The organism is Pseudomonas sp. 22082 (assembly GCF_052046055.1).
Classification (GTDB): domain Bacteria; phylum Pseudomonadota; class Gammaproteobacteria; order Pseudomonadales; family Pseudomonadaceae; genus Aquipseudomonas; species Aquipseudomonas pharyngis.
Window position 1 is genome coordinate 57,672 of record NZ_JBQEQB010000023.1, and the last position, 57,671, is coordinate 115,342.

The window sequence follows — 57,671 nt, forward strand, 5'->3', positions numbered from 1 at the left end:
TAACTTATACACTCAAGCCTACTTCAACTTCTCCCTCGCAAAATTCAACGAGGGGCATCGTAAAGCTGAGTGCAGATTCGACTGCTGAGGGTTTGGCCTTGCAAATACTCAACACGGATGGAACGCCTTTGGTTTTACATCAAAGCTATGTGTTCGCGGACTATCCCACTGCGGGAGGCAACTTGAAAATCCCCCTGAGCGCCCGATACTTTCGCATTGCTGAAACAGCTGGCAATGGCGGGTTTGACAAGGGCATGCGCGCCGGATCAGCCAACGCAACGATTGCCTTTGTCATGAGTTACCTGTGAATCCATTAACGCGTTGCCACAGCCGATTGTTCGCCCCCCCTCTTTAGGAATTGTCTGATTTTCGTCGTGCCCGGCCCGCCCTACTGTGCCGGGATGCGCTTGAAGAACTACCTCCATCAGATCAGCCCGGTGCTGTCCACGCCCCACGCGGCGCGACGCTTGTTGCGCATTTTCGCGCTGGTGTTGCTGGTGGGCATTCTCGGCGGCGTGTACAGCTTCCTGCTGTTCACCTTCAACAGTGAGATTTCCCAGCGGCGCAGCTACATGAGCAGCGCCATCGCCGAGGCGCATACGTTTTTCACCACCCGTGAAGCGCTGCTCGAAAGCCTGAGTCTGTCGGCGACCCGTCAGACCGCGCTGAGCGCGCCGCTATCCGAAGAGGAGATCCGTCTGCTGCTCGGACAAACACCGGGCAAGCAGTGGAGCATCTGGCTGACCCAGCGCATGCGCGACTATCTGCAAGCGCGCAAATTGAATCTGCTGTACGTCAGCAGCGGCGCCGAAGCCCAGGTCTGGCGCTTGTACAACACGACGCCCATGGCCGACGACTTTCCGCACGAGATGCTTGATCGCCTGGAAACCCTCAAGCACGGCAACAACAGTGCCTTGAAAGAAATCTGGCTGACCCACAACTGGCAAGGGCACTCGCAGCTGTACATCTTCATTCGTCTGGATGAACGCGATCTGGAGTCCGGTTGGCTCGGCCTGGAAATGGACGACCGTGAAGTGGCCACTGCCTTGAGCGACCACAGCGCCGGCGAGTTCACCATGTTCAATTCTCAGGGCATGCCGTTATTCAGCAACAGCCACAAACCGCCGCCCGGGCAGAATCTGCCGCTGCTGCGCCAGCAGGATTTCTTCGGTTTCGTCGGAGAAGGCTGGCTGCCCGAGCAACTGGTATTGCGCAAACAACTTAAATCGTCGGATTGGCAGCTGACCTACTCCATCGACTTGCTAGCGGTGTTGTGGGCCCTGTGGCCGCAAATGCTCGGCGCGCTGGCGTTCTGTCAGGCGAGTATCAGTCTGGTGTGGCTGTTGATCCGGCGCCTGGAGCATCGCTTCATCACCCCGACCCTGCACCGGATTCAGGCGCTGGTGGAAAGCGAGTTGTTCAGCCGCGATGTGATCCAGACCGCTCCGGTGGCGCTCTGTGTGTTGCGGCGCAGCGACGCTCAGGTGGTACTGGAAAACACGCTCGCGCAGCAATGGCTGGGCGCGTGCAGAGAGCAACTGGGTCGCGGCTGGATCCGCGCGGCATTTGCTGAACACGCGCCGTGCCTGACCGACTATTTCGAGACCGCCGACGGTCGCCACCTGTACCTGAGTTGCGCGCCGACCCGCTACAAGGGCGAAGACGTGTTGTTTTGCGCCTTCAGCGACATCAGCGCGCGCCGGCAAATCGAAGCGGCGCTGGAGCAGGCGCGGCAGTCGGCCGATGCTGCCAACGAAGCGAAAACCCTGTTTCTGGCGACCATGAGCCATGAAATCCGCACCCCGCTGTATGGCGTGCTCGGCACTCTCGAACTGCTCGCTCGCACTCAGCTCGACACTCAGCAGAAAAGCTACTTGCGCGCGATCGAAGGCTCGTCCGCGACCCTTCTGCAATTGATCTGCGACGTGCTCGACGTGTCGAAAATTGAGGCCGGGCAACTGGCGCTGGAACTCAGTGACTTTTCCATCGTTGCCCTGGCCCAAGAGGTTGTGCAGGGCTACGCGGCGGCGGCGCAGAGCAAAGGTTTGCAGCTCTATGCCTGCTTCGATCCGCAGCTGCCCGACAGCCTGATCGGCGACATCAGTCGTGTCCGGCAGATCCTCAACAATCTGCTGAGCAATGCGGTCAAGTTCACCGATTCCGGACGCGTGGTGCTGCGGGTCAACGTGCTGTCCCGCGAAGGCGAGCGCGTCTGCGTGCAATGGCAGGTATCGGACACCGGGCGCGGCATTGCCCACGATGATCAGACATTTATTTTCGAGCCGTTTTACCAGACCCAAGGCAACAGCCACGTCGTTGCGGGCACTGGGCTGGGCCTGCCGATCTGTCTGCGGCTGACGAATTTGATGAACGGCACCCTGCAGATGGTCAGCGAACCGGGGCTGGGCAGCAGTTTTTCCCTGACCTTGCCGCTTGAGCAGCGCACGGGCAACACGCCGCCTGAAACACAACCGAAACTGGCGGGCGACATCGTTTATTTGGTGTCGCCAGTACGCGAACTGGCCGACAGCCTCGCTGGCTGGCTGCGCCGCTGGGGCGCTCGCCCGCACGTCGGCGCGCCGGCCAGTCACGCGCCTGCCGACGGCGGCGTATTGCTTGAGCTGTATCCGGTGCCGATGGATCAGCACAGCGAACTGCGCTGGTCAGGGCCACGCGTGCTGGCCAGCGGCGCGGGCGCCTGTGAGCCGCAATGCACAGTCGACGGCTGGATAGCGAATCTGAACGATCTGGCCGCGATCCGCCAGGCTGTGCGCCAAGCTCAGGGCGGCGCCGTTATCGAGCATCAGCAGACACAGACCCAGGCGTTGGCGCCGCTGCAGCTGCACATTCTCGTCGCCGAAGACAATGCCATCAACCAATTGATTCTGCGCGACCAGCTGCAAGAACTCGGCTGCACGGTGGCGCTGGCCAGCGATGGCGAAGAGGCCTTGTCGCTATGGCAGGCCAACACCTTCGATGTCGTGCTCAGCGACGTCAACATGCCGCGCCTCAACGGTTATGAACTGGCCAAGGCCCTGCGCAGACTGGGCTGCACCACGCCGATCATCGGCGCCACCGCCAACGCCCTGCGCGGCGAAGAGGCGCTGTGTCTGGCCGCCGGCATGAATCACTGCCTGATCAAACCTTTTACGCTAAGAGCCTTGTCGATCGTCCTGGCTCCCTACCACCGAGTCGCTCATGAAGTCCCCTAGCCTGCTGATTGTCGAAGATCACCCGTTCCAGCATCTGTACTTGCAGAACCTGTTCAACGAGTTGGGCGTCTTCGATCTGGAGTTTGCCAGGGACGGCGAAGAAGCCTTGCGGCGCCTGAAAAAACGCGAGTTCGACCTGGTGCTCACCGACCTGCTGATGCCGGGCATGGATGGCGTGCAGTTCATTCAGGGCCTGGCCGCGCAGCCCTCCCGCCCGGCACTGGCGATCATGAGCGCCGCCTCACGGCGCATGCTGATGGGCGCGAGCCTGGTGGCGAGCAATCTGCAGGTCAAAGTCATCGGGCTGATTTCCAAACCGGTCAACAGCGCCGCCCTGCGTTGCCTGATCGACCAGTTGCAGGCGCTGCGTCAGGACGTGCCGATCGCCACGCAGGCTGGCATCGACCGCCAGAGCCTTGTACGGGCGTTGGATAACGGTGAGCTGCAAGCCTGGTTTCAACCAAAAAAGGCGTTGGACAATGGTCGCATCGTCGCCGCCGAAGCACTGGTACGCTGGGCTCACCCGGAACACGGCACGTTGTTGCCGGGAGTTTTTCTACCGGCGCTGATCGCCTGCGATCTCGAAGAGCACCTGCTCTGGCGGGTACTGGAACAGGCAATGGCCGCCCAAGCGGTATGGCGCCAGCAGGGCTATGACATTCCGGTGTCGATCAACCTGCCGACGCACCTGCTCAACAGCCACGACCTGCCGGATCGCATCCTCGCTTTTGTCCTGCACCACGACGGGCTGCCGGCGCGGATCTGTTTCGAGCTGATGGAGTGCTCGGTGCCCGATGACATCAGCAACTTCTACGCCGGTGCCTGCCGCTTGAGGATCAAGGGTTTCGGCCTGTCACAGGATGATTTCGGCAAGGGCTACAGTTCCTACATGAACCTGGTCTCGGCCCCTTTCACCGAACTGAAAATCGACCGCGCGCTGGTACAGGGTTGCAACCGCAACGCCGAACTGGCGCAGGCGCTGACCAGCATTGTCACGTTGGGCCGGCAACTGGGTCTGACGGTGGTCGCCGAAGGCGTGGAAACCGCGCAGGAACTTGCTCTGTTGCGTAAAATCGACTGCACTCAGGTTCAGGGTTTCCTGATCTCCCACGCCGTGTCTTCGGAACAGTTCCAGCAGTTGCTCTGTCATGACGGACCGGCGAATGTCTGGTGATCTGCAGCTCGCGGCGGACGACCACCACTTGCCATCGAGGTCAGCCGTGTTCAAACGCTTACCCACTTTTATCGACCGAGCGTATTGATGCCGCACCCCAATGCCCTGCTGGAAAAACTTGCCAACAGCTCGCAGCGCCTAAACAAGGGCTTACTGATCCTCGGCGCGCTTGCGCTGCTGTTGCTGGGTATCAGTTATCTGGGCGTGCAGCGCATGGTGGAAGAACAGCGCGATACCCTGCAGTTCCACTTCGCCCGACTGATGGAAAACATTCGCGAGCAGGAGGCCTTTCTCGACGCGATCTCTAGGGCCAGCGCCAAGGGTGTGTACTTTGCCGAGGCTGTGACGCCGCCTGTTGTCCAAAAGCTTTTGCCCGAAGAAGGGCCGAACATTTACGAAGGCCGTGGGCTGCCGTTTTCGCTGCCGTTCAGCGTAAAGATCGATCCGGAGCGAATCGCCCCCAGCCAACACCCCAAGGTGTTTGTCCTCGGCAGCTATCTGGCAGCTTACTACAGCGCCTTCTGGGCAGCCTCGCATTACCAGTCTCCGCAGGTGATCCTGCTCAACGGGCCGGACAATTACGATATCGCCGTGCCTGCCACCGGCCGTTTGCGCGGCGCCGGGCCAACGCAGGTCGGCCGGTTCGTCGAACTCATGACCCAAATGAACATGCAGCGCCACGCACAGACTTCAGAGCAAGTGCACTGGGCTCCCTACCCGTTCGAGCAGGAAAACGATGGCACCCCGAGCCTGCTGGCTTACGTGCGGATCAACCTGAGTAAACCGACGCTGAGGATTGAGGGGGCGAACTCCTGGGTGCTGCTCGGCTCGCTGTTGAAACTGTCCCAGGTCAACAATATCGAGCGTTTGATGGAGTGGTCGATCTACGACGATTTCACCCTGATCACGCCCAACGGCACAGCGTTGATCGGTGCGCTCAAGCCAGACCAAGTGCTCGATGACGGCGCGAACCTGACCCGCGACGGCCTGGTGTTCAAGCTGACCAGCCCCGGCGACCAACGCTGGACGGCGATCTATGTGATCAGCGTGCAGAGTTTTCTCGATTACGCGCTGTGGCCACTGCTATGCCTGCTGGCACTGGTGCTGGCGCTGCTTGGCAGTGGCCGCGCGCTCAATCGCTGGTACACCCAACGCGTTATCCTCCCCGCGCAAACTGCCCACGCCAGCATCGCCGAAAGCGAAGCCTTCAGCCGTGCGGTCATCGACACCGCGCCGACCGGCCTGTGCGTGATCAGCCGCCGCGATCATCAGGTGTTGCTGGAAAACCAGCTCGCCCAGCAATGGCACGACACTGGCGAACTGATCAGCCTGCTTGACCAGCAGGCAGCGACTGGCCATGGTCATGCCGAACTGGAGATAGACAGCCGGCATTTGCATGTCGCTTTCGTCGCCACTCGTTATCAGGGTCAGGATGCCTGGCTGTGTGCGCTGCACGACGTCACCCGACATGTGGAAGACGCCGCGGCACTGGAAGTCGCGCGTCAGGCCGCCGACTCGGCCAATCAGGCCAAGAGCCGGTTTCTGGCGACGATGAGTCATGAAATCCGTACGCCGCTGTATGGCGTGCTCGGCACTCTGGAGCTGCTCGGCCTGACCGCCCTCGCCCCACGCCAACAGGATTATCTGGAGACCATTCAGCGCTCGTCGGCCAGTCTGTTCAAGTTGATCAGCGATGTGCTGGATGTGTCGAAGATTGAGGCCGGGCAGATGAACCTCGAGCTTCAGCCGTTCTGCCCGCTGGAACTGACCGAAGACGTGGTGCGCAGCTACGCCGCTTTTGCCCGCGGCAAAGGGTTGCAATTGTATGCCTGCATTGATGCAGCACTGCCGGATCACTTGCTCGGTGATGCGCAGCGCATTCGCCAGATCCTCAACAACCTGCTTAGCAACGCGATCAAGTTCACCGATAACGGCCGTGTGGTCGTGCGTGTTCGTGTGCTGCAAAACTCAAGCGGTCGAGCCCGGGTGCAGTGGCAGGTCAGCGACTCGGGCGTGGGCATTTCCCAGGCGCAGCAACAGCAATTGTTCGACCCTTTCTACCAAGTCAACGAAGCCGACAGTCATGCCGGCGCGGGTCTCGGTCTGGCCATTTGCAAATGGCTGTGCGAGTTGATGCACGGCGAGTTGAACGTGGTCAGTGAACCGGGACTAGGCAGCTGCTTCAACTTGCAACTGATGCTCGATTGCGCACCGGGCAGCCTCGCCGATTGCCCGGCGATCGGCGCCGACAGCCCCGCCGTCTACGTGCGTGCGCCAGTCGCTGAACTGGCGCAACATCTGATGGCGTGGCTGAACCGCTTTGGCCTCGACTGTCGACTGGTGACCAACGAGCTGCCGCCGCCTTCGGCGCTGCTGGTCGATCTTGCACCACTGGCCAGCGCTACAGCTTTCGCTGGCCGGCGAATCGTCGCCATTGCCGCTGGCCCCAACCCGGCGCAGGTGAGCGGCAATGACTGGCAGGTCGATGCCGACGACGTGCGCGCGATCGGCTGGGCGATTGCCCTCGCCGTGCACGGCGCCGGTCAGCAGCGCACGCCGTCGCGGCAGGCAAACACCCGAGCGCTGAATCTGCGCGTGCTGGTGGCCGAGGACAATGCGATCAACGCGGGGATCATCAAGGAACAACTGGAGGCGCTGGGCTGCTCGGTGGTTGTCGCAACCAATGGCGAACAGGCTCTGGCGCACTGGACACCGGGGCGCTTCGACTTGCTGCTGACCGACGTCAACATGCCGGTCATGAACGGTTATCAACTGGCCGCAGCACTGCGCGAGCAGGATGCGACATTGCCGATCATCGGCGTCACTGCCAATGCCTTGCGCGAAGAAGGCGAGCGCTGCGCCGCCGTCGGCATGAACGCGTGGATGGTCAAACCGCTGAACTTGGCGACGCTGCGTGCGCAACTGCAAAGCCACTGCCATATCGCTGTCGCGCCGGTCGCCGATACCCCGCCGACGCTCTCGCCGAAAATGCGCGAGCTGTTTGTCGTAACCCTGCGCCGCGACATTCACACCACCCTCAACGCGCTCGACGCAGCCGATGCCGACAGCGTCGCGCGGCAACTGCACAGCATGGCCGGGGCACTGGGCGCGGTGCAGATCCCGGCCCTGGCCAGCGCATTCGTCGAACTGGAATGTCGCCTGACCGGCATGGCCGTAACCCCGGCGCTGGGCGGTGAGGTGCGTCAACAACTGGCGCGCCTGAGCGACCTGCTCGATGCCTTTGAATAATTTCACTCTGGATAAAGCACCCATGGAAACCTTCAATGTTGTCATCGCCGATGATCATCCCATCGTCCTGCTGGGGGTGCGGGAACTGGTCGAGCGTGACCACCACTTCAGCGTAATCGGCGAAGCCGTTTGCCCCGATGAGTTAATCGATTTGCTGAAGACCCAGCCGGTGGATCTGTTGATCACCGATTTCAACATGCCCGGTGACTCGCGTTACGGTGACGGACTGAAGCTGGTGGAATATGTGACCCGGCATTTCCCCCAGGTGCGGGTGCTGGTCCTGACCATGATTTCCAATCCGTTGATCCTGGCCCGTCTGCAGGAACTGGGTGTACTGGCGGTGATTCAGAAAAGCCAGTTGCACGTTGAAATAGAAGTGGCGCTCAAAGCCATTGCCAAAGGCCATACGGTTCGCAGCAAACAACCCGCACCCACTTCGGTGCTGGACAACAGCGCGGACCTGGATGAACGCTTTGCCCGCTTGTCGCCCAGAGAACATGAAATCCTGCGGTTGTTTGTGCAAGGACAAGGCGTCAATGAAATAGCACGAGGACTTAACCGAAGTGCCAAAACAGTCAGTACACAGAAAGTTTCAGCCATGCGAAAACTTGAAGTAAACAGCGATCAGGAGTTAATGACTTATTGCATCGAGCGCAACTTGTTCAACTAGACAATTGCGCACTTCAGCATGACTTGCCGCGCATCTAGGAATCGTCTGATGTTCCAGCGCAAGTACGCGATTTATTGTGTTGCTTTAACCCCACCAATGGAAAAGCAACATGAAAAAGCTGTCTCGCACGCTTCTCGCCTTGTCGATCTTCGCTGCCGGTAATGTTCTGGCGGCCGATCCTGTTTCGCCAACCAAGGCTGGCAGCGGCACCATCAATTTCACAGGTACCATCAACAACGATGCCTGCTCGGTCGAAGGCGCCGGCAAGGACAAGACAATCTCGGTCAACATGGGCGAAGTGTCGATCAAGGACATGGGCACCGCCACCGCGCCGAAAGGCAACGGCACCCTGAGCGTCGAAAACTTCGACATGAAGATCAACTGCAATGCCGGGACCAAGGTGGCGATGATCTTCGAACCGACCAAGGGCGCAGGTTCAGGCATCGAAACCGGCACCAAGGTCTTGAAACTAATCGACGGCCTGGGCTCGGCAAAAGGCATCGGCATCGCCCTGCTTGACTCCAACGGCGCGGTGATCGACCTGACATCGCCAACCACCGCGCGGATTGAAAACACCCTGCAAGACAGCAACACCACGCTGAAATTCTCGGCCGCCTACGTGACCACCGTCGATCCGAAACTGGCGGTCGCCGGTCGCGGCGATGCGACCCTGCCGTTCACCCTGCAATACGAATAATCGCGCGATTCATCGAACCAGTGCGGGGCGCAACGGCCCTGCACTTCCCTTCACTTTGCGCGGTAATTGTTCATGTTCCTACGTCATTCCCTATCCCTGTGCGTCGGCCTCCTGGGCCTGTTCGCCGTCAATCAGGCCATGGCCGGCATTTCGTTGAGCAGCACCCGGCTGATTTTCGATGGCAACCACAAAGAAGCCAGCATCACAGTGCGCAACAGCGGTGCAGACGTGTTGGTTCAGTCCTGGGTCGACACCGACAGCGACGAAGCAGGTTCAGCGCCGTTCGCCGTCACCCCGCCTCTGGTGCGGGTCAGCGGCGATCAACAACAGATTCTGCGGGTTATCTACGAAGGCACCGGCATGCCCGGCGACCGCGAGTCAGTGGTGTGGCTGAATGTCCAGGAGATCCCTCAATCTGCGAAAACCGCGAACACCCTGCAACTGGCGGTGCGTCAGCGCATCAAGGTGTTCTTTCGCCCCGCCGGTTTGCCAGACAAAGCCTATCAAGCGCCGACCGAGTTGCGCTGGCGACTGATCGAGCGCGCCGGCAAAAGCATGTTGGTGGTGAACAATCCAGGGCTCTATCACGTATCGATTGCCGATATAACAATGCAAGCGGGCGCCAGCAGCGAAAAGCCATTCGATTCGATGATGATTGCGCCCGGCGAACAAAAAGAGTTCGCACTCAAACAACCCAACGCGGCCAGTTCTGCGCAACTGTCATTCAGCAGCATCAACGACTACGGCGCCCGAGACCGTTATTTCGCGCAACTTTCCGGCAGCGCCGAAGTTAGCGCCAGCCTTGATAAAGAATCGCCATAACTCGCGTGCCGCTTTATCAGCCGCACTTTCACTGTATTTCTCTTCGCTCCGTTAGTTCGTATCGGAGGTGATATAGGGTTCCTGCATGTTTTTTTTAAAGCGCGATGGATTGGCGCCGTTTTCGGTTGCACTGGTCGTCAGCACAACTTGCCTGGCCGATGGCGAAGAACAATTCAATACATCGTTTCTGCAAGGCGCGACGTCTGCCGTCGATCTGCAGACCCTCCTCGCCGGCAGCCAGGTTCTCCCCGGCACTTATCGGGTCGACCTGTATGGCAACGACACCCTGGTCGGCCGTCGCGATATCGATTTTCGCCACCATCCCGACAGCCACAAGGTCGAAGCCTGCCTGACGCTGGACATGCTCAAGCAACTGGGTGTGGATCTTGGCAAGCTGCAGGCCAGCGGCAAACTGGACAGCGCCGCCGCCGACACCTGCCTTGATCTGCCCGCGCTGATCGATCAGGCCACCGTGCGCTATGACGTGCCGCGCCTGCGCTTGCTGGTCAGCGTGCCGCAAAGCGCCATGGAGCGTGGCCGCCGTGGTTATGTCGATCCGGCGCTGTGGGACGAAGGTGTACCCGCAGCGTTCATCAACTATCAGGTGAGCAGCAACCGCAACAGCACCGACGTCGATACCACGATCGCCAATAACGTCGGCCTACGCAACGGCATCAACCTCGGCGGCTGGCGCTTGCGCAACGAGTCCAACTTCAACAGCAGCACCGGTCGGCCGAGCACGTTCAAGAGCAATCGCAGTTATCTGCAACACGACGTCACCGCGCTGAAGGGCCAGTTCAGCGCCGGCGACATTTTCTCTGATGCCGACCTGTTCGACAGCGTGCGCTATCGCGGCGTGAAACTGGCCTCCGACGATGGCATGCGTGCCGACAGCGAGCGCGGTTATGCGCCGGTGATTCGCGGCATCGCACAATCGAGCGCGACCGTGGAGATTCGCCAGAACGATTACATTCTGTACACCGCCAACGTGCCACCCGGGCCGTTCGAAATCAGCGACATATATCCCAGCGGCTCCAACGGCGATCTGGAAATCACCGTCATCGAAGCCGACGGTCGGCGCCGGGTCACGGTGCAGGCGTTTTCCAGCCTGCCGATCATGGTGCGCGAGGGGCAACTCAAGTACAGCGTTTCGGCGGGCCGCTACAACAGCAACAGCGATGATCAGCAATCGCCGGAGTTCGTCAGCAGCACGGTGGCTTACGGTGTCAGCAGCAATTTGTCGGCGATCGTGGGCACCCAGGCCAGCGAAGATTTCCAGGCGTTTTCCGTTGGCGCCGGGCGCAACACTGCGATCGGTGCGATCTCGCTGGACCTGACCCACTCCAGCAGCCGCACATTTGCCCAGACCGTCAAGGGTAACAGCCTGCGCGCGCTGTACGCCAAGACGTTCACCGGCACCGACACCAACTTCACCCTCGCCGCTTACCGCTATTCGACCGAGGGCTATCGAACCTTCAGCGAACATGTCGAGGAGCTGAACAGCGAGGGCCAGAAGCGCACCGGCAACTCGAAAACCCGCACTGACCTGACCGTCAACCAGAGCCTTGGGCGCAACCAGCAGTTCGGCAGTATTTACCTCAATGCCAGTGACCAGCGCTACTGGGGACGAGGCGGTTCGCAAAGCCTGGCGGCCGGTTACAGCAATTATTGGGGCGATGTCAGCTACAACCTCAGCGCGACTTACACTAAGGATGTCGCCAACTATGGGCCGGCGAACAACGACACGTTGTTCAATCTCTCAGTGTCGTTTCCCTTGGGTTCGAAACCCCGCGCGCCACGCGCTTTCGTCTCGGCCAGCTCGCAGAAGGACACCAGCAGTACCCAGGTCGGCATCAACGGCTATCTGTCCGAAGACAGCGACACCTACTACTCGGTACAAGGCGGCAACAGCCGCACCGGCGGCAGCACCGGCTCGGCCAATATCAGCACACGAACGTCGGTGATGGACATCAGTGCCGGTTACAGCCAGGGCCGTGGCTACAACTCGCAGAATCTCAATGTTGCCGGTTCGATTGTCGGTCACGCGGGCGGCATCAACCTCGGGCAGACCGTCGGTGAGACGTTCGCGCTGGCACAGGTCGAGGGCGTTGAAGGCGTGAAGATCGCCAGCTTCTCCGGGGCGAAAACCGCTGGCAACGGTTATGCGGTGGTGTCCAACGCGCAGCCGTATCGGGTCAACTGGATCAGCCTCGACACCCGCGATCTGGGCGGTGATTTCGAAATTGAAAACGCCACCCGGCAAGTGGTACCGCGCCGTGGTGCCGTGGTACTGGCGCGCTATGCCAGCAAGACCGGGCGTCGGGTGCAATTCGCCCTGTTCGATGTGCAGCACCAGCCAATCCCGTTTGGGGCGTCACTGGAAGACGCCGCCGGCAAGCAACTGGCGATCTCCGACCCAAGCGGCAAGGCACTGGCGCTGGTCGCGGACGCCGCCGGCACCCTGACCATCAACTGGCAAGGCCAGCGCTGCGAGGCGTCGTATGCACTGCCCGAGCGTGACAAGGCGTTGAATTACGAGCGCGCATCGTTGGTATGTCGCCCGGATCAAAACTAGGAGCGAGATTGCTCGCGAAGAGGTGTCAGCCGCCCCCTCTCTGCTGGCTGGAAAGCCGCCTTCGCGAGCAGGCTCGCTCCCACATTTGATCGGTGGCAGGCACACATTCATGTCAGCCGCAGATCTCTTTGGGAGCAAGATTGCTCGCGAAGGCCGCGCCTCGGTTCAAGTAAACAGGTGCGCTCTAGAAATCCCGCTTGTAGAAGATGTCCAGCGAACTGGCCACGCCGCTGGCGGCTTCGAGGTAGACCTTTTTGCTCAGTTTGTAGCGCAGGGCGATGGTGTTGGCCGGCTCGAACACGCCGACGCCGTAACGCAGGCTGAGTTTTTCCGAGATGTTGCCGCTGGCCACCACGCTGGTGGTGTTGCCGCTGCCCTGGGTGTCGAGCTGGAAGTCCTGAATGCCCAGGTCACTGGCCAGACTGCTGGTGACCCCGGAACTGCCCATCAGGCCCAGACCAAGCGCCGCCTGCGCGAGCATGTTGTTGTCCTCGCCGGTGGTGCTCAGCGGACGCCCCAGCACCAGATAAGACAGCGCCTGTTCCTGGCTCATGGCCGGTTCCGAGAAGATCTGTGTGGTCGGCTGCTCGGCGCTGCCGCTCAGGCGGATACCGGCGATCACATCATCGGTCTGGCGAATCGCTTCGATGTCCAGATATGGCTGATCGATCGGGCCGGCAAACAGCAGACGCGCGCGACGCACCGTCAGGCGCTGACCATAAGCGCGGTAGCGTCCGTCGTTGAGCCACAGTTCACCGCGAGTATCCATGTTGTCGCCGATGTGCACCTGGCCTTGCAGGTTGGCGGTCAAGCCGAACCCGGCGAAGCTCAACTTGTCCTGGCCGACCACCACATCGATGTCCATTTTCATCGCCAGCGGCGGTTTGCCCTCCTCGGTCTGCGCGCCGACGATGATCGTGTCATCGGAGACTTTCACCGTCGATGGCGGCAGTTCCCGCACAGTGATTTCGCCTTTCGGTACCAGCACCTTGCCGGCAATCGCCAGCTCATCGCCGGCCATGGAAATCTTCAGGTCCGGCGCCACTTCCAGTTTGGCGTAGGGCTCGACCGTCACCGGCAATTGCGTGCCCTTGAGCGCCAGATCCACCACCAGCGCCTGACCCCAGGCGATGTTGCCGTTCAGGCTGCCCTGCCCGCTCTTGCCGCTTTTCCAGCCGCCGTTCAATTGCACGGCCTCACCGGCGATCACCGCTTGCAGTTGCAACGCTTGCAGCTCGATCGGCAACTCCGGCCCGGACACTTCGCCGTCGCTGAGCTGCACGGTGCCGTTGACCAGCGGCGCGAGCAGGCCACCGGAAATCGTGCCGCTGCCGTTCAGGCGCCCAGTGAGTTTCTCGACCATCGGCACAAACGGCCGCGCCACCGACAGATCAAGCCCGCTGAGGCGGAACGAACCACTGACCGGTTTGCTCGCCGGCAGCGGGTTGATCTGCGCCTGCACCATCAACTCGCCAAGCTTGCCGCCGACGAAGTTGAGGTCGGTGTCGATGCGTTTCGGCGTGAGCTTGCTGGTGAGCTTGAGGGTCTGGTACGGGAAGTCCAGCCACTGATCCTTCTCGCGCATGCGCAAGGTGCCGCCGCTGGCATCGATGCTGACCTGGCCGTTCGGGCCGCTGGCCGGCAGGTCCAGTTGCAGGTCGGCGTTGAGCTTGCCCTGCCAGGCGAAATCCTTCGGCAGCCACTGCGCTAGGCTTTCGATCGGGAACTGCTTGAGGTGGTAACGCAGCTTCGGCTCCGGCATCAGGCGCTGATCTTCACCGCACAGGCTGGCATTGCCGGACATCCAGCAATGGGCGCCGAAGTTGATCTTGCCGTCGGCCAGCCGTTCGAGCTTGGCCGGGTTTTGCAGCTTCCAGTCCTGGCCGCCGGCCTGAATGTCACCGCTGGCCAGACGCCCGCGCCAGTTGCCCTTGTCCAGATTGCCGTCCAGACCCAACGCCAGTTTCAGCTTCGGCCCGAGCAGGTCGAGGTTGAGTTTCTGGTTTTTGATATCGCCCTGAGCGCTGGCGGTCAGGGTGCCCAGCGACGTGTCGCCGGCCTGGATGCCGCTGCCCTTCAGATCGATTTTCGCCCGTTGCGCGCTGTCGAGGGTGGCGTCGAGGTTGAGGCTTTGCAGGCGATTGTCCTGGAACGCCAGTTGCGAACCTTGCAGGCCGAGCTTGCCCTGCGGCGCCTTGAGCGTGCCGGCGACATCGACCCGCCCGTTGATCTGCCCGCGCAGTTGCGGCCAGAGCTGGGCCAGTCGCGCCAGTTTGATGTCGATCTGCCCGGTGAGCTTCTGTTGCAGGCTGCCCTTGCCGTTGATGCTGTTGTCGCCGAGGCGGATTTGCAGGGCATTCAGATTCCACTGCTCGCCCGCGCCGTCAGCCTTGGCTTGCAGGACCGCCGGTTGCCCGCGCAGTTTGCCTTTCAGATCGAGGTCGGCATTCAGGCTCAGGCGTTCGTTCTTCATTTCGCCTTTGCTCTTCAACGGCCCAGCCAGGGTGCCCGGCAACTCCGCAACCCAGTACGCCGGGTTGAGCGCCGACAACTCCAGCGCGGTGTCCCAGGCAATGCCATCGGCGAACTGCACGTTCACATGGCCTTCGGCCTTGCCCTGCCCGGCTTCGAGTTTCAGTTGTGGCAGGAAAATCTGCTTGAGATTGCCGCTGAACGGACTGCTCAGGCTGAACGCCCCCGCCGGCCCATCTGCAGCGGCGGCGAAGTTACCGAGGTACTGACCGTCGGTGTAGGAGACTTCGCCGGTGAAGGTACGCAAAGCGACCTGCGGCTCGTCGATTTCCGGATAGAGCCGGTGCCAGGGGAAATCCAGCCAGTTGATATTGGCCTGGGCGCTGAGGCCTTTGCTCCAGTCGACATTGCCGGTCAGCTTGAGGCTTTGCTTGTCGTTGGCCGTCAGATCGAGGCCGGCAATCTGTGCACCGTTGGCGTCGACCTTGCCTTTGAGCAACAGCGCCACCGGGCCTTTATCGGCAGGCAGCGTTGCATTGCCGAGCAGTTGGTAACCGTTTTTCAGGTCGCCTTCGCCGGTCAATAGCAGTTGATTGAATTGCAGGGTGTCCGGCAGATCGGCGCTCGGCTTGAACGCCTCCGAGGTGATCCGCACTTTGGCCGGCAGGTTTTCCGCCAGCGGTTGCAGTTCACCGCTCAACTGGCCGTTGAGGTAGCCACGGCTGTCGGCGTGCAGGTTGAGGGTTTTCAGCAGGTCGCCGTCGATTTTCAGCGCCAGCGTCCACGGCTCGGGCGCCGGCGACGGCAAGGTCAGATCACCGGTGATGTTCAGCGGCCAGTTGCCGGTCGGTTGCAGCAGGCCGGACAGATTCAGGCTCAACTCGTCGCGTTGCAGCTTCACACTGTCGATCTGCATGCCCTTGGCAGTCCAGTGCGCCGCCAGTTGCAGGCCTTTCAACGCTTCACTGCCGTTGAACAGCAAGCTGCCGACCTGCACGTCGCCCAGCTCGATGGCCACGGGCAATTGCAGATCCGGAAGCTTGATCGGGCCGCTTTCGGTGACTTCTTCGCTCGGCGGGAATTGCAGGCTGACGGTATCGGCCTTGAGCTGCTGGATGCACAACGTCATGCGCGTCAGGCACAGCGGCGACCATTCGAAGATCGGTTTGTCCAGTTCGACGCGGCTGCTGTCCTGCTGCCACAACAGATGATCGGCGCTCCACTGCCCGCCGAGGCGGCCCTGAAAGTTGTCGACGCTCAGGCCCGGCACCAGGCCCAGCACCCAACGGCTGCCGGCCTGCGTTCCGAGCACAGCGGTGATGCTCAATACGATCAGCAGCACCAGCGACAACAGCGCCAGCGCCGATATTTTCAAACCACGCTTCACAGCTCAGGCCCCATGGAAAAGTGCAGCCGGATGCCGCCTTCGTCGTCCAGCGCGTGGGCCAGGTCGAGGCGGATCGGCCCCACCGGCGAGACCCAGCGCACACCGATACCGACCCCGGTCTTGAGGTTCGGCAGTTCGAGTTTGTTAAAGGAGTTGCCCTGATCGACGAAGGTCGCCACGCGCCACTTCTCGGCAATCGAGTATTGGTATTCGACGCTGCCGGCCACCATGTAGCGCCCGCCGATGCGGTCGCCCTCGGAGTTCTCCGGGGACAGGCTCTGATAGTCGTAGCCACGCACGCTCTGATCGCCACCGGCGAAGAAGCGCAGCGACGGCGGTACGGATTTGTAACCGTTGGTGGCACTGCCGCCGACCTGCACTCGGCCGAGCAAGCGATGCTTGTCGAACACGGTGGTCAGGCCCTTGATCAGCGCCGTGCCATAAAGCAGGTTGTTGTCCGAGCCGAGGCCTTCTTTCGCCACTTTGCTTTCGAAGGTCAGGCGATAGCCGTTGTGCGGGTCGATGCGGTTGTCACTCTTGAGGTAGGAATAGCTGACGCCGGGCATCAGCAAGGTGCTCAGACCGGAGTCGTCGCCGAGCTGGTATTCCTCGCGCTGCCATTTCAGCGAGATCACCCGCTGCCAGCCGCTGGGCAATTTGCTGTGCCATTCCGGGCCGAAGGTCAACAGCTTGCTCAAGGTGTCGGAACCGTCGATGTCCTCGTATTGATAACCGCCGGCCCAGCGCAGTTTGTCGGTCAGCGGCGGGTCCAGCGGGATGTCGTAAAACAGGCCGACGTTCTGCCGTGGCGCCGACAGTTCGGCCTCCCAGCCATAGCTGTCGCCCTGCGGGTTGACCCAGTGGCGGGTCCAGTTGGCCTTGATGCGCGGGCCGACGTCAGTGGAATAACCAAGACCCAGGCCCATGGTGCGCGGCTTGCGGGTGTCGAGTTTGACGTCCACCGGGATCACGTCGTTTTTCGCGGCGGTCGGCGCGGCGTCGACCCGCACGCCTTCAAAATATCCGCTCGATTGCAGGTCGCGGTTGAGTTCGGCGATCAGCTCGGAGTCATACGGCTCGCCGGCCTTGAACGGCACCATGCGTTGCAGCAAATCTTCGTCGAACGGGGTGTCGCCTTCAAAGCTGACCTTGCCCAGCGCATAACGCGGGCCGCTTTCGTAGATCAGTTCGACGTCGGCGACCCCGGCGCGTGGATCGACCATCAATTTCTGACTGGTGAAACGGCCACTGAAGAAGCCATAACGCGAGGCCTGGTTCTGGATCAGGCGCTTGGCGTCTTCGTAACGCCCATGGTTGAGCACCGCGCCGGGCTTGAGCACGTCACTCTTGGGGACTCGAAAGGATTTGAGGGAGGCAGCCGGGCCGTCAACACGCACGGTCACGTTGCGCAGGCGGATCGGCTCGCCGGGATCGATGTTCAGCACCAGACGCGTTTTTTCACCGCCCTTGACGTCACTTTCGATCTGCGGCTGGTAATAACCCAAGGCCTGGGCGGCCTTGCGCGCCTGTTCTTCGGCGCCGCGACTGAAGCGCTGCAAGGCTTCTTCGTCACGATCGCCGAGGCTGCCGATATAGCCTTCTATATTGGCCTTGAGTTCATCGTTGGACGGTTTGATCCGCACATCCAATTCACTTTGCGCCAGCGCCGCGCAGCTGGTTAACAGCATGAGCACGCCACTGGTAAATCTTCCTGGAAACTTCATAGGCGCGGATGCTATCACGGGCTTGGGAGCGTGATAGAACAGGAAATTCCCCCAAAAGTTCGACGGTCATCCCGTTGCTGTTTGTAACACCTGTGGGTTGGCGTGGAAAAACACGTGCTCGCGTACCGGGCCTACGGCCACTTCGCCGATTTCCTCGTAACCCTGACGCTTGTAGAACTCCAGATAGCGCGGGTTGCCGGTGTCGAGAATCACGCCTTGGGAGCTTTCGTCTACCGCGCACCAGTTGTGCACCGCTTGCAGCAGCTGTTCGCCGAAGTGTTTGCCCTGAAATTGCGGATGCACACCGAGCAGCGGCAGCATGTGCACCGAGTCGGTCGGCACGCAGGCTTCAACGGCGGCGTGATATTCCAGATAGCGCCGGGTGCAGCGGAAACCGGTGCTCAGCACCATGCGCAAACGCCAGGCCCAACTTTCGGTAACGCCCAGGCGCCGTTGCGGCGGCGCGATCAGGGCGATGCCGATCAAGCGGTCGTTGACCAGCAGGCCGATGGCCGGCAGATCCTGCAGGAAATGCTGTTTGACCAGCTCCCGCACCGTGGCCCGCACCCGCTGTTCGTAACCCGCGCGCTCGGCTTCGAACAGGTAGGCGAAGGTCGGCTCGTGGCGGTAAGCCTGATAAAGAAGGGATCGCGCTTCCCGGGAATAGCCGCGGTCGAGCATGTGGATATCGGCGATGGCGGATTGGGTTTCAGGCATGACGGTGATTCTCCCTGGACGGGACTCAAGAGGCCCCGTTCTTGTTATACGAGCCTTGGGCAGAAGGGATCGTTCCCACACCCGAAAGACATTAGCAGCGCATATGGACTACCGCCACGCTGGCCCAGATCCTACATGTCAGCTAGCATCGCCCTTTTGCCAGGACTGCCGACCATGAAGATTGTTTCCTTCAACATCAACGGACTGCGGGCCCGCCCGCATCAGCTGGCGGCGCTGATCGAAAAGCATCAGCCGGACGTCATCGGCCTGCAGGAAACCAAGGTCCACGACGACCAGTTCCCGCTGGATGAAGTGCGGGCCCTGGGTTATCACGTGTATTTCCACGGCCAGAAAGGCCATTACGGCGTCGCCCTGCTCTCGCGCCAGGAACCGATTGCCGTGCACAAAGGCTTCGCCACCGATGAAGAAGACGCGCAGCGGCGCTTCATCTGGGGCACATTCGCCGACGCCAACGGCGTGCCGGTGACGATCATGAACGGCTATTTCCCACAGGGTGAAAGCCGCGACCATCCGACCAAATTCCCGGCCAAGCAGCGTTTCTACAGCGATCTGCAAGCGCTGCTGGAAAGCCAGTTCCACAACGAACAGCCGCTGGTGGTGATGGGCGACGTCAACATCTCCCCCGAAGACTGCGACATCGGCATCGGCCCGGACAACATGAAGCGCTGGCTGAAAACCGGTAAGTGCAGCTTCCTGCCGGAAGAGCGCGAGTGGATGGCACGCCTGAAAAACTGGGGCCTGACCGACAGTTTCCGTCATCTGAACCCGGACGTGACCGACACGTTCAGCTGGTTCGACTACCGCAGCCGCGGGTTTGAAGACGAGCCGAAGCGTGGCCTGCGCATCGATGTGATTTTGGCGTCCCACGGTTTGCTGCCAAGGGTGAAAGCCGCCGGTGTCGACTATGAACTGCGCGGGATGGAAAAGCCTTCGGACCATGCGCCGATCTGGCTGGAATTGAGCTGATATCGCAATCAGCTCAAATCGCTGTGGGAGTTCGCTCCCACAGTTTTTACGCTGTCATCTTTCAGAAACGTCTTTGACTTAATCTCCCCGGCAATCCCCTTGGCTGCATTCGGTGCCGGCATGACCCTGCGTGTTCTGTTCGTCTTTCTCCTGAGCGCCTGGCTGCAGGTTGCGGTTGCGGCGTTGCCCATTCCCGAGAACGGGCCGGTATTGCGCATCCAGGGTTCCAACACCATTGGCGCGGCGCTCGGCCCGGCGCTGGTGGAAGGCCTGTTGCAAGACCAGGGGCTGTTGAAAGTCCACAGCGAAACCCCGGACACCGCCAACGAACAACGGGTCGTCGGCCTCACAGCCCAAGGCCAAAGAGTCGTGGTAGAGATCGCCGCCCACGGTTCGAGCACCGGTTTCACTGCACTCAAGAACGCCAGCGCCGATCTGGCCGCCTCGTCGCGCCCGATCAAGGACAGCGAACTGCTGAACCTGCAAGCCCGGGGCGATCTGAAAAGTCCCGACGCCGAACAAGTCATCGCCATCGATGGCCTGGCGATCATCCTTCATCCCGACAATCCGCTGAATCAATTGAACACCGAACAACTGGCGCGAATCTTCAGTGGTGAGGCGAAGACGTGGGAAGACGTCGGCGGCAAGGGTGGGACGATTCATTTATATGCGCGGGATGATCAGTCCGGCACCTACGACACTTTCAAGGAACTTGTCCTCAGCCGTCGTGGGAAATCCCTGAGCAATGCCGCGAAGCGGTTTGAATCCAGCGAGCAGTTGTCCGATGCCGTGAGTGCCGACCCGCAGGCCATCGGTTTCATCGGCCTGCCCTACGTGCGCCAGGCCAAGGCCGTGGCGATCGTCGACGGCCAATCCCAGGCAATGTTGCCGCTCGCCAGCCTGATCGCCACCGAAGACTATCCGCTGTCGCGGCGGTTGTTCTTCTACCTGCCGCCGGACAGCAACAATCCGTGGGCCAAGGCATTGGTGGAATTTGCACAGAGCCGCCGGGGTCAGGCGATTGTCGCGGCCAACGGTTTTATTGCCCAGACCGTGCAGGCCATCGCCGTCACGCCAAATGCGCTGATGCCCGAGGGTTATCAATCCCTCAGCCGCCACGCCCAGCGTCTGACCGTGAACTTCCGCTTTGAAGAAGGCAGCGCCAGCCTCGACAACAAGGCCCGTCAGGATCTGGCTCGGGTGTTCGACTATATAAAGCACCACGACAAGACCGACCGCGCGGTAACGCTGGTGGGATTCGGCGACGCCAAGGACGACCCGGCGCGGGCGGATTTGCTGTCGAAGCTGCGGGCGATGGCGGTCCGCCGGGAGTTGGTGAAGAACGGCGTGGTGCTGCGCGAGGTGCGCGGGTTTGGCGCGCTGATGCCGGTGGCGACCAACAGCGGGGATGAAGGCAGGATCAAGAATCGGCGGGTTGAGGTTTGGGTTTATTGAATCTGATGTTGATGCGTTGCGGGCACTGACGCCATCGCGGGCAAGCCCGCTCCCACAGGGATCTTCGGTGAACACAAATGGTGTGAACACCAGCAGACTTGTGGGAGCTGGCTTGCCAGCGATGAACGATAACGCGCTTTTGGATCAGCGCTCGCTACGCAGCATTTCCTTCGGCACATACTTGCCGATCTCGAACTTGCCGATCGCCGCGCGGTGCACTTCGTCCGGGCCGTCGGCCAGGCGCAGGGTGCGTTGCATGGCGTACATGTAGGCCAGCGGGAAGTCGTTCGACACCCCGGCCCCACCATGAATCTGGATCGCCCGGTCGATCACCCGCAACGCGACGTTCGGTGCCACGACCTTGATCTGTGCAATCTCGCTCTTGGCGACCTTGTTACCCACGGTGTCCATCATGTACGCCGCTTTCAGGGTCAGCAGGCGTGCCATGTCGATTTCCATCCGCGAGTCGGCGATCTTGTCGACGTTACCGCCCAGACGCGCCAGCGGTTTGCCGAATGCAGTGCGGCTCACGGAACGTTTGCACATCAGTTCCAGTGCGCGCTCGGCCATGCCGATCGAACGCATGCAGTGGTGAATCCGGCCTGGGCCAAGGCGACCTTGTGCGATTTCGAAGCCGCGTCCTTCACCGAGCAGGACGTTTTCGTACGGCACCCGCACGTTGTCGAACAGCACTTCGGCGTGGCCGTGGGGCGCGTCGTCGTAACCGAACACCGGCAGCGGACGGAGGATCTTCACGCCGGGAGTGTCGACCGGTACCAGGATCATCGAGTGCTGAGAGTGACGCGGAGCGTCGGGGTTGCTCAGGCCCATGAAGATCAGGATCTTGCAGCGCGGATCGCAGGCCCCGGAAGTCCACCATTTCTTGCCATTGATGACCCACTCGTCGCCATCACGCACGGCACGGGCGGCCATGTTGGTGGCGTCGGAGGACGCAACGTCCGGCTCGGTCATGGCGAATGCCGAGCGGATCTCGCCGCGCAGCAGCGGTTTGAGCCAGCGCTGTTTCTGTTCTTCGTTGGCGTAACGCACCAGCACTTCCATGTTGCCGGTGTCGGGGGCCGAGCAGTTGAACGGCTCGGGACCGAGCAGCGAACGGCCCATGATTTCCGCCAATGGCGCGTATTCGAGGTTGGTCAGGCCGGCGCCGAGTTCCGACTCAGGCAGAAACAAATTCCACAGACCTTCGGCCTTTGCCTTGGCCTTGAGTTCTTCCATGATCGCCGTCGGCTGCCAGCGATCGCCTTCGGCAACCTGCCGTTCGAACACGGCTTCGGCCGGGTAAACGTAAGCGTCCATGAACGCGGTCACGCGCTCACGCAGTTCTTGCACCTTGGGCGAATAAGCGAAATCCATGAGCAATTACCTTTTTTCGGCAGGTTGTTTAAGTCATGCAATCGATGCTAGAACAGCGTTGATAATTTACCTAGCCTATTCTCGGCGTGTATAAACATTCATCACCGATATATGATTGGTTGATTTTCCTGGCCGCCCTGACCCGCGCCATCCATTAATAACAAGCATCTATAACAAGAGAGCCGCGTAATGAATCTGAGCAAGGTCGACCTCAACCTTTTCATCGTCTTCGACGCGATCTACACCGAAGCCAACCTGACCCGCGCCGGGCAGATTGTCGGCATTACCCAGCCAGCGGTGTCCAACGCATTGGCGCGGTTGCGCGAGACCTTCAACGACCCGCTCTTCGTACGCACCGCCCAGGGCATGGTGCCGACGCCCATGGCGCAAAACATCATCGGCCCGGTGCGCAACGCTCTCTCGCTGTTGCGGGTTTCGGTTCAGGAAAGCCGGATTTTCAACCCCTCGCAAGCGGTCAAGACCTATCGCATCAGCATGACTGACCTGACCGAAGCGGTGATTCTGCCGCCGCTGTTCCAGCGCCTGCGTCGTCTGGCGCCGACGGTGATTATCGAAAGCTTCCTGTCCAAACGCCGGGAAACCACCAAGGAACTGGCCGCCGGGCGTCTCGACTTTGCCGTGGATGCGCCGCTCAACACCGACCCGCAGGTGCGCCACGTCAAGCTGATGGAAGACCGTTACGTCTGCGCCATGCGCAAGGGCCATCCGCTAGCGACCAAGGAAAAATTCACCCTCGACGATTACCTGTCGCTGACCCACATTCATATTTCCAGCCGGCGCAGTGGCCTGGGCCATGTCGATCTGGCGCTGGGCAAAATGGGCATCCAGCGCAAGATCGCCCTGCGCTCGCAGCACTATCTGATGGCGTCCCAAGTGTTGCAGCAGACCGACATGGTGATGACCGTGCCGGAGCGTTTCGCCCGCCGCCATGACCTGCATGCGTTCAATCTGCCGGTCAACGATGTGCCGCCGGTGGAAACCCATTTGTACTGGCACGAAAGCACCGACCAGGACCCGGCCAACCGCTGGATGCGCGAGCAGATGATCGAGCTGTGCCAGCAAGTGACAGCCCATGAGAAGAAGCTCGACAAGCTGCAGGCGCCCGCTACTTGACGTAAACGTCAACCTGCCATTAGCTTAGCGCCAAGACCCTTCTTCGAGCGCTTTCATGAGCAGCCAGACCTACAGCATTTCCGACCTCGCCCGCGAGCTGGACATCACCACCCGGGCGATCCGTTTCTATGAAGAACAAGGCCTGCTCAGCCCCGAGCGCCGAGGCCAGGAACGCATCTATTCGCCGCGCGACAAGGTCAGCCTGAAGCTGATCCTGCGGGGCAAGCGTATCGGTTTCTCCCTGGCCGAGTGCCGCGAGCTGATCGAGCTCTACGACCCCTCCAGCGGTAACACCAAGCAACTCAACAGCATGCTGGCGAAAATCAGCGAGCGCCGGGCACAGCTTGAACAGCAATTGCTGGACATCGAACAGATGAAGCTGGAACTCGACACCGCCGAAGAACGCTGCGTGCAGGCGCTGGAGCAGACGCTCAAGAGTCAGCAATCAGTTCAGTAATCCAAATAAATCCCACACGGGGTTCCGCAGGAATTCAAAGAGCAGGTCAACGCCATGTCCCTCCCCTCCCAAGTACGCCTGATCGAAGTCGGCCCGCGTGACGGCCTGCAGAACGAAGCCCAGCCCATCAGCGTCGCCGACAAGGTGCAACTGGTCGACGCGCTGAGCGCCGCCGGCCTCGGCTATATAGAAGTCGGCAGTTTCGTCTCGCCCAAGTGGGTGCCGCAGATGGCCGGTTCCGCCGACGTATTCGCGCAAATCCAGCGCAAGCCCGGCGTGACCTATGGCGCGCTGGCGCCGAACCTGCGCGGTTTCGAAGATGCGCTGGCGGCCGGGGTCAAGGAAGTCGCGGTGTTCGCGGCTGCGTCCGAAGCCTTTTCGCAGCGCAACATCAATTGCTCGATCAGCGAAAGCCTGGCGCGGTTCGCGCCGATCATGGAATCGGCGAAACAGCACGGCGTTACCGTGCGCGGTTACGTGTCCTGCGTGCTCGGCTGTCCTTATGAAGGCGAAGTCGCGCCGGAACAAGTCGCCATGGTCGCCCGCGAGCTGTACGCGATGGGCTGCTACGAAGTATCGCTGGGTGACACCATTGGCACCGGCACCGCGGGCGCGACCCGCCGTCTGTTCGAAGTGGTTTCGAAGCAGGTGCCACGCGAGAAACTCGCCGGCCACTTCCACGACACCTACGGCCAGGCCATGGCCAACATCTACGCCAGTCTGCTGGAAGGCATCGCGGTGTTCGACAGCTCGATCGCCGGCCTCGGCGGCTGCCCGTACGCCAAGGGCGCCAGCGGTAACGTCGCCACCGAAGACGTGGTGTACCTGCTCAACGGCCTGGGTATCGAGACCGGCATCGACCTCGACGCCTTGATTGCCGCCGGCCAGCAGATCAGTGCCGTGCTCGGCCGCCCAACCGGATCGCGCGTGGCCAAGGCTCGCAGCGCACAGTGAGGGGGGACTGTGTTACCGCCGAGACCGAAACGTGGGCACAAGCGAGTAACACGGAAACAAATTGTCTGGTTTTGCCTGAAGGAAAAATCCTTCAAAATTTTCAAGCGGTTGATTTAAAAGGGTTTTATAAAGTTGGCACGGCTTCTGCTATCTCTATGGCATAACAAGAATAAAAAGCAGCAAACCAATAAAAATAAGACGTACCGACTCTGACATAACAAAAACAACACGGCAGAGACGCAGCTAACAGATTTTTTTGGAGAAGGTGTGCTTTTCAGGGTATTCCTCGGAATGACCCGCAACCGGGCAGAGAACAATAAAACTACCTTCAGGTAGCTCCCGAATCGGTTGGATCGCTTAGCGAGAAAGCAGATCAGCGCTCAAAAAAATACGTTTGCTCTTGACCCCGGATGGGGGTCGCCAAAAACAGCGGTAAAGGGCCACGGTTGCCAAAAACAACAACAGACCGCCCCTCAATAATAAAAAAGAGCACGCGACGACAAAATTAAAGGGGAGCTTCGGCTCCCCTTTGTGCTTCCTGTGATTTCTGTTTTCACCGCCCCTCCCCTTTGTGGGAGCGGGCTTGCTCGCGAATGCGTCAGGTCAGTCAACATGCTTGCTGAATGGCACACTGCATTCGCGAGCAAACCCGCTCCCACATTCGATCTTTGTCAGGTCTGGTTTTCGCGTAATTCTTCGATACTGATCTCACGCATCCGGAATTTCTGGATCTTGCCGGTCACCGTCATCGGAAACTCCTCTACGAACTTGAAATGACGCGGCGTCTTGAAGTGGGCGATGCGCTCCTTGCACCACGCTTGCAGTTCTTGCTCGGTGGCGCTGTGGCCGGGATGGAATTTGATCCAGGCGACGATTTCCTCGCCGTAACGCGAGCAGGGAATGCCGATCACCTGCACGTCCGCCACCGCTGGATGGGTGAAGAAGAACTCTTCCAGTTCGCGCGGGTAAATGTTTTCGCCGCCACGGATGATCATGTCCTTGTTACGCCCGGCGATGCACACGTAACCCTCGTCGTTCATGCTCGCCAGGTCGCCGGTGTGCATCCAGCCCGCCGCGTCGATGGCTTCGGCGGTCGCATTCGGGTTGTTCCAGTAGCCGAGCATCACGCTGTAGCCACGGGTGCACAGTTCGCCGATGGTGCCCCGTGGCACTGGGTTGCCGGCCTCGTCGATGATTTTGCTTTCGAGTTGCGGCTGGGTGCGGCCGACGGTGGTGACGCGCAGCTCCAGTTCGTCGGATGGTCCGGTTTGCAGCGAGACCGGGCTGGTTTCGGTCATGCCGTAGGCGATCTGCACTTCGCTCATGTGCATTTCGTTGATGACCCGGCGCATCACCTCGATCGGGCAGGTGGCGCCGGCCATGATCCCGGTGCGCAGGGTCGACAGGTCGAACTCGGCACGTTGCGGCTGATCGAGCATGGCGATGAACATGGTCGGCACGCCGTACAGTGCGGTGGCCTTTTCTTCGGCGACGGTGCTCAGGGTCAGCAGCGGATCGAAGGCATCGTTGGGATAAATCATCGTGCTGCCGTGGGTGATGCAACCGAGGTTGCCCATGACCATGCCGAAGCAGTGATACAGCGGCACCGGGATCACCAGGCGATCGGCGGCGGTCAGGCCGAGGCTTTCGCCGACCATGTAACCGTTGTTGAGGATGTTGTAGTGACTGAGGGTCGCGCCCTTGGGGAAACCGGTGGTGCCGGAGGTGTACTGGATGTTGACGGGCTGATCGAAGTGCAGGCTGTCGCTGCGTTCACGCAATTGTTCTGGAGAGACACTGGCGGCCAGATCTGCCAGTTGCGACCACGGGAGAAAACCCGAAGGCGGCTGTGAATCGAGGCTGATCAGGCCACGCAACTCCGGCAGGCGCTCACTGCGCAGTTCGCCAATGGATTGCTCGGCCAGTTCCGGCAGCAAGCCTTGCAACATGCCGTGATAGTTGGAGCTCTTGAATGCACCGGCGCAGACCAGCCATTGGCAACCGGATTGCTTGAGCACGTATTCGAGTTCGGAGCTGCGGTAGGCCGGGTTGATGTTGACCAGAATCACGCCGAGCTTCGCGGTGGCGAACTGCGTGATACACCACTGCGCGCAGTTCGGCGCCCAGATACCCAGCCGATCACCGGCCTGCAAACCCAACGCCAGCAGGGCTCTGGCGTGAACATCCACCGCGTCGGCCAGTTGCCGCCAGGTGTAACGCAGCTGCTGATGACGCACCACCAACGCCTCGCCGTCCGGATACTGCGCGACGGTCTCGTCGAACCTCTGCCCGATGGTCATCGCCAGCAAGGCTTTGTCCTGGGAACCACGGGTATAGCTGCGCTGCGGGTTTGCACTGGGTTGATCCATGACGACCCCTATTGTCTTTATTAGTGGGTGTTGGAACGGAGCCACGGCAGCTCCGACCATTCAGAACTGGCTCTACTCTCGCTCAAGTTGACGTTAACGTAAAGGGCGATTGACAGCCATTCGTCACAGGCTTACGTTAACGTAAAGGTGAGAACTGAAACGCCCTTCTCCCCACCCTACAAAAAAGCCAAAAGGTGACCCATGAGCTACCCATCCCTGAACTTTGCCCTCGGTGAAACCATCGACATGCTGCGCGATCAGGTTCAGTCCTTTGTCGCCAAGGAGATCGCCCCGCGTGCCGCGCAGATCGATAGCGACAACCTGTTCCCCGCTGATCTGTGGCGCAAGTTCGGTGACATGGGCCTGCTCGGCATCACCGTACCGGAAGAATACGGCGGTGCTGGCCTGGGTTACCTGGCGCACGTCGTGGCGATGGAAGAAATCAGCCGTGGATCGGCTTCGGTGGCGTTGTCCTACGGCGCCCACTCGAACCTCTGCGTGAACCAGATCAACCGCAACGGCAACCACGAACAGAAAGCCAAATACCTGCCGAAGCTGATCAGCGGCGAACACGTTGGCGCTCTGGCGATGAGCGAACCGAACGCCGGTTCCGACGTGGTCTCGATGAAATTGCGCGCCGATAAGCGCGGCGACCGTTTCGTGCTCAACGGCAGCAAGACCTGGATCACCAACGGTCCCGACGCCAACACTTACGTGATCTACGCCAAGACCGACCTGGAAAAAGGCCCGCACGGCATCACCGCGTTCATCGTCGAACGTGACTGGAAAGGCTTCAGCCGCAGCAACAAGTTCGACAAACTCGGCATGCGCGGCTCCAACACCTGCGAGCTGTTCTTCGATGACGTGGAAGTGCCGGAAGAAAATATCCTCGGCGTCCTCAACGGCGGCGTGAAAGTGCTGATGAGCGGTCTCGATTACGAACGCGTCGTGCTGTCCGGCGGCCCGACCGGGATCATGCAGTCGTGCATGGACCTGATCGTGCCGTACATCCACGACCGCAAGCAGTTCGGCCAGAGCATCGGCGAATTCCAGCTGATCCAGGGCAAAGTCGCCGACATGTACACCCAGCTCAACGCCAGCCGCGCCTACCTCTACGCCGTGGCCCAGGCCTGCGAGCGCAACGAAACCACGCGCAAGGACGCCGCCGGCGTGATCCTCTACACCGCCGAACGCGCCACACAAATGGCCCTTGATGCGATCCAGATTCTCGGCGGCAACGGTTACATCAACGAATTCCCGGCCGGTCGTCTGCTGCGTGACGCCAAGCTGTACGAAATCGGCGCTGGCACCAGTGAGATCCGTCGCATGCTGATCGGTCGCGAACTGTTCAACGAAACCCGCTAAACGGAGCTGTCCATGGCTATCCTGCATACCCAGCTCAACCCTCGTTCAGCGGAGTTCGCCGCCAACAGCGCGGCGATGCTCAAACAGGTCGACGCCCTGCATACCCTGCTCGCCCAAGTGGCCCAGGGCGGCGGCGCGAAAGCTCAGGAACGTCACACCTCGCGGGGCAAACTGCTGCCGCGTGAGCGGATCAACCGCTTGCTCGATCCGGGCTCGCCGTTTCTGGAAATCAGTCAGTTGGCCGCCCACGCTGTGTATGGCGAAGACGTGCCGGCCGCTGGCGTGATTGCCGGGATCGGTCGCGTGGAAGGCGTCGAGTGCATGATCGTTGCCAACGACGCGACGGTGAAAGGTGGTTCGTACTATCCGCTGACCGTGAAGAAACACCTGCGCGCCCAGACGATCGCCCAGCAGAATCGCCTGCCGTGCATCTATCTGGTGGACTCGGGCGGCGCCAACCTGCCGCGTCAGGACGAAGTGTTCCCGGATCGCGAACACTTCGGGCGGATCTTCTTCAACCAGGCCAACATGAGCGCCATGGGCATTCCGCAGATTGCGGTGGTCATGGGCTCGTGCACCGCAGGCGGTGCTTACGTACCGGCGATGGCCGACGAAGCGATCATGGTGCGCAATCAGGCGACGATTTTCCTCGCTGGCCCACCGCTGGTGAAAGCCGCAACCGGTGAAGTGGTCAGCGCCGAAGAACTCGGCGGGGCCGATGTGCATTGCAAGATTTCCGGGGTCGCCGACCATTACGCCGAAAGCGACGAGCACGCCCTCGCCCTGGCCCGCCGCAGCGTCGCCAACCTCAACTGGCGCAAACTCGGCGAAGTGCAGCAGCGCGCGCCGATTGCTCCGCTGTACGCCAGCGACGAGTTGTACGGCGTGGTGTCGGCGGACGCCAAGCAGCCGTTCGATGTGCGCGAAGTAATTGCGCGACTGGTCGACGGTTCGGTGTTCGATGAATTCAAAGCCTTGTTCGGCACCACGCTGGTGTGCGGTTTCGCCCACCTGCACGGCTACCCGATCGCGATCCTCGCCAACAACGGCATCCTGTTCGCCGAAGCCGCGCAAAAAGGCGCGCACTTCATCGAACTGGCCTGCCAGCGCGGGATTCCGCTGCTGTTCCTGCAGAACATCACAGGCTTCATGGTTGGCCAGAAATACGAGGCCGGCGGCATCGCCAAGCACGGCGCCAAACTGGTGACCGCCGTGGCGTGCGCCAAGGTGCCGAAATTCACCGTGATCATCGGCGGCAGCTTCGGCGCAGGCAACTACGGCATGTGCGGGCGGGCCTACGATCCGCGTTTCCTGTGGATGTGGCCGAACGCGCGGATCGGCGTGATGGGCGCCGAACAGGCGGCCGGCGTGCTGGTTCAGGTCAAGCGCGAGCAGGCCGAACGCAGCGGTCAGGCGTTCAGCGCCGAGCAGGAAAGCGAGATCAAGCAACCGATTCTCGACCAGTACGAAGAACAGGGTCACCCCTACTACTCCAGCGCACGGCTATGGGACGACGGTGTCATCGACCCGGCGCAGACCCGCGATGTACTGGCCCTGGCCTTGTCCGCGTCGTTGAACGCGCCTATCGAACCGAGCCGCTTCGGCGTGTTCCGGATGTGATCGGGAGAACCTCATGAGCGACTTCAACACCCTCGAATTGCAGAGCGATCCACGGGGTTTCGCGACCCTGTGGCTCAGCCGCGAAGAAAAGAACAACGCGTTCAACGCCGAGATGATCCGCGAACTGATCCTGGCGCTGGACAAGGTCGCCAGCGATGCCAGCCTGCGTTTCCTGCTGGTGCGCGGACGCGGCAAACACTTCAGTGCCGGCGCGGATCTGGCCTGGATGCAGCAATCGGCCGAACTCGATTACCACACCAACCTCGACGACGCTCGGGAACTGGCGGAGCTGATGTATAACCTCGCCAAGCTGAAAATCCCGACCGTGGCCGTGGTGCAAGGCGCGGCGTTCGGCGGTGCGCTGGGTCTGATCAGTTGCTGCGACATGGCGATTGGCGCCGATGATGCGCAGTTCTGTCTGTCGGAAGTACGTATTGGCCTGGCGCCGGCGGTGATCAGTCCGTTTGTGGTACAAGCCATCGGCGAGCGCGCGGCGCGGCGTTATGCGTTGACGGCCGAGCGTTTTGGCGGCCAACGGGCGCGCGAGATTGGATTGCTGTCCGAAAGCTATCCGGCGGCCGAGCTTGAACAGAAAGTCGAACAATGGATCGACAACCTCCTGCTCAACAGCCCCGCCGCCATGCGCGCCAGCAAGGATCTGCTGCGTGAGGTCGGCAACGGCGCACTGACGCCGGCCCTGCGCCGCTACACCGAAAACGCCATCGCCCGCATCCGCGTCAGCCCGGAAGGCCAGGAAGGCTTGCGGGCCTTTTTGCAGAAACGTGCGCCGAGCTGGCAAGCCGCAACCAAGGAGCCGCGTTGATGAGCGCACCTGTTCTCACCACCCTTCTGGTGGCCAACCGTGGCGAAATCGCTTGCCGGGTCATGCGTACCGCCAAGGCGCTGGGCATGACCACTGTCGCCGTACACAGCGCCACCGACCGCGAAGCACGGCACAGCCGTGAAGCGGATATCCGTGTGGATCTGGGCGGCAGCAAAGCGGCCGACAGTTACTTACAAATCGACAAACTGATCGCCGCGGCCAAGGCCAGCGGCGCTCAGGCGATTCATCCGGGTTATGGCTTTCTGTCGGAGAACGCCGGGTTTGCTCGCGCCATCGAAGCGGCCGGCCTGATCTTCCTCGGCCCACCCGCCTCGGCCATCGACGCGATGGGCAGCAAATCCGCCGCCAAGGCCCTGATGGAAACGGCTGGCGTGCCGCTGGTGCCGGGTTATCACGGCGAAGCTCAGGACCTGGACACCTTCCGCGATGCTTGCGAGCGCATCGGCTATCCGGTGCTGCTCAAGGCCACCGCTGGCGGTGGCGGTAAAGGCATGAAGGTCGTCGAGGACGTCAGTCAACTGGCTGAAGCGCTGGCCTCCGCACAGCGTGAAGCGCAGTCGTCGTTCGGCGACTCGCGGATGCTGGTGGAGAAATACCTGCTCAAGCCGCGGCACGTGGAAATCCAGGTATTCGCCGATCAGCATGGCAATTGCCTGTACCTGAACGAGCGCGATTGCTCGATCCAGCGCCGGCACCAGAAGGTCGTCGAAGAGGCGCCGGCACCGGGTTTGAGCCCGGAACTGCGTCGGGCGATGGGCGAGGCGGCTGTGCGTTCGGCGCAAGCCATCGGCTACGTCGGTGCCGGCACGGTGGAGTTTCTGCTGGATGCTCGCGGCGAGTTCTTCTTCATGGAGATGAACACGCGGCTACAGGTCGAACACCCGGTCACCGAAGCCATCACCGGGCTCGATCTGGTGGCCTGGCAGATTCGCGTTGCTCGCGGCGAAGCACTGCCGATCACCCAGGATCAGGTGCCGCTCAACGGGCATGCGATTGAGGTTCGGTTGTATGCGGAAGATCCGTCGAATGACTTCCTGCCGGCAACCGGGCGTCTGGATCTGTATCGCGAATCCGCCGCAGGGCCGGGGCGCCGTGTGGACAGCGGCGTTGAGGAAGGCGACGAGATTTCGCCGTTCTACGATCCGATGCTCGGCAAGCTGATTGCCTGGGGCGAGGATCGTGAACAGGCGCGTTTGCGGCTGCTGAGCATGCTCGATGAGTTTGCGATTGGTGGGCTGAAGACCAACATCAACTTCCTGCGGCGGATCATCGGTCATCCGGCGTTCGCGGCGGCCGAGCTGGATACCGGGTTCATTCCGCGCTATCAGGAGCAGTTGCTGCCAGCGCCTGCTGCGCTGAGCGATGAATTCTGGGTGGCGGCGGCGCAGGCTTTTGCGCAGAGCCTGCCGGGGATGGCTCGGGCGGATGATCCCGCTTCGCCTTGGGCGCTTCCCAGCGGTTTGCGTGCTGGCCTGCCACGTGAAATCACTTTGCATTTGAGTTGCGAGGGGCAGGACCGGGCGCTGACGCTCGGTGCTGGCAGTAATGCAAAACTGATCGGCGAACAACTGGTGCTCGAGCACGAAGGGCTGCGTCGGCAGCTGCGGGCGATTCGTCGTGAAGAGGTGCTGTTTCTGCAATGGGACGGCGAGTTGCGACGCGTTGAAACGTATGACCCGATCAGCGCTGTCGACGCCAGCCACAGCCATCAGGGCGGTCTGACGGCGCCGATGAACGGCAGCATCGTGCGGGTGCTGGTGGAGGCCGGGCAATCGGTTGAAGCCGGTGCGCAATTGGTGGTGCTCGAGGCGATGAAGATGGAGCACAGCATCCGCGCACCCCATGCCGGCGTGATCAAGGCGCTGTATTGCCAGGAAGGCGAAATGGTCAGCGAAGGCAGCACACTGGTCGAACTGGAAGAAGCGTGAAAGGTGGATCGATCCTACGCCTGACGAGGATCGATCTGACTAGTATTTGGCCGTTGCCTGAACCACGACACCGATAATTCGGCACTCGTCGGTCAACAAGGCTTTCGGCCAGGTCGGATTGAGCGGCACCAGGTAACGCTGGCCGCCCTCTTCGATCAGCTTGCGGAAAATCGCCTCGTCGCTGTCCGGCCACTGGGCGATCACCAGTTTGCCGGGCTCGGCTTCCAGCGCCGGGTCCACCAGAATCATCATCCCCTCGCCGATGCTCTGCCCGGTGGGCGCGGTCATCGCGTTACCCGTCACCGTCAGCCAGAACGCCGGGCCACGGGCGTGGTAATCCGTCAGTTCGAAACGTCGCTTGTCCTTGGCACTGGAATACGCTGGCTGGCTTTCACGGGCCTCGACCGGCGCATTCCACTCGCTGACCGGATAGCGAAAGTAAGGGTTGTACTTCTGCGCCAGGGGCATTTCGTCGTCCGCATCGATCTGCGGTTCACGAATCACCACCGCGACCTCGAGATACTCCATACCCAGCGCTTTCAGCACGCGGTTCATCTGCGTAATGCCGGGCTCGCGGCGCTTGTTCAGCCAATGGCCGATACCGCCCTGCGACATGCCGACGCGCTCGCCGAGTTCGACTTGAGTGACGTTGAGTTCACTCATTTTGGCCTTGACCAACTCAATCCATTTATCCATGTGCGGCACCATACGTGGACGCCTTCGGCCGACAAAACACATATTGTAGTATTTAAATTCTGGTCACAAATACTGATAGTACTATTCTTGGGTCACGGATTTGAATCGACCAAGGAGTGACCTTTCACCATGAATATCACCAGCAAAGACTTGCCCGACCTGCAAATGGACACCACCTTCACCTCCCCGCAAGGGTGTGCCGCTGCGCAACGGGCGTTGGACTATTACTTGAAACCAGCTGTGTCAGAACCGGATGCAGAGGAACGCTTCTTCGGCGTGAACAGCAACCTGAGTGGCGAAGAATCCCTGGTCCACGCCTCCGACCTGCTGCGATGCGCAGCAGCCACGGCGTTCAAGGCTGCGGATGGCTTACAGGGCGTCAATCGGGATCTGGCGTTTTCGGTCGTGCACATGGTGGACATGGCACGAGCGATGGTCGATCACTCGCTCGATGGCGCGGTTCGCTGAAGACGGGAGTTCGGACGGACAGGAAAGAACTTTCCAATCGCGCAGATAAAAACATTTGACTTGCAAATGATAATGATTATTATTGCAAGCAGCTGGTCGCGAGATCAGTCGATGGGCCAGAGACCTTAGGTCGGTCTTCTGGACTATCTCCTCATCAGGCTAATCACGGTTTTTGACCCGGCTTTTTGCCGGGTCTTTTTTTTGCCAGTTTTCTGGCTTGTGGCTTCAGGCTAATGAAGTCTTTGGGTGCTGCAAATTCGATGGCGCGGATAATATCAAAAGAATATTGCTTGGCAAGCGGACCCCGGCCGCATTGGGGCAAAGTAATGCCAATTAGCACTTGAGAATCAATCGCACAGCCACTAAGCTGCATCCGCGTCACGGAAGACGCCCCCCGCCGCAACCCGCAATTTCCCTCGGTTTCACCCCTGTCTTGCGTGTAAAGTAGCCGCCATAAAAATCATATTCAGGAACCGATTATGACCGTGGCCAAATCCTCGTTCGACATCAGCGCCAACTTCGACAGCGGCAACATCCAAGTCATCGACATCAGCAATCCGCTCAACCCGGTTCTGGCAATTCGGCCAGATACCCGCAGCGCCCATTTCCAGTGGTTCCACTTCAAGGCCAGCGGCCTGCACGTTCATCAGGAACACTGGTTCCGTCTGGTCAACGCCAGTCAGTCCTCCTACAACAAAGCCTGGACCGGCTATCAGGCGGTCGCCTCTTACGATCACGTCAACTGGTTCCGCATTCCGACCCAATTCGAAGGCGACAGCCTGCGCTTCTGCCTCGAAGCCGAGCAGACCCACGCCTGGTTCGCCTACTTCGAGCCCTACAGCCGTGGCCGTCATGACTGGCTGATCGAGCAGGCGCTGACCAAGGCCGGCACCGAACTGCTGGCCACCGGAAAAAGCGTCGAAGGCCGCGGCATTCAGCTGCTGCGCAAAGGCACTGGCGCCGAAGGTCGACGCAAGATCTGGATCATCGCCCAGCAACATCCCGGCGAGCACATGGCCGAGTGGTTCATGGAAGGCGTGATCGAACGCCTGGAACATCATGACGATCCAGTGCTGAACAAACTGCTGGCCAGCGCCGATCTGTACCTGGTGCCGAACATGAACCCGGACGGTGCCTTCCACGGTCACCTGCGCACCAACGCCATGGGCCAGGACCTGAACCGCGCCTGGCAGAACGCCAGTCAGGAAGTCAGCCCCGAAGTACTTTTCGTACAACAGCAAATGGAAAAGTACGGCGTCGATCTGTTCCTCGACGTACACGGCGACGAAGAAATTCCCCACGTGTTCACCGCCGGCTGCGAAGGCAATCCGGGTTACACCCCGCGGATCGAGAAACTCGAAGAACACTTCCGCAGCCACCTGAAGCACACCACCAAAGATTTCCAGACCAAGTATGGCTACACCCGCGATGAACCGGGCCAGGCCAACATGACCCTGGCCTGCAACAGCGTCGGCCAGAAGTTCGACTGCCTGTCACTGACCCTGGAAATGCCGTTCAAGGATCACGATGATGCGCCGAATCCGCTCACCGGCTGGTCGGGCAAGCGCTCGAAGCAACTGGGCAAGGACGTGCTGACCACCATCGCGGACATGGTCGACACCCTGCGCTGATCGCCCCTGAGTTTCGCTTCACAAAAGATCGCAGCCTGTCTGCGATCTTTTTTTTGCGCCGACTTTTACTCAATCAGGTTGCAAATCAAAACCGGATTACTTACCGTCACTCAAGTTTCAAATTGAAACCTGAAAGGATCCGGGACATGAACACTGCAACACTCGATAAAGGTGTCGTACTGCTTTTCTCCATCGCTTGCGGCCTCGCGGTGGGCAACGTTTATTACGCCCAGCCGCTGCTGGATGCGATGGCCGAAGCCTTCGAGATCTCGCCGGGCAGCATCGGCATCGTCATGACCTTGACCCAGGTCGGCTACGGCTTCGGGCTGTTATTGCTCGTACCCCTCGGCGACCTGCTCAACCGCCGGCGGCTGATCGTCACGCAAACACTGTTGTCCGCCGCAGCCTTGCTGATGATTGCTCTGGCCTCGAACAGCACCTGGCTGCTGATCGGCGTCACCCTGACCGGCCTGCTGGCCGTGGTCACCCAGGTGTTGGTCGCCTACGCCGCAACCCTGGCCGTCCCGGCGCAACGCGGAAAGGTTGTGGGCGTGATCACCAGCGGCATCGTCATCGGCATTCTGCTGGCGCGTACGGTGGCCGGCGGTATGGCTGATCTGGCCGGCTGGCGCTCAATCTATCTGCTGTCAGCGGGATTGACGCTGGTGATGGCTGTGTTGCTGTTTCGGGTGTTGCCCAAGGATGAAGGAGCACGACCGACCACGCATTACGTGGCATTGATCGCCTCGGTGTTCAGCCTGTTTCGTGAAGAACCGGTGCTGCGCCAACGGGCGATCCTCGCCCTGCTCACTTTCGCCAGCGCCATGGTGCTGTGGACGCCGATGGTGTTGCCGCTGGCCGCCCCGCCGCTGTCGCTTTCCCACAGTGAGATCGGATTGTTCGGACTCGCCGGCGCGGCGGGTGCACTCGCCGCCGCCAGAGCCGGACACCTGGCGGATCGAGGATGGGGGCAATGGGTCAGCGGTCTGTCGCTGCTGCTGATGCTGGGCTCGTGGTTGCCAATCGCACTCACCCATTTATCGCTATGGGCGCTACTGCTTGGCGTCATCACTCTGGATCTGGGCTTGCAGGCCGTGCACGTCACCAGCCAGAGCATGATCTACAGCGTCCGCCCGGAGGCGCAGAGCCGACTGACCGCCGGCTACATGCTGTTTTACTCAATTGGCAGCGCCTTGGGCTCAATCGCCTCGACGGCCATGTACGCCTGGGCAGGATGGCCGGGCGTCTGCGGGCTGGGTGCCGCAATCAACATGGTCGCGTTGCTGTACTGGTGGCGAACGCTGGGCACCCGGAAACGTGGCGAGGCGGCTTGCGCCCTCGCCACGTCGGACTGACACACGATCAACCGCGATTGCGTCCCCGCAGCATGCTGTCGAGCACCTCGTCGCGGCGCACCCAGCCATGGAACAGCGCCGCCGCCAGGTGCAGCAGCACGGTCAGGAACAGCAGATACGCCAGATACCCGTGAGCCTTGCGCAGCAACGCGAACACCTGCGCATCCGCCGGCACGATCGACGGCAATTGCAGGGACGCGCCGAGCATCACCGGATCCCCCGCCGCGCTGATCATCGCCCAGCCGAGCAGCGGCAATACCAGCATCAGCGCGTATAGCAACAGATGAGAGGCCTTGGCCGCCATCACTTGCCAGCCCGGCAGATCCGCCGGCAGCGGCGGCTGACGGGTGCCCAGTCGCACCAGAATGCGCACGATCACCAAAGCGAGTATCGCGATGCCCAACGGTTTATGCAGGTTGATCAACCATTCATGCCGCGCCGACACCGAGGTCACCATACCGGCGCCGATGAACAACATCGCGATGATCATCAACGCCATCAACCAGTGCAGCAACCGCGCCAGCGGATTGAAATGAGTCGGTTGCGTGCTCATGGGCGAGCCTCCTTTTTGCCGGTGGGCAGTTGGCTGACTTCGCTGGTGCGACGCAGGTAGGAATCGGCGTAACCGGCCGAGCGCGCGGCCAGCAATGGGTCGTCGGAACCCTGGATGCCGGCGGGCAGCACCAACGGATCGTAGTTGATGTCACGGCATTCGCCGCTGAGCTGCGGCTGGGTCTTTTCCAGCACCAGGGTGCCGGCGTTCAACACTTTGCGACCGGCGGGCCAGGTCTTGCTCGCATCGTTCACCGGATCGTCGGCATTGGCCAACGTGATGTTCAACTGAAAACGCAGCGGCCCTTCCGCCAGGCGCTGCACCAGGTCTTTTTCAAGGAAGTCGCTACCTTCAGGCGCGGTCGCACCGGCAGCGTCCTGGGCCAGAGGCGTCATGCTCCAGCGCACCGCTTGCTTCTTGCCGCTGGCGTCCACCAGATAGAACGCGTTGACACTGTTGTAGGTTTCCGTCGCGTAACTGGCCGAAGGTTTGGCGGTTTTTATCCAGGTCAGAAACGGCACGGCTTCCGGGTGGGCGGCAAAAAATGCCGGCACCTTGGTCGGATCCGGCTTGCCCGTGGCGGGATCCGGCGATTGCGCCTGCTGCAACTGATAGAACGCCTCGGGCGTGCCAACCGGGAACACCGGCATGCTGTTCATCCCGGTGCGCCACTGCTGACCGTTGGCCTGAGTGAAACGCAGCGCCAGACTGCGGATCGGTACGGCGCTGTCCGGCGCATACGGACTGCCGGCCGGCAACGCAAAGCGCCCGACCACCGGAGTGCGCGGCTCGTTGAACACTTGCGCGACAGAATACGAGCGAGCCTCGCCGCTGCTCTCGAAATGTCCGATCACGCACACACCTTTGGCGTGATTGCGGCGAAAGCCCGGATGCACGCCGTTGTTCTTTTCCAGCACATCGACCAGCGCTTTTGGCGTCAGGCGTTGTGGGTCAAATGAACCATGAACGTAGGCAAACGCCCCGGCCAGGGCTGCGACTACCACGGCGATTCCGCCAAGACGCAACACCAGGCTCGCGGCACTCAGTGGCGGGCGTTGTGGCCCGCCGGGCGATGAACTGCGATCAACCATGAAGCACTCCAGGGCCATCGGCCACAAGTAGGAAGAATCAGCAAGACGCACACCATCGGGATTTATTCCACGGCCCGGTATTTATTTTTCAGAACGTGGAATAACCTTCCAATGCCGGGCGTCTTCCTAGTCCACAGCGTAGCGACTAGCAGAACTTCATGAGCGAATTCGACGAACAACTGCGAGAAATAATCCCCAGATTGCGGCGTTTTGCCGTGTCGTTGACTCGCAACGGCAGCAGCGCCGACGACCTGGTACAGGCCAGTCTGGAGCGCGCGCTGTCGGGTTGGGGTGACAAACGCGCCGACGGTGATCTGCGCGCCTGGCTGTTTTCGATCCTGTACCGGCAATTCCTCGACGCGCATCGGCGTTCGCGGCGCTATGCGCGGATGCTCGAATTCTTCACCGGCCGCGATGACGCCGAGCCCTCGGTGGAACGCACCGTCATTGCCCAATCGACTTTGAAGGCCTTCGACCGACTGCCCACCGAACAGCGCGCGCTGCTGCTGATGGTGTCGGTCGAAGGCCTGACCTATAAGGAGGTCGCCGAGATTCTCGGCGTCCCCACCGGCACCGTGATGTCGCGCCTGTCCCGTGCTCGCCAGGCCTTGCGCCAGCTCAGCGACGGGGAAATCAGCAGCCCTTCCTTGCGGATACTCAAATGATCAGTCTGCCCCCCAACGAACGTGACCTGCACGCCTACGTCGACCATCAGCTCAGCGAATCCGACCGGCATGTGCTGGAAACCTGGCTCGCCAGTCACCCGGACGAAGCGGCGCAGGTTCGCGCCTGGCAACAGGACGCCCAGCACCTGCGCGCCGCCCTCGGCGGCGCCTTGCAACAGCCGGCCAATCCGGACCTCGATCCGGCGCTGATCCGTCAGCGCCTCAAACGCCAATCGCGCCGCCAGTGGGCCAGCGCGGCGGTGTTGCTGATTGCCGTCAGCCTCGGCGGTGTCGGTGGCTGGAAGGCTCGGGACATGACCGTTTTTCATCCTCCGGCGCCGATGACGGATGCCTTGCAGGCGTACCGTTTGATCGCCCAGCAAGGGCTTCTGCCGGCGGACTACAAGGTCGATGGCGATGGCGACATCCAGCGCTGGCTCGACCGTTATTTCACTCAGGCCAATCGCCTGCCGGACCTGACGTCGGCCGGGTTTGCACCGGTCAGCGGCCGTCTGCTGAGCACCGATGAAGGCCCGGCGGCGATGGTGATGTATGAAGACCAGAGCGGGCACAAGGTCAGTTTCTACGTACGCCCACCGGGACCGAAGAATACCTTTCTGCCCCGCGGCAGCCGCCAGGACGGGGATCTGCAGGCCGAGTACTGGTCCGGCAAAGGCTACAACTACGCAATGGTCAGCCCAACCGATACTCCGGCGGCGAAAATGCTCAAGCAATCGCTGAGCTTCTAGCCGGTTCAGAACCCCACATCCAGCACCACATTGTCCAGATAGGTTCCAGCGGGCGGTGTGGTCTGGTCGGTGTAGATTTTCGCGTTGTAATTGAAGATCTGGCTGCCGGTGCCCAACCCGTTGCCGGGGTTGACCTCGGCATCGCTGCTGGCCCGGCGAGCCGCGCCGACACTGCCCCAACGGGTGGTCCCGGCACTCTTGAAAATGTCGTAGGCCAGATAGTTGCTGCCGGAAATCATCCGCCGTCGTCCGCCAACGCTCAGCGCATTCTGCCCGTCGTTCAGCCCCACTGTGTAGGCACTGCCCTTGGTGCAGGCGAGGTTGATGGTCTGCCCGGTCACCGGGGTGAACGCACTGACCACCGGCGCGCTGCCGAAAGCGATGTTCGGCGCGGTGATGGTGCAATCGTTGGACACCGTCAGGTTGACCGTCAGTGTCGTGGTGCCGCTGTTGATGTCGCGGCCCAGGCAAAGCCCGCCGACACCTATGCCCGAACAATAATTCCAGTTCCAGAAAATGCTCAGGGTCTCGGTATACACGCCGGCCGCCACGTTGCTGCCGATGGTGGTCCCGAAATAGAGCGGAACGGTTTTCGGCACCGTACCGCCGAGCAAGCCGAGGGCGTCGATAATGCCGTTGCGGGCGAAGTCATAGGCGGTGCCACGCGTCAGCGGGTAACTGGTGCTGTTGTTGGCGTAGATCGTGTAACCGATCACGTCGCCGGAGGGCCCGAGCAAACCGCTCTGGGTCGAGGTGACGGTGGCCCAGAAATGATCATTGTTGGTCAACAGCGACAGCAGCGAACCGGTGCAACTCAAGCCTCCGTTCAAGGTGGAACTGGGTTGCGAGGCGGTGCGCACGGCGATCGAACTGATGTTGCCGAACCCGGCCGGCGTGGTGGTCACCACCGAACACAGCGCCTGCGCCAGCCCCGGCAGCAGCAACAGCAGCCACAGAACAAGCCGCGCCCGAATCATTGGCACACCAACGGGCCGATCAGCGGCACTTCGTTCTGCTGCAGATCGACGCTGAATTGCGCCTGGCAGGTCTTGCCGTCCGCGAGAGTCACCCGCAGCGAATTCTGCGCCTGGAGGTTTTCCAGGTAGACCAGTCCGTCCCAGCCGACCACCGTCCGCGTGCCGCTCTGTTCGTGCAGCACGCCACTGCCCAGCGGCAACTCCTTCTGCTGCGCATCCACCAGCACGATGCTCGCGGCAATCACCCGGCTCAGCGGAAACTCCAGCAGATAGCCGCTGCCCCGGCGCACGGCAACGCGCTGTTCGACATTCGGGCTGCGCACGTTGGCCGGCAGGTTCAACGGATCGATTTCGTACTTGCCGCGGTAATAGGCACTGCTCCACGGCACCAGCAAATGGCCGTTGCGGTCGGTCTGGCCGACCTGCTGGTTCTCGTAACGCACCGGAATGTCCGCGTAGCCGTCGGTGCTGACCACCACGAACGCATCGTCGATACGGTTGGCGGCGAATACTTGATCATCCATCCACACCAGCGAGCCGCTGGCATCGGCCCAACGGGTTTCCGCGTCGGACGTGCCATAGACGCCGGCCTGCAATTGCACCGATTGCAGACGCCAGGTCACGTCAGCCTGACGGTAATCGGCGCCGTCGCCCTTGGCGTAGCCCAGATTGAAGCCCACCCCGCCCTCGGACGGCACGGCGCGACTGTAGTTGACCCGCTGCTGCGTCTGCCCGGTCTTGCTGCGTTCGCTGCTGATGGCCAGGCTGCCGCGCAGGTCGAACGGAATCACCAGTTGCGCCTGCACCGCCCAGTTGCTGTCACCGATTTCGCGGTTGGCCGACAGGTAGAAACTGCTGTTGTGCCACAGCGGTTTGCTCCAGCTCAGGTTGAGCAACCGCGTACGGGTTTCGTCCGCCGCGCGTATATCGAAATACCCGACGCCGAGACTGCCCCAGCGTTCGAGGTTGAGGCTCAGTGTCGCCTGTTCACTGCGCCGGCTGAGTGTGGTGTATGGACTGTCCACGACCGTCAGGTCGGCATAGCGGTCACGGCGTTGCAGACGCTGATAGGAAAAGCTGTAGCGCTGGCCGCTGTATTGATAACCGAGGCTCAGTTGCTGACCGCCGTCGCCATCGAAACGGCTTTGACTGATTGCACTGTTGAGTACCCCGAAATTGCCCAGACGCAAGTTGCCGCCCATCCCGCCGAGGGTGAGGGAATCCGCCGCTTCGGCATGACTCTCCAGAGTAAACGTGTCGCTGACGCCGTAGCGCAGACTGCCCGAGGTCACGCCCGGCCCGTAGCTGAAGTCCTTCAGGCCATAATCCCGGCGCAACGTACCGGCAGCCACCGAAAAATCGCTCAGACCCTTTTGCAACAGGCTGCTGGTGACGTAGAACGGCACCGTGGTCGACACCTGCCGGCCCAACGCATCAGTGGTGACCACCACCGCCTCGCCCGCGCCGTTGATAAACGGAATGTTGGTCAGGGTGTACGGGCCCGGCTGCAGGTCGGTGCTGCTGGATTTGTAGCCGTTGATAAAAAGATCCACCGAGGACGGCACCGCCGCTTCCCCGGCGAACTGCGGCAGCGGATAGGTCACCAGATCCGGACGCACCGCAAAATCCCGCGAGAACTGCACACCGCCCAGCCGTACCGAACTGCTCCAGGGCAAGGCGCCGCTGACCACGTCCCCGGCCTCGTAGGTCAGCATCCGTTCATCATCGGAGTAGCGCCAGGTGGTGTCGTAACGCAGATAGCCGTTGTCCAGCGTGCTGACCGCATCCCCTGACAATGTGCGGCGATATTGCCCGGTGTTCGACAACGTGCCCCAACTGTCGAACAGCCGCACCTCGTTCCACGCCGCCAGATAAGTGCCGACGTCGTCGGTGTCATTGAGGTAGAGGTCATAGTTGAACAACGCGCCGAAACTGCTCAGCGCCGGGGTGCGCGGATAAACCTCGCGGTTGCCGATGAACTGCTCCGGCAGCCAGTCCGGCGGCACGTCGAGCAGCAAGCGCTGGCTGACGCTGTCGTAATCGCTGTGCAGGCCCGGCAGGCCGTCGAGATCGACTTCGGCACCGGCCTCTTCCGGCAGCTTCATGCCGGTATCGCGCAATACGCTGGCAGGCAGGAACAGGCGCCCGTCGCGCTGCTCCACCGCCACCACCCGACCGGTATTCATCTGGTTGACCACCAGTTCCAGAAACAACTGTGCATCACTCACGGCCTCCATGCCGCTGGGAGGCGGCGGCAGTTCACCGGCCCCGGATGGATGAATGAACATCAGGCACCACGCGCCGGTCATGAGCCACAACGGACGCTGAATACGGCGAGCCCATCCTGGACTCATTAGCGTGTTACGTCCGTCAATGGACTGATTCCTCCTGAAACCGCTGGCGCCGAAGCCTGATCACTTCGACATGACTCGCTATGGCTATCGCGCCGGCGGAATGCTCTGCACCTTGGCCGCGCCATTGATCCGTCCCGCCAGCTCTCCCGCCACCGGCCCCGGTGCCGGCCAGCGCATCACCGCGCCGGGCAGTACGTAGCCGAGTAATCCCTCGGCCAGCGGTTTGCTTTGACCGCCCTGTGTGATGGCCACATCGGTCAGTCGCGCATGCACCGCGCCCTGATTGCGCACTTCCACATAAGGACGGCCCTCCACCGCCACCGTGCGCCAGCTCAATTGCGGCAGGCCGATACCCTTGGGGTCACGCTGGCGGGCGCTGTCTTCCTTGCTCCACAACCCCGCGCCATAGGCGAACAGTGGCACCGAATAGCGCATCTGGAAGCGGATCGCCGCCGCAGTCTTGCCGTCTTCGGCGACGGGCGGCTGGGCCGAGGGGATTTCATCGATGATGATCCGATACGCCAGCTCCTGGCCTGGCGGCACGTCCTTGGTACGGGTCAGACGCACCAGTTGCTTCTGTCCCGGCTCGATCTTCGCCACCGGCGGGCTGCCGATCACCTCGCGTTGATTGCGGTATTGCTCTTCGAAACCGCTCTGGCTCCAGCCGAACACGCGTATCTGCAGGTTGGCGGTTTCCGTGCCGCGATTTTCCAGCCACAGCGCACTGGCCTGCTGATCGGCCTCCAATACCGGGTCGATCGGCCAGATCAGCACCGAACTGGCAGCCTGGGCCTTGAGCGTCCCGAACATGACCAGCGCCAGCACGGCGCAACACGCGAACGAATAGCGTGACGTGAAAAACCCCATAAACCTGCTCCTTGTCATTTCACATCACCACGACAGCTGCACCTGCAACACATCGCTGTATGTCCCCCCGGGTTGATTGCCCGGTAATTGCACCTGCCCGTAGATCGGCAGACTGATGTTGTTCGCATCGCTGTAGGCCACCGCCACGCTCTGGCCGATGCCCAGGCTCTGGCTGTACGCCGCATCGCGAAACAGCGCATAGGCCACCTTCGCGCTGCCTCCGCTGATCTGCATGCGTCGTCCGCCGCTGTTGTATTGGCCGCCATCGACCGTCATGTTAAGCGCCACCCCCGGCGTGCATTGCAGCGTCACGCCACCGGTCAATGCGACCTGCACCGTGCCGGTGGCAAGCGCCGACCGCGAACCGAAATTCAGCCCGCCATAGTTCGATACGCCCCCCACCACCAGACAGCCCGGTGTCACCGTGGCACTGACTTGGAAGCTCTGACTGGTGACCGCCGCCAACGGCAGCGGCAAGCTGCCCGCACACAGCAGCAACAGCCCCGCACAGCCATGCCGGCCCATGGCGCTAGAACGTCAGTTCAACGGAAATCGTGTCGGTGTACGTGCCCGCCGGCAGCCCGGCCTTGCCGACCGCCTGACCGTAGATGTTCACGGTCTGCGCTACACCGGTGCTGGCCGCGAGGTTGATCACCCCGTCGATGGCCAACAATTGGGAGTGCCCGGCGTCGGTGTACAAGTCATACGGCACGTAATTGGCCACTCCGTCATACAACGCGCGAGTGCCACCCGGCGAGAGCCCGTCATGGGCGCCCGCCCGGACCTTGACCGTCGGCGTGGTGCCAGCCGAGCACAGGATCGACAGCGCCCCGCCCCCGCCGCCCAGCACCTGTCCGGTCGCCGTGGTGAACAGGCTGTTGGCGGTGCCGAAGTTCAACGCACCGAAGTTCAGCCCGGTAGAACCGCCGGAACCGTTGACCTGGCAACTGCTGATCAGGGTCAGGCTGGAGGTGATCTGGCCGGTGACCGTGGTGGCGGCATTGACGCTGGAAGCGAGCGTCAGGCCGAGCAACGACAAAGCTATCCTTGATGCAATCGTACGCATGGTGTCCGTCCTCTACGGGGTTACCAGTCGAGCGTCACCGTCAGGGTGTCGGTATAGACACCGGCCGGTACCGCACGGGTGTTCGCCACCACCGAGCCAAATACCGGAATGGGTATCTGTGCGCCGCTGGTGACAGCGAAATTGTGTTGTTGACCAATGCTGTAGCTCTGGCTGCCGGAGGCATCGAGAAACAGCTGATAGGGAAGTGTCTGGCGCCCATTGCTCAGGCGGCGTGTGGTGCCGTCGCCATGGGTGCCGCCGTCGATGGTCACGGTGAACCCGGTGACCGAAGGGTTACAGGCGACATTGAGCTGGCCGCTGCCTGCTTCGCTGAGGCTGGCCTTGATCGGTGCATTCCAGGTCGGGCCCTGCTGGCCGAAATCGAGTGAGCCCAGCCCGTCTACCGGGCCGGCGGGGCTGGAGGCGTTGGTCACTTCGCAGCCGGCAATCAACGTCAGCCGCGCGACGATCTGCCCACTGACTGCCGCTGGCGCGACCTCGGCGAACATCAGCAGCGTGGCTATGGCGATTACCCGCCCGTGTCTGTCCATCATTGAGCGCCTACTCCTTCAGGATCACTCGAACATTGCGCTCATCACTGAACGCCCTTCCCTGCGCCGCCCGGATCCAGCGGATGGCTGAAAAAACGCCGCGATCACCAGGTGACCGTCACCTTCACCAGATCCGAATACCGGCTGACCCGTGGCACTTCGGCCATCCGTTCGATCCGCCCGTATAGCGGCAAGTCCACCGTGCCGCTGTCCGGCACCCGGCCACTGACCGGCACATCCACCACCAGCGGCACCCGCCGCGCAGGGTCCTGATACAGGCGATAGGGAATCGGCTTGCTGCCGGCCTCTCCCGCCATATAACGCACCTCGCCGACGCCACCGTGCAGGCCGCCATCGACACGCAACTGGTACGGGGTGTCCGGGTTGCATTCCAGACGCGGCAGGCGCGAATTCGTCAGCGCCGCGCCGAGTGGCCCGTCCCGGTCGCCAAGCCGCGCCGTGACGCCGAAATCGAGCACGCCCAGCTGTTCGATACCGGCTTCACGTTGCTGGCCAATCAACTGGCAACCGCGTTGCACATCGACCCGCACCTCGACCTGAAGATCGGCGGCGTGGGCCGGTGCCGCGAGCCCGCCCAGCAATGCCCAGACCATCCCTGCTTTCACCGCCCGCTCCTTGATCGCGACGGCGTATCTGCCGTTACAGTGTTTCAGGTTAGCAACGGACACCGATTGCGCCAGTCGATTGGATCCAGGCAACCGCCGGGATTTGTTTCGAAAGGTTGGCAACAGGTCGATTCATAATGTTGAAAAAACCTGTACATGCCGCAGATTACTGTCCGGGAAAACGATAAAGCGCAGTGGAAGCAAAACTACCCGTCTGGTTACACTACGCCGCCGCGCTCGCGGGGAGCCGGCCCGATGATGACGGAGTGATTGCAGTGCCCGCCCGACCGCCCGAACGTTCGCGTCTGACCCATCGCTGGTCAGCCTTGCGCCGCCTCTTCGGCAAACGCTCCAGTACCGCTGCGGGCCAATGCGCCGCCAGTGCGCAATCGGTGCGTGACTATTTCCGGCAAAAGGCCCACGGCCAGGGCTACACCCTCAGCCACAGCCAGCAGCGGGTCATCGACTGCATGGCGCAGCAGGCCGGCCTGTTGTTCGGCACACCTGCGCAAACCCCGCCCAGCCTGTATCTGCACGGGGCGGTCGGGCGCGGCAAAAGCTGGCTGCTGGACGGATTCTTCGAGGCGTTGCCGATTGCGCAAAAGCGCCGTCTGCACTTCCATGGGTTCTTCGCCCAGTTGCACCAAGGCATGTTCGAGCATCGTGACTGCGACGATGCCTTGGCCGTTACCCTCGATGCGCTGCTGCTGGACTGTCGGGTGCTGTGTTTCGATGAATTTCATGTGCATGACATCGGCGATGCAATGCTCATCACCCGCTTGTTCAAGGCGCTGTTCAAGCGCGGGATCCTGCTGTTGGTGACGTCCAACTACCCGCCCGAAGGCTTGCTGCCCAACCCGCTGTACCACGCGCGGTTCAAACCGGTGATCGACCTGATCAATGCGCGCATGCAGGTCATGGAAGTCGGCGGCCCGCACGATTACCGCAGCCAGGCGCGCCGGCATGCGCACCAGGTGTTCACCCAGGGCTATTACGTCTGGCCGGCCACCCCGGCGCAGCGCCAGGCCTTGAAGCTGCCGCCACTCGGCACCACGCCGTTGTCTCTGGCGGTCGGCAGTCGGCATTTGCAGGCGCGGCTGTGCGAAGACCGGCGCGTCGGTTTCACCTTCAACGACCTCTGCGAACAGCCCACCGCCGTGATGGACTATCTGGAACTGTGCCGGCGCTTCGACCACTGGATCATCGATGAGCTGCCGGAGTTGGGCGAATGTTCGATCGCCGCCCAGCAACGCTTCATCAATCTGATCGACGTGCTCTACGACCAGGACAAACACCTGACCCTGCTCGGCCAGCTCCCGTTGCGTGAAAGCCTCGGCGGCCAGGCGATCGATCTGGCCCGCACCCGCAGCAGGCTCGGGCAATTGCGCGAAGTGCACGAACCGGGCTGATTTGCCGTTATCATGCCGCCCATTTCCGGCGCTCGGGCGCCTTCCAGATAGCGATCCTTTTCATGCACACCCTTGCACAACTGCGCGCCGGCGAACTGTCGGGCATCACCCGGCTCGACCTGGCTGAAGGCCTGACTGAATTTCCGCCGGAGATTTTCAACCTGGCCGACACGCTGGAAGTGCTCAACCTCAGCGGCAATGCCCTGAGCAGCCTGCCGGACGACTTGCACCGCCTGACACGCCTGCGCGTGCTGTTCTGCTCGGACAATCAGCTCACCCGGTTGCCGGCGTGCCTGGGCCAGTGTCAGGCGCTGACGATGATCGGTTTCAAGGCCAACCGGATCACCCAAGTGCCCGGCGCGGCGCTGCCGCCGCAGTTGCGCTGGCTGATCCTGACCGACAACGCCATCGAAACCCTGCCCACCGAACTGGGCGAGCGTCCGCTGTTGCAAAAGCTCATGCTCGCCGGCAATCGCCTGCGCACGCTGCCGCCGTCACTGAGCCAGTGCCATCGGCTGGAACTGATCCGTATTGCCGCCAACCAGTTGACCGTGCTGCCGCAATGGCTGCTGACCTTGCCGAGCCTGACCTGGCTGGCCTACGCCGGCAATCCGCTGGAAACCGAAGCCGATGCCGACGCGCTCAACAACGCGCCCCTGATCGACTGGTCGGCGCTGCAGCTGGAGCAACGGCTGGGCGAAGGCGCTTCCGGGGTGATTTACCGGGCGCAGTGGCAGTCTGCGGACCAGTCGGCTACGCCGGTGGCGGTCAAGTTGTACAAGGGTGAGATGACCAGCGACGGCTCGCCGCTGCATGAAATGAACGCGTGCATCACCGCCGGGATGCACCCGAACCTGATTCGCGTCGAAGGCCGCATCGACCAGCATCCCGATGGTCAGCAAGGCCTGGTGATGCAACTGATCGATTCGAGTTACCGCAACCTGGCCGGACTGCCGAGCCTGGCGTCCTGTTCACGGGATGTGTATGCCGATGATTGCCGTTTCAGTGCCGACGTCGCCCTGCGTATTGCCCGGGGCATTGCCTCGGTCGCCGGGCATCTGCACCGTCACGGCATCACCCATGGCGATCTCTACGGACACAACATTCTGTTGAACGATCAGGGCGATTGTCTGCTGGGGGATTTTGGCGCGGCATCATTCCATGCCACGGCGGACACGCCTGAAACCCGTGCACTGCAGCGCCTCGAAGTGCGGGCGTTCGGGATTTTGCTGGGGGAACTGCTGGCACGCATCGACTCGGGGTTGAGCGATGAACAACGTCAGGCGCTGGAGGCCCTGGAACAGCAGTGCTGTCAGCCGGACGTGCTGGCACGGCCGGGGTTCGGCGAGATCGTTGAGGTGCTGCAACAGTAATGACCGCTGCGCGATCAATCGCGAGCAGGCTCGCTGCCACAATCGACTTGTATCACCCCTGTAAAGGGTCACTGATCAAATGTGGGAGCGAGCCTGCTCGCGATTGCAGCGTTACTGACTCGAAAAATCAGCCGGCCAGACCGACGAACATGTCCTGCACATCGTCATGGTTGTCCAGGCCTTCGAGGAACGCCTCGACTTCAGCCATCTGCTCGTCGCTCAGACCGCTGACCGGGTTCTTCGGCTGGTAGCCGAGTTTGGCCGACAGCACGGTGAAGCCTTGTTCCGGCAGGGCTTTCTGCACGGCATCGAGGTCGGTCGGATCGGTCAGGAACAGGGTCGCACCCTCTTCGCCCGCTTCGAAATCCTGCGCGCCGGCTTCGATCGCGGCCATTTCCGGATCGGCGTCCGGGGTGTCCGGCGACGCTTCGATCATGCCGACATGGTTGAAGTCCCAGGCAACGGAACCGGAAGCACCCAGTTGACCCTTGCGGAACGCCACGCGGATTTCCGCCACGGTGCGGTTGATATTGTCGGTCACGCACTCGACGATCAGCGGCACCTGATGCGGTGCGAAGCCTTCGTAGGTAACGCGATGGTATTGCACGGTTTCGCCCAGCAGCCCAGCACCCTTCTTGATGGCACGGTCCAGGGTTTCCTTGGGCATCGAGGCTTTCTTGGCCTGTTCGACCACCAGACGCAGGTGTGCGTTGGTGGCGGTATCGGCACCGTTACGCGCAGCAATGGTGATTTCCTTCACCAGTTTGCCGAAGATCTTGCCCTTGGCGTTGGCTGCCGCTTCTTTGTGTTTAACCTTCCACTGTGCGCCCATTACTCACTCTCTTGATCTGTGGCGCCGAGACATCTATTGGCCGACGCATGGCGGCAAGTTTATACGGCCTAAAGTCGGCAATCGACCAAAAAATCCGCTGCGGATCGACATCTTCTACGCGCCTTGTAGGGCGATTCTGAAAAACCGGTTTGCCATGTCCAATCAACGTCGCGTTTTCGTACCCTCTGTCGCCCGTATTGCCAGAACAGAGCCTGCCCGAATGCTCAATGACAAGGAAAGTCCGTTTTCACTGACCCTGGCCGAAGGCGGGATAAGCCTGCCGGTGCTGCGCTTCAGCGGTCATGAAGCGCTGAATCAGCCTTATCGGTTTGAAATCGAGGTCATGGGCCTGGCGCCCGCCTGGTCACCCGGCAGGCTGCTGCATCAGGCGGCGTTTCTGCACCTGGATGAGGATCACGGCATTCACGGCATCATTCAAAGTGCCAGCTGCGAACATCGCGCAACGCACCGGATCGCCTACCAACTGGTGCTGATGCCGCATCTGCAAGCGCTGGAGCAACATCCCGTACGCCGGGTCTTCACGCAACTGAGCGTGCCGGCCATCCTTGAGCAACTGTTGATCGAACATCACCTGCCCGCCCACAGCTACCGGATCGAGATGACCGTCGGCCACTATCCGCCGCGTCCGTTCTGCATTCAGTACGACGAAACCGATTTGGCCCTGTTGCAACGGCTTTGCGAAGAGGAAGGCATTCACTACCACTTCGAACATCAGCCGGACGGCCATGTGGTGGTGTTCGCCGATGACAGCCTGAGCCTGCCACAGCAACTGACGGCGATTCCTTTCAACACCCAGCTCGATGCGTCAACCAGCGGCCTCAGCAGCCTGTTCCAGCGGCATGAGGCGGTAATGCCTGCGATGCCTGCCGGCGTACGAGAGCGAGGGCGACCGATCAAGGGTCAGGAGGCCGCCAATCACACGCTGGGCAGTGCCGTCGCCCCACAGGAGTCTCTGCCAACTGCGCAACGTCACGCCACCCAGCGCAGTCGCCGTCTGCTCGAGCGCCAACGCTGCCGGTCGCGCTCGATTCAGGGCCGCAGCGATTGTCTGCGCCTGCTCAGCGGGCGCCTGTTGCAAGTCACGGAGCACCCGGTGAACGCCTTCAACGAGCAGTGGCTGATCACCGAATTGCGTCATCAGGGCCAGCAACCTTCGATTCTCGACCCAGTTCCCACGGCTCGCCGCTATCACAACGACTTCACCGCGCTGCCCTGGTCGACCCCGTTTCGCCCGTCGCCGCAACAACCGCGTCCGCGCATTCCGGGGTATCACCCGGCGCAATTGCTCGGTGCGCCGGGGCAACCGGCGCAGGTGGACGATCAGGGACGCATGGCCGTCCGGTTATGGCCGGAGCGTTCACGTAACGGTGCAAGCGAAGGGCTGTGGCTGCCGTTGGTCATGCCCCATGCTGACGCCTGCGTGCCTCGGGAAAATCTTCCCTGCGCCGGCAGCGAAGTCTGGGTCAGTTTTCTCGACAGCGATCCCGACCGACCGATCCTCTGCCTCGACGCCTGCCGGCCCCAACCGGCACAACCGAGAGAAACCGAGCCCGACGAGGACCTGTTGCTCGACTGGCTGCTCAACCGCTCCACCCCGCCGCGCTGACGCTCACGCCTTGTCGGCCTTGCCCGCCGCCGCCGCGAATTTCGCCAGACGCACGTCAAGGTGCCGGGGTCGCCGACCGTGATCCTCGGCGCGCTCCTTGCGGCGAATGGCGTTGCGCACCATCAGCGAGCCGAGGTAGCGGATCGGCTCCGGCGGAAAGTAACCCAGCGGCCCGTTGACCAGCGGCGAGCGTGTCCATGGGTTGTCGAGGCCCTGCACCAGCGAAGCGAGGATCTGCCCGCCCATGTGGCACGGCCCGACGCCGCTGCCGGAATAACCGAAACCGTAGAACACATTCCCGCTGGCACTCATCCGGCCGAAGAACGGCAGGCCGGTGACCGAGCGATCCGAGGAGCCGTTCCAGGTTGCGTCGACTTTCACATCGGCAAAGGCCGGGAAGAAGTCGTCGAGGCTGCGCTTGAGCAACCCGGTATAGGGCGAGGGCTGGTCGAACACCGGCAGCATCCGCCCGCCGTAAGCGAAGGTATTGCCGCCCTTGCCGAGCATGATCCGGCCGTCCGGGGTGTTGTGGTAGTAGTGCACGAAAATCCGCGAATCGAGCACGGTCACGCCGCTGGTCAAACCGATTTCCTGCAACAGATCCGGACGCGGTTCGGTGATCAGCATGTCGCTGGAGACGATCGCCACACTGCGCTCGAACTGCGGGAAAGCACGGGCCATCCACGCGTTCATCGCCAGCACCACGCGGTCGGCGGTCACCCCGCCGCTCGCCGTGTGAAGGCGCGCCGGACGGCCCTCCTCCAAACCGGTCATCGCCGTGCCTTCATGAATCCGCACGCCCAGTTGCAACGCCACCCGGCGCAAGCCGCGCACCAGTTTGCCCGGCTGCACGCTGGCGGCGGCCGGCGAGAACCAGCCTTCCAGGTGTTTTGCCGATCCGGCCATGCGCTGTACATCAGCGACCGGCCGCTGGGTAAACGAGTTGATGCCGTTGCGCTCCAGCGCCGCAATCACGGCGTCGGTCGAGCCGCATTGCGCGCGGTTGGTCGCGGTGTAAAGCGTGCCGTCGAGGCGGTAATCGGCGTCGATGCCGTACTGCTCGCAGAACTCGCCGATGGCGTGGATGCTGCGCTCGGATTCCTTGACCAGCCGCACCGCCTCTTCGACGCCGAACAGTCGTTCCAGAGTGAAGTACTTCGCCGACCACGACAGCGCACAGCCGCCGTTGCGCCCACTGGCGCCGGCGCCGCAAATGTCGGCTTCGATCAGCAACACATCGAGTTCGGGGTTCTGCTGCTTGAGCATGATCGCCGTCCACAACCCGGTGTAACCACCGCCGACGATGCACACGTCGGTGCGCACATCGCCTTGCAGCGGCGGGCAAGGTTCGGACGTGTCGAGCTGCAAAGCCTGCTCCAGCCAAAACGGTCTCATGAAAATTCTCCAGTCAGTCGGCCACGGCACAGCCTGCCGCGAATGCCGCAGCAGGCCGCGAGGCGAGGGTTTTCAGTTACGCAGGGGTTTGATGGTCAGGGCGCGGTTGGGCACGTAGGCACGTGGTTCCATGACGCCGACCGGGCGGCTGTTCCAGTGCGGAATCAGCACCAGCGCCGAAAACAGCGCGCAACCGGCGAACACGATGAACACCGTCACCGAGTCGAAGTAACCCGGCAGCAAACCACCGAGCACCGCACCGACCGAGCCGCAGCCGTTGACGAACCCCGCCGCCGTGGCGCCGGCCCTGGCCTTGCCGAAATCGATCGCGGCCGCGCCGCTGATCATCGAGTCCGGGCCGTACAGGGTCAGGCCCATCACGAACAGCAGTGCGACCACCAGCATCACGCTGCCGGTGTGCAAGGCGCCCATGAACAGCGCGAGGGTCACGGTCAGCGCCAGCAGACTCAACACGCAGGCCGGCATGCGGCGGGCGCCGAACAGTTTATCCGAGGCGAGGCCGATCATGATGGGACCCAGCAGGCCCGCCAGTTCAAATGCCGTTGGAATGATCGCTGCGCCGACCTTGCCGACTGAAGGCATCTGCTCGAACACAATCACCGGCCCCCACAGCAGAATCGCGTAACGCGCCGGTTTCAACAGGAAATACGCCAGACCCAGCACCAGCACCGTACGGTTGCGCAGGATTTCCTTGAGCGGCTCCCAGACGCTGAGTTTGCTGTTGGCTTCGGCCTCTTCGGCGCTGATCACCGGCTCCGGCTCCACGGCGGGCAGGCCGACGTCTTCCGGTTTGTCGCGCTGGAAGATGAAGAACAACACCGCCACCACCGCGACCACCGCCGCACTGGAAATGAACGCCGCGTGCCACGAACCAATCAACGTGTACGCCCACCAACCGGCAAACGGCGAGGCCACCAGACCGCCGAATGCATAGCAGGAACTCCACAACCCGAGCACGCGCCCCCGTTGTTCGGAAGGGAAGAAACTGCCGAGGTTCTTGCACAACCCCGACCAGCCGGTGGACTGCGCCAGCCCCTGAATCAGCATGCAGGTGGCGAAGATCGGCAGCGTCGCGAAACTGCCCATCACCAGCGCCGCAGCGGCGGAAATCAGCAAACCGCCGAGTACCACGACCCGTGGGCCGAAGCGGTCAGCGAGCATGCCCCAGGTGAACTGACCGATGGCGTAGGCCGCCAGGTAAATCGCGTCGAGGTTGGCCATGGCCATTTTGTCGAGGGTGAAGCTGGGGTCTTCGGCGATGCCCAGTTTGGCCACCGAAAAGGCTTTGCGGGTGAAATAGAACGCGGCGTAAGCGAGCCAGGTGACAGCGAAGATCTGCATGCGCCAACGCGCAAGGGTGCCGATGTGCTTGTTCATTGTGGTTCTGACCTCAGGGTGTGAGTGTGCCGGCAGAATCGATAAGTAAACGCCTGTGTTTTTATTGTTGAGCACTGCGATATCACCCCGTCCCTTCGGCGATACCGGTCAGATGAGTCCTGGTGTTGCACGCACAGGCTCATGGCCAACGTCGCTGCCCAACCGGGCAGTCAGCGTTGGCGTGAGCCGATCAAAGCAATTACTGTTTAATAAATAAAATCGATTTATCGTATTTCACACATAAGTTCAGCTTGTTACTGGTGTCAGAACATGTCGGTTTCCCATGCCCAGCTCAAAGCCTTTCACGCCGTGGCCGTGCACGGAAGCTTCACCAAGGCCGCCGAGCGGCTTTATCTGACGCAGCCGGCGATTTCCGACCAGGTGCGCAAGCTGGAAGAACGCTTCGGTGTGTTGCTGTTCCATCGCAACAAACGCTCGGTGCGCCTGACCGATTTGGGCGAACGCTTGCTGGCGATCACCCAGCGTCTGTTTGTGGTCGAGGCCGAAGCTCAGGAGTTGTTGCAGGAGTCTCAGGCCTTGCGGACCGGCAGCCTGATTCTGGCGGTGGATGCGCCGGTGCATGTGTTGCCGCAGATCGCCCGGTTCTGCGAACGCTACCCGGGGATCAGCGTAAAGATCGAGACCGGTAACACCGATGAATCGCTGTTCCGACTGTTCAACTATCAGGCCGATCTGGCGTTGCTGGGTCGCGATGTCAGCGATGAACGCCTGCTGTGTGTGCCGCTGCGCAACGACCCGATGGTGGCGTTCGTCTCCCGCCATCATCCGTGGGCCGAGCGTGAATCGATCTGCCTGGAAGATCTGGACGACACGCCGCTGGTGCTGCGCGAACACGGCTCGGTGACCCGCCAGACCCTGGAAGAGGAAATGGCCCGCGCCGGCTTCCGCATCCGCCCGGCGATTCAGGTCGAGGGCCGGGAAGCGGCGCGGGAGGCGGTGGTGGTGGGGATTGGCGTGGGGGTGGTGTCGGCGGCGGAGTTTGGTGCGGACTCGCGGGTTTGCGCGTTGCCGATCACCGATTGCACCCGGCGCTTGACCGAGACACTGGTGTGCCTGCGCGAGCAGAGTTCGCGGCGGGTGGTGGCGACGTTTCTGGATATGGTGCGCGAAAGCCTGGTGTAGATCATTCCCACGTCGAGGCGTCGAACCGTCCGCGTGGGAACGATCTGGTGGGTATCAGGTGGGGGCCAATCCGAAAAACGCCTGAATCAACCGCAATTCCCGCCGGCGCTCCACGCAGCCGATCATGTGCCGGTTCACCAGCCCTTCTCCGGCAATGGGAATCGCGACGACACGGGGGTCATGACTGACCTCCACCGATGACACCACCCCAACCCCCAACTCAGCCGCCACCGCTTCCGTCACCGCCTCGCGACTGTCCAGTTCCAGCAACACCCGTGGACTGACCGACGCCTGGGCACAGGCCTGATCAAACGTGCGCCGGGTAATCGAACTCGGCTCGCGCAAGACCATGATCACCTGATCCAACTCCTTGAGCCTGACCTCGCCGGAACGTGTCGCCCATGGATGCCCCGCCGGCACCAGCGCGCAGATCCGCGATTCACTCAATGCTTGCAGATGCAGCCCTTTGCGCGGCTCGACCTCGGTCAGCACCGCCACGTCGGCGTGCTCGGACAACAACGCCGCCAAGGTTTCCTGAGCATTGCCCAACCGCAGATTCACCGTGATCCCCGGATAGCGCGCCCGCAGGCTGGCGAGCATCGGCATGACCATGTGCGGGCCGTCCGCCGCCACCTCAAGGCGTCCGGTCAGCAACTGCCGATTGGCTTCCAGCAACGCTTGGGCCTCTTCGGCCATGCCGAACATCGCCCGGGTGATCGCCGCCAGTTTGGTGCCCTCCTCGGTCAACTCGACCCGGCGCGCCGTGCGTCGTAACAGGGTGATCTGGTAATGCTCCTCCAGCGCCTTGATGTGCCCGGTGACCGCCGGCTGGCTGATGAACAACCGGGCAGCGGCACGGGTAAAGCTGCCTTCACGGGCCACGGCGTCGAAGGCGCGGAGCTGGAACAGGTTCATGAATAACCCTCACTGATGGCTGGCATAACAACAAACAATTTGATTGATGATCCGCCCAATTGCAACGTAGGCCCCGTAGCTTCATCCCACAGCGCAATCGCGAGGACACACGAATGAGTACTGCCGCCCCCATCCTGCTCACTCCCGGCCCGTTGACCACTTCGGCCCGCACCCGCCAGGCGATGATGGTCGACTGGGGTTCATGGGATGACCGCTTCAATCAACTGACTGCCAGCCTGTGCGAACAACTGCTGGCGATCCTCAACGGCGCCGCCACCCACCACTGCGTACCGTTGCAGGGCAGCGGAACATTCGCCGTCGAAGCCGCGATCGGCACCCTCGTCCCTCGCGACGGCAAGGTGCTGGTACTGATCAACGGCGCCTACGGCAAGCGTCTGGCGAAAATCTGCGAAGTGCTCGGCCGCTCGTTCAGCACCTTTGAAACCGCTGAAGACGAACCGACCACCGCCGCCGACGTCGACCGCCTGCTGCGCGCCGACAACGACATTACCCACGTAGCGCTGATCCACTGCGAAACCAGCACGGGCATTCTCAATCCGCTGCCGGAAATCGCTCAGGTCGTCGAACAACACGGCAAACGCCTGATCATCGACGCCATGAGTTCCTTCGGCGCGTTACCGGTGGATGCACAGAAAATCCCGTTCGACGCGCTGATCGCCGCCTCCGGCAAATGCCTGGAAGGCGTGCCGGGCATGGGTTTCGTGTTTGCCCGCAAGGAATCCC

At 61.7% G+C, this 57,671-nt stretch carries 47 protein-coding genes (2 of these 47 cut by a window edge); 27 read left to right on the plus strand and 20 right to left on the minus strand.

All coding sequences use genetic code 11. The features are described from left to right. From ACTJK9_RS23780 to ACTJK9_RS23815, 8 genes are all read left to right on the plus strand, one after another. Nucleotides 1-308 carry the final stretch of a fimbrial protein gene (locus ACTJK9_RS23780; RefSeq protein ID WP_085644029.1) on the plus strand. The gene continues 697 nt to the left of window position 1, outside the view, so the window shows 308 of its 1,005 coding nt (coding positions 698-1,005); its start codon lies off the left edge, out of view; it ends in the stop codon at nt 306-308. Between the two features lie 93 nt (nt 309-401). Then, the gene (locus tag ACTJK9_RS23785) at nt 402-3,212 is read left to right on the plus strand and encodes an ATP-binding protein (RefSeq protein ID WP_085612679.1); all 2,811 of its coding nucleotides are present in this window, start codon (nt 402-404) and stop codon (nt 3,210-3,212) included. Beyond that, nucleotides 3,199-4,386 (plus strand): EAL domain-containing response regulator, encoded by a 1,188-nt coding sequence (locus ACTJK9_RS23790; protein WP_085612680.1) that lies wholly within the window; start codon nt 3,199-3,201, stop codon nt 4,384-4,386. Before ACTJK9_RS23785 ends, ACTJK9_RS23790 begins: the two co-directional genes overlap by 14 nt. Before the next feature lie 87 nt (nt 4,387-4,473). After that, the gene (locus ACTJK9_RS23795; protein ID WP_221397678.1) at nt 4,474-7,635 is read left to right on the plus strand and encodes a hybrid sensor histidine kinase/response regulator; all 3,162 of its coding nucleotides are present in this window, start codon (nt 4,474-4,476) and stop codon (nt 7,633-7,635) included. 22 nt (nt 7,636-7,657) lie between these two features. Next, nucleotides 7,658-8,305, plus strand: coding sequence for a response regulator (locus tag ACTJK9_RS23800; protein WP_085612682.1), 648 nt, complete (start codon nt 7,658-7,660; stop codon nt 8,303-8,305). Nucleotides 8,306-8,414: 109 nt separating this feature from the next. Further along, nucleotides 8,415-9,002, plus strand: coding sequence for a fimbrial protein (locus ACTJK9_RS23805; protein WP_011334439.1), 588 nt, complete (start codon nt 8,415-8,417; stop codon nt 9,000-9,002). 72 nt (nt 9,003-9,074) lie between these two features. Further along, entirely contained in the window at nt 9,075-9,824 is a 750-nt protein-coding gene (locus ACTJK9_RS23810) for a fimbrial biogenesis chaperone (protein ID WP_221397679.1), read from the plus strand. An 85-nt stretch (nt 9,825-9,909) separates the two neighbouring features. Next, nucleotides 9,910-12,399: a fimbria/pilus outer membrane usher protein gene (locus ACTJK9_RS23815; protein ID WP_085612684.1), complete on the plus strand. Its 2,490-nt coding sequence runs from the start codon at nt 9,910-9,912 to the stop codon at nt 12,397-12,399. A gap of 184 nt (nt 12,400-12,583) precedes the next feature. Here ACTJK9_RS23815 and ACTJK9_RS23820 read toward each other — a convergent pair whose 3' ends face one another. The 3 genes from ACTJK9_RS23820 to ACTJK9_RS23830 all read right to left on the minus strand — a co-directional run bounded on the left by ACTJK9_RS23820 (nt 12,584) and on the right by ACTJK9_RS23830 (nt 18,699). After that, nucleotides 12,584-16,258 carry a translocation/assembly module TamB domain-containing protein gene (locus tag ACTJK9_RS23820; RefSeq protein WP_440816675.1) on the minus strand — a complete coding sequence of 1,225 codons (3,675 nt, stop codon included), beginning with the start codon at nt 16,256-16,258 and terminating at the stop codon, nt 12,584-12,586. Then, complete coding sequence (locus ACTJK9_RS23825) at nt 16,255-17,982, minus strand: autotransporter assembly complex protein TamA (protein WP_440816678.1); 1,728 nt, start codon at nt 17,980-17,982, stop codon at nt 16,255-16,257. Before ACTJK9_RS23825 ends, ACTJK9_RS23820 begins: the two co-directional genes overlap by 4 nt. Nucleotides 17,983-18,048: 66 nt before the next feature. Further along, nucleotides 18,049-18,699 (minus strand): GNAT family N-acetyltransferase, encoded by a 651-nt coding sequence (locus ACTJK9_RS23830; protein WP_221397681.1) that lies wholly within the window; start codon nt 18,697-18,699, stop codon nt 18,049-18,051. A gap of 174 nt (nt 18,700-18,873) precedes the next feature. On the opposite strand from ACTJK9_RS23830, the gene xthA reads away from it, so the two are divergent. Both xthA and ACTJK9_RS23840 read left to right on the plus strand, forming a co-directional pair. Next, nucleotides 18,874-19,686 carry an exodeoxyribonuclease III gene (gene xthA / locus ACTJK9_RS23835; RefSeq protein ID WP_064380745.1) on the plus strand — a complete coding sequence of 271 codons (813 nt, stop codon included), beginning with the start codon at nt 18,874-18,876 and terminating at the stop codon, nt 19,684-19,686. A 120-nt stretch (nt 19,687-19,806) separates the two neighbouring features. Then, the gene (locus ACTJK9_RS23840) at nt 19,807-21,141 is read left to right on the plus strand and encodes a substrate-binding domain-containing protein (RefSeq protein WP_221397682.1); all 1,335 of its coding nucleotides are present in this window, start codon (nt 19,807-19,809) and stop codon (nt 21,139-21,141) included. A gap of 144 nt (nt 21,142-21,285) precedes the next feature. Here the strand turns inward: ACTJK9_RS23840 and ACTJK9_RS23845 are convergent, their stop codons facing one another. Next, entirely contained in the window at nt 21,286-22,515 is a 1,230-nt protein-coding gene (locus ACTJK9_RS23845; RefSeq protein WP_440816683.1) for an acyl-CoA dehydrogenase, read from the minus strand. Between the two features lie 189 nt (nt 22,516-22,704). Here ACTJK9_RS23845 and ACTJK9_RS23850 point away from each other — a divergent pair, with 189 nt between their 5' ends. From ACTJK9_RS23850 to ACTJK9_RS23860, 3 genes are read left to right on the plus strand one after another with little or no spacing between them, the layout of a single operon-like run. After that, nucleotides 22,705-23,649 carry a LysR family transcriptional regulator gene (locus ACTJK9_RS23850; RefSeq protein ID WP_011334997.1) on the plus strand — a complete coding sequence of 315 codons (945 nt, stop codon included), beginning with the start codon at nt 22,705-22,707 and terminating at the stop codon, nt 23,647-23,649. Nucleotides 23,650-23,704: 55 nt separating this feature from the next. Beyond that, entirely contained in the window at nt 23,705-24,106 is a 402-nt protein-coding gene (locus ACTJK9_RS23855) for a MerR family transcriptional regulator (protein ID WP_011334998.1), read from the plus strand. Between the two features lie 54 nt (nt 24,107-24,160). Beyond that, entirely contained in the window at nt 24,161-25,060 is a 900-nt protein-coding gene (locus ACTJK9_RS23860) for a hydroxymethylglutaryl-CoA lyase (protein WP_007951509.1), read from the plus strand. A gap of 671 nt (nt 25,061-25,731) precedes the next feature. Here ACTJK9_RS23860 and ACTJK9_RS23865 read toward each other — a convergent pair. Continuing rightward, nucleotides 25,732-27,429, minus strand: a complete 1,698-nt coding sequence (locus tag ACTJK9_RS23865; protein ID WP_440816687.1) for an AMP-binding protein — start codon at nt 27,427-27,429, stop codon at nt 25,732-25,734. A 201-nt stretch (nt 27,430-27,630) separates the two neighbouring features. Here ACTJK9_RS23865 and ACTJK9_RS23870 point away from each other — a divergent pair, with 201 nt between their 5' ends. Genes ACTJK9_RS23870 through ACTJK9_RS23885 form a run of 4 tightly spaced genes read left to right on the plus strand, consistent with a single transcriptional unit; the run spans nt 27,631 to nt 33,186 of the window. After that, nucleotides 27,631-28,794, plus strand: coding sequence for an isovaleryl-CoA dehydrogenase (locus ACTJK9_RS23870; RefSeq protein WP_039767508.1), 1,164 nt, complete (start codon nt 27,631-27,633; stop codon nt 28,792-28,794). A gap of 12 nt (nt 28,795-28,806) precedes the next feature. After that, nucleotides 28,807-30,414 (plus strand): carboxyl transferase domain-containing protein, encoded by a 1,608-nt coding sequence (locus tag ACTJK9_RS23875; RefSeq protein ID WP_440816690.1) that lies wholly within the window; start codon nt 28,807-28,809, stop codon nt 30,412-30,414. A 13-nt stretch (nt 30,415-30,427) separates the two neighbouring features. Then, a complete protein-coding gene (locus ACTJK9_RS23880; protein ID WP_440816693.1) occupies nt 30,428-31,237 on the plus strand; it encodes a gamma-carboxygeranoyl-CoA hydratase in 810 nt (269 codons plus the stop codon). Continuing rightward, nucleotides 31,237-33,186, plus strand: a complete 1,950-nt coding sequence (locus tag ACTJK9_RS23885) for an acetyl/propionyl/methylcrotonyl-CoA carboxylase subunit alpha (protein ID WP_440816696.1) — start codon at nt 31,237-31,239, stop codon at nt 33,184-33,186. The genes ACTJK9_RS23880 and ACTJK9_RS23885 overlap by 1 nt, the downstream gene beginning before the upstream one ends. 39 nt (nt 33,187-33,225) lie before the next feature. Here ACTJK9_RS23885 and ACTJK9_RS23890 read toward each other — a convergent pair whose 3' ends face one another. Next, nucleotides 33,226-33,882: a LexA family protein gene (locus ACTJK9_RS23890; RefSeq protein ID WP_039767691.1), complete on the minus strand. Its 657-nt coding sequence runs from the start codon at nt 33,880-33,882 to the stop codon at nt 33,226-33,228. A gap of 129 nt (nt 33,883-34,011) precedes the next feature. Here ACTJK9_RS23890 and ACTJK9_RS23895 point away from each other — a divergent pair, with 129 nt between their 5' ends. Next, nucleotides 34,012-34,350: a DUF6124 family protein gene (locus ACTJK9_RS23895; RefSeq protein ID WP_039767517.1), complete on the plus strand. Its 339-nt coding sequence runs from the start codon at nt 34,012-34,014 to the stop codon at nt 34,348-34,350. Nucleotides 34,351-34,513: 163 nt separating this feature from the next. Here the strand turns inward: ACTJK9_RS23895 and ACTJK9_RS23900 are convergent, their stop codons facing one another. Continuing rightward, on the minus strand, nt 34,514-34,732 hold the full coding sequence (locus ACTJK9_RS23900) for a hypothetical protein (protein WP_143492966.1): 219 nt from the start codon (nt 34,730-34,732) through the stop codon (nt 34,514-34,516). A 97-nt stretch (nt 34,733-34,829) separates the two neighbouring features. On the opposite strand from ACTJK9_RS23900, the gene ACTJK9_RS23905 reads away from it, so the two are divergent. Continuing rightward, on the plus strand, nt 34,830-35,981 hold the full coding sequence (locus ACTJK9_RS23905; RefSeq protein WP_440816701.1) for a M14 family metallopeptidase: 1,152 nt from the start codon (nt 34,830-34,832) through the stop codon (nt 35,979-35,981). 146 nt (nt 35,982-36,127) lie between these two features. Continuing rightward, complete coding sequence (locus tag ACTJK9_RS23910) at nt 36,128-37,336, plus strand: MFS transporter (RefSeq protein ID WP_440816703.1); 1,209 nt, start codon at nt 36,128-36,130, stop codon at nt 37,334-37,336. A gap of 7 nt (nt 37,337-37,343) precedes the next feature. On the opposite strand, the gene ACTJK9_RS23915 is transcribed toward ACTJK9_RS23910, so the two are convergent. Both ACTJK9_RS23915 and ACTJK9_RS23920 read right to left on the minus strand, forming a co-directional pair. Further along, nucleotides 37,344-37,889: a cytochrome b gene (locus ACTJK9_RS23915; protein ID WP_085612696.1), complete on the minus strand. Its 546-nt coding sequence runs from the start codon at nt 37,887-37,889 to the stop codon at nt 37,344-37,346. Beyond that, nucleotides 37,886-38,980 carry a catalase family peroxidase gene (locus ACTJK9_RS23920; protein ID WP_039767523.1) on the minus strand — a complete coding sequence of 365 codons (1,095 nt, stop codon included), beginning with the start codon at nt 38,978-38,980 and terminating at the stop codon, nt 37,886-37,888. Before ACTJK9_RS23920 ends, ACTJK9_RS23915 begins: the two co-directional genes overlap by 4 nt. 158 nt (nt 38,981-39,138) lie before the next feature. Here ACTJK9_RS23920 and ACTJK9_RS23925 point away from each other — a divergent pair, with 158 nt between their 5' ends. Beyond that, nucleotides 39,139-39,645 (plus strand): RNA polymerase sigma factor, encoded by a 507-nt coding sequence (locus ACTJK9_RS23925; protein WP_085612697.1) that lies wholly within the window; start codon nt 39,139-39,141, stop codon nt 39,643-39,645. After that, nucleotides 39,642-40,394, plus strand: a complete 753-nt coding sequence (locus tag ACTJK9_RS23930; RefSeq protein ID WP_085612698.1) for an anti-sigma factor family protein — start codon at nt 39,642-39,644, stop codon at nt 40,392-40,394. The genes ACTJK9_RS23925 and ACTJK9_RS23930 overlap by 4 nt, the downstream gene beginning before the upstream one ends. Nucleotides 40,395-40,399: 5 nt before the next feature. Here ACTJK9_RS23930 and ACTJK9_RS23935 read toward each other — a convergent pair whose 3' ends face one another. From ACTJK9_RS23935 to ACTJK9_RS23965, 7 genes are all read right to left on the minus strand, one after another. Beyond that, entirely contained in the window at nt 40,400-41,371 is a 972-nt protein-coding gene (locus ACTJK9_RS23935) for a Csu type fimbrial protein (protein ID WP_085612699.1), read from the minus strand. Then, nucleotides 41,368-43,725: a fimbria/pilus outer membrane usher protein gene (locus ACTJK9_RS23940; RefSeq protein ID WP_440816707.1), complete on the minus strand. Its 2,358-nt coding sequence runs from the start codon at nt 43,723-43,725 to the stop codon at nt 41,368-41,370. Before ACTJK9_RS23940 ends, ACTJK9_RS23935 begins: the two co-directional genes overlap by 4 nt. Before the next feature lie 84 nt (nt 43,726-43,809). Beyond that, nucleotides 43,810-44,592 carry a fimbrial biogenesis chaperone gene (locus tag ACTJK9_RS23945; RefSeq protein ID WP_085612701.1) on the minus strand — a complete coding sequence of 261 codons (783 nt, stop codon included), beginning with the start codon at nt 44,590-44,592 and terminating at the stop codon, nt 43,810-43,812. A gap of 24 nt (nt 44,593-44,616) precedes the next feature. After that, complete coding sequence (locus ACTJK9_RS23950; protein ID WP_064597816.1) at nt 44,617-45,117, minus strand: Csu type fimbrial protein; 501 nt, start codon at nt 45,115-45,117, stop codon at nt 44,617-44,619. A 4-nt stretch (nt 45,118-45,121) separates the two neighbouring features. Then, on the minus strand, nt 45,122-45,658 hold the full coding sequence (locus ACTJK9_RS23955) for a Csu type fimbrial protein (RefSeq protein WP_064597818.1): 537 nt from the start codon (nt 45,656-45,658) through the stop codon (nt 45,122-45,124). 20 nt (nt 45,659-45,678) lie between these two features. Next, complete coding sequence (locus tag ACTJK9_RS23960; protein WP_085612702.1) at nt 45,679-46,212, minus strand: Csu type fimbrial protein; 534 nt, start codon at nt 46,210-46,212, stop codon at nt 45,679-45,681. Between the two features lie 101 nt (nt 46,213-46,313). Then, complete coding sequence (locus tag ACTJK9_RS23965; protein ID WP_440816746.1) at nt 46,314-46,823, minus strand: Csu type fimbrial protein; 510 nt, start codon at nt 46,821-46,823, stop codon at nt 46,314-46,316. A gap of 287 nt (nt 46,824-47,110) precedes the next feature. On the opposite strand from ACTJK9_RS23965, the gene zapE reads away from it, so the two are divergent. Further along, the gene (zapE, locus tag ACTJK9_RS23970; protein ID WP_221397694.1) at nt 47,111-48,244 is read left to right on the plus strand and encodes a cell division protein ZapE; all 1,134 of its coding nucleotides are present in this window, start codon (nt 47,111-47,113) and stop codon (nt 48,242-48,244) included. Between the two features lie 62 nt (nt 48,245-48,306). Beyond that, a complete protein-coding gene (locus ACTJK9_RS23975; protein WP_440816713.1) occupies nt 48,307-49,617 on the plus strand; it encodes a leucine-rich repeat-containing protein kinase family protein in 1,311 nt (436 codons plus the stop codon). Nucleotides 49,618-49,744: 127 nt separating this feature from the next. On the opposite strand, the gene ACTJK9_RS23980 is transcribed toward ACTJK9_RS23975, so the two are convergent. Beyond that, entirely contained in the window at nt 49,745-50,449 is a 705-nt protein-coding gene (locus ACTJK9_RS23980) for a YebC/PmpR family DNA-binding transcriptional regulator (RefSeq protein WP_011335021.1), read from the minus strand. 220 nt (nt 50,450-50,669) lie between these two features. Here ACTJK9_RS23980 and ACTJK9_RS23985 point away from each other — a divergent pair, with 220 nt between their 5' ends. Beyond that, nucleotides 50,670-52,076 (plus strand): type VI secretion system Vgr family protein, encoded by a 1,407-nt coding sequence (locus ACTJK9_RS23985; protein ID WP_440816716.1) that lies wholly within the window; start codon nt 50,670-50,672, stop codon nt 52,074-52,076. A 3-nt stretch (nt 52,077-52,079) separates the two neighbouring features. On the opposite strand, the gene ACTJK9_RS23990 is transcribed toward ACTJK9_RS23985, so the two are convergent. Both ACTJK9_RS23990 and ACTJK9_RS23995 read right to left on the minus strand, forming a co-directional pair. After that, nucleotides 52,080-53,477 carry an FAD-dependent oxidoreductase gene (locus ACTJK9_RS23990; protein ID WP_440816749.1) on the minus strand — a complete coding sequence of 466 codons (1,398 nt, stop codon included), beginning with the start codon at nt 53,475-53,477 and terminating at the stop codon, nt 52,080-52,082. Nucleotides 53,478-53,543: 66 nt separating this feature from the next. Next, complete coding sequence (locus tag ACTJK9_RS23995; protein ID WP_085648247.1) at nt 53,544-54,869, minus strand: MFS transporter; 1,326 nt, start codon at nt 54,867-54,869, stop codon at nt 53,544-53,546. Nucleotides 54,870-55,139: 270 nt separating this feature from the next. Here ACTJK9_RS23995 and ACTJK9_RS24000 point away from each other — a divergent pair, with 270 nt between their 5' ends. Next, nucleotides 55,140-56,012 (plus strand): LysR family transcriptional regulator, encoded by an 873-nt coding sequence (locus ACTJK9_RS24000; protein ID WP_440816720.1) that lies wholly within the window; start codon nt 55,140-55,142, stop codon nt 56,010-56,012. Between the two features lie 54 nt (nt 56,013-56,066). Here the strand turns inward: ACTJK9_RS24000 and ACTJK9_RS24005 are convergent, their stop codons facing one another. Further along, nucleotides 56,067-56,927, minus strand: coding sequence for a LysR substrate-binding domain-containing protein (locus tag ACTJK9_RS24005; protein ID WP_221397698.1), 861 nt, complete (start codon nt 56,925-56,927; stop codon nt 56,067-56,069). A 113-nt stretch (nt 56,928-57,040) separates the two neighbouring features. On the opposite strand from ACTJK9_RS24005, the gene ACTJK9_RS24010 reads away from it, so the two are divergent. Beyond that, nucleotides 57,041-57,671, plus strand: the 5' portion of a protein-coding gene (locus ACTJK9_RS24010; protein WP_440816723.1) for a 2-aminoethylphosphonate--pyruvate transaminase. It continues 479 nt past the right edge of the window; only the first 631 of its 1,110 coding nucleotides appear in the window; its start codon is at nt 57,041-57,043; its stop codon lies beyond the right edge, outside the window.

What these genes read in the sequence shown, in the direction of transcription:
- ACTJK9_RS23840 (WP_221397682.1), top strand. Translation starts at nt 19,807, where the DNA reads ATGACCCTGCGTGTTCTGTTCGTCTTTCTCCTGAGCGCCTGGCTGCAG.
- ACTJK9_RS24000 (WP_440816720.1), top strand. Translation starts at nt 55,140, where the DNA reads ATGTCGGTTTCCCATGCCCAGCTCAAAGCCTTTCACGCCGTGGCCGTG.
- ACTJK9_RS23925 (WP_085612697.1), top strand. Translation starts at nt 39,139, where the DNA reads ATGAGCGAATTCGACGAACAACTGCGAGAAATAATCCCCAGATTGCGG.
- ACTJK9_RS23935 (WP_085612699.1), bottom strand. Translation starts at nt 41,371, where the DNA reads ATGATTCGGGCGCGGCTTGTTCTGTGGCTGCTGTTGCTGCTGCCGGGG.
- ACTJK9_RS23815 (WP_085612684.1), top strand. Translation starts at nt 9,910, where the DNA reads ATGTTTTTTTTAAAGCGCGATGGATTGGCGCCGTTTTCGGTTGCACTG.
- ACTJK9_RS23995 (WP_085648247.1), bottom strand. Translation starts at nt 54,869, where the DNA reads ATGAACAAGCACATCGGCACCCTTGCGCGTTGGCGCATGCAGATCTTC.
- ACTJK9_RS23850 (WP_011334997.1), top strand. Translation starts at nt 22,705, where the DNA reads ATGAATCTGAGCAAGGTCGACCTCAACCTTTTCATCGTCTTCGACGCG.
- ACTJK9_RS23960 (WP_085612702.1), bottom strand. Translation starts at nt 46,212, where the DNA reads ATGATGGACAGACACGGGCGGGTAATCGCCATAGCCACGCTGCTGATG.
- ACTJK9_RS23825 (WP_440816678.1), bottom strand. Translation starts at nt 17,982, where the DNA reads ATGAAGTTTCCAGGAAGATTTACCAGTGGCGTGCTCATGCTGTTAACC.
- ACTJK9_RS23800 (WP_085612682.1), top strand. Translation starts at nt 7,658, where the DNA reads ATGGAAACCTTCAATGTTGTCATCGCCGATGATCATCCCATCGTCCTG.
- ACTJK9_RS23910 (WP_440816703.1), top strand. Translation starts at nt 36,128, where the DNA reads ATGAACACTGCAACACTCGATAAAGGTGTCGTACTGCTTTTCTCCATC.
- ACTJK9_RS23860 (WP_007951509.1), top strand. Translation starts at nt 24,161, where the DNA reads ATGTCCCTCCCCTCCCAAGTACGCCTGATCGAAGTCGGCCCGCGTGAC.
- ACTJK9_RS23785 (WP_085612679.1), top strand. Translation starts at nt 402, where the DNA reads ATGCGCTTGAAGAACTACCTCCATCAGATCAGCCCGGTGCTGTCCACG.
- ACTJK9_RS23905 (WP_440816701.1), top strand. Translation starts at nt 34,830, where the DNA reads ATGACCGTGGCCAAATCCTCGTTCGACATCAGCGCCAACTTCGACAGC.
- ACTJK9_RS23895 (WP_039767517.1), top strand. Translation starts at nt 34,012, where the DNA reads ATGAATATCACCAGCAAAGACTTGCCCGACCTGCAAATGGACACCACC.
- ACTJK9_RS23920 (WP_039767523.1), bottom strand. Translation starts at nt 38,980, where the DNA reads ATGGTTGATCGCAGTTCATCGCCCGGCGGGCCACAACGCCCGCCACTG.
- ACTJK9_RS23845 (WP_440816683.1), bottom strand. Translation starts at nt 22,515, where the DNA reads ATGGATTTCGCTTATTCGCCCAAGGTGCAAGAACTGCGTGAGCGCGTG.
- ACTJK9_RS23965 (WP_440816746.1), bottom strand. Translation starts at nt 46,823, where the DNA reads ATGGTCTGGGCATTGCTGGGCGGGCTCGCGGCACCGGCCCACGCCGCC.
- ACTJK9_RS23830 (WP_221397681.1), bottom strand. Translation starts at nt 18,699, where the DNA reads ATGCCTGAAACCCAATCCGCCATCGCCGATATCCACATGCTCGACCGC.
- ACTJK9_RS23790 (WP_085612680.1), top strand. Translation starts at nt 3,199, where the DNA reads ATGAAGTCCCCTAGCCTGCTGATTGTCGAAGATCACCCGTTCCAGCAT.
- ACTJK9_RS24005 (WP_221397698.1), bottom strand. Translation starts at nt 56,927, where the DNA reads ATGAACCTGTTCCAGCTCCGCGCCTTCGACGCCGTGGCCCGTGAAGGC.
- ACTJK9_RS23940 (WP_440816707.1), bottom strand. Translation starts at nt 43,725, where the DNA reads ATGAGTCCAGGATGGGCTCGCCGTATTCAGCGTCCGTTGTGGCTCATG.
- ACTJK9_RS23805 (WP_011334439.1), top strand. Translation starts at nt 8,415, where the DNA reads ATGAAAAAGCTGTCTCGCACGCTTCTCGCCTTGTCGATCTTCGCTGCC.
- ACTJK9_RS23870 (WP_039767508.1), top strand. Translation starts at nt 27,631, where the DNA reads ATGAGCTACCCATCCCTGAACTTTGCCCTCGGTGAAACCATCGACATG.
- ACTJK9_RS23980 (WP_011335021.1), bottom strand. Translation starts at nt 50,449, where the DNA reads ATGGGCGCACAGTGGAAGGTTAAACACAAAGAAGCGGCAGCCAACGCC.
- ACTJK9_RS23890 (WP_039767691.1), bottom strand. Translation starts at nt 33,882, where the DNA reads ATGGATAAATGGATTGAGTTGGTCAAGGCCAAAATGAGTGAACTCAAC.
- ACTJK9_RS23810 (WP_221397679.1), top strand. Translation starts at nt 9,075, where the DNA reads ATGTTCCTACGTCATTCCCTATCCCTGTGCGTCGGCCTCCTGGGCCTG.
- ACTJK9_RS23885 (WP_440816696.1), top strand. Translation starts at nt 31,237, where the DNA reads ATGAGCGCACCTGTTCTCACCACCCTTCTGGTGGCCAACCGTGGCGAA.
- ACTJK9_RS23865 (WP_440816687.1), bottom strand. Translation starts at nt 27,429, where the DNA reads ATGGATCAACCCAGTGCAAACCCGCAGCGCAGCTATACCCGTGGTTCC.
- ACTJK9_RS23950 (WP_064597816.1), bottom strand. Translation starts at nt 45,117, where the DNA reads ATGGGCCGGCATGGCTGTGCGGGGCTGTTGCTGCTGTGTGCGGGCAGC.
- xthA (WP_064380745.1), top strand. Translation starts at nt 18,874, where the DNA reads ATGAAGATTGTTTCCTTCAACATCAACGGACTGCGGGCCCGCCCGCAT.
- ACTJK9_RS23880 (WP_440816693.1), top strand. Translation starts at nt 30,428, where the DNA reads ATGAGCGACTTCAACACCCTCGAATTGCAGAGCGATCCACGGGGTTTC.
- ACTJK9_RS23985 (WP_440816716.1), top strand. Translation starts at nt 50,670, where the DNA reads ATGCTCAATGACAAGGAAAGTCCGTTTTCACTGACCCTGGCCGAAGGC.
- ACTJK9_RS23955 (WP_064597818.1), bottom strand. Translation starts at nt 45,658, where the DNA reads ATGCGTACGATTGCATCAAGGATAGCTTTGTCGTTGCTCGGCCTGACG.
- ACTJK9_RS23875 (WP_440816690.1), top strand. Translation starts at nt 28,807, where the DNA reads ATGGCTATCCTGCATACCCAGCTCAACCCTCGTTCAGCGGAGTTCGCC.
- ACTJK9_RS23975 (WP_440816713.1), top strand. Translation starts at nt 48,307, where the DNA reads ATGCACACCCTTGCACAACTGCGCGCCGGCGAACTGTCGGGCATCACC.
- ACTJK9_RS23855 (WP_011334998.1), top strand. Translation starts at nt 23,705, where the DNA reads ATGAGCAGCCAGACCTACAGCATTTCCGACCTCGCCCGCGAGCTGGAC.
- ACTJK9_RS23945 (WP_085612701.1), bottom strand. Translation starts at nt 44,592, where the DNA reads ATGGGGTTTTTCACGTCACGCTATTCGTTCGCGTGTTGCGCCGTGCTG.
- ACTJK9_RS23930 (WP_085612698.1), top strand. Translation starts at nt 39,642, where the DNA reads ATGATCAGTCTGCCCCCCAACGAACGTGACCTGCACGCCTACGTCGAC.
- ACTJK9_RS23915 (WP_085612696.1), bottom strand. Translation starts at nt 37,889, where the DNA reads ATGAGCACGCAACCGACTCATTTCAATCCGCTGGCGCGGTTGCTGCAC.
- ACTJK9_RS23795 (WP_221397678.1), top strand. Translation starts at nt 4,474, where the DNA reads ATGCCGCACCCCAATGCCCTGCTGGAAAAACTTGCCAACAGCTCGCAG.